Annotated in this window: 58 protein-coding genes and 2 riboswitches (2 of these 60 cut by a window edge); of the genes, 21 read left to right on the top strand and 37 right to left on the bottom strand. The window is 43.7% G+C overall.

Annotated elements, in window-relative coordinates; all coding sequences use genetic code 11:
* Window positions 1-144, bottom strand: the start of a protein-coding gene (locus IEW76_RS08135) for a hypothetical protein (RefSeq protein ID WP_229721166.1). 321 nt of this gene lie to the left of the window's left edge; the window shows 144 of its 465 coding nt (coding positions 1-144); its start codon is at window positions 142-144; its stop codon lies beyond the left edge, outside the window.
* A 275-nt stretch (window positions 145-419) separates the two neighbouring features.
* Here IEW76_RS08135 and IEW76_RS08130 point away from each other — a divergent pair, with 275 nt between their 5' ends.
* Both IEW76_RS08130 and IEW76_RS21020 read left to right on the top strand, forming a co-directional pair.
* Entirely contained in the window at window positions 420-1,265 is an 846-nt protein-coding gene (locus IEW76_RS08130; protein ID WP_188652663.1) for a protein-glutamine gamma-glutamyltransferase, read from the top strand.
* A 103-nt stretch (window positions 1,266-1,368) separates the two neighbouring features.
* Entirely contained in the window at window positions 1,369-1,545 is a 177-nt protein-coding gene (locus tag IEW76_RS21020; protein WP_156969096.1) for a YjcZ family sporulation protein, read from the top strand.
* 78 nt (window positions 1,546-1,623) lie between these two features.
* Here IEW76_RS21020 and IEW76_RS08120 read toward each other — a convergent pair whose 3' ends face one another.
* The 4 genes from IEW76_RS08120 to IEW76_RS08110 form a co-directional block, all read right to left on the bottom strand.
* The gene (locus tag IEW76_RS08120) at window positions 1,624-1,956 is read right to left on the bottom strand and encodes a SunI/YnzG family protein (protein ID WP_188652661.1); all 333 of its coding nucleotides are present in this window, start codon (window positions 1,954-1,956) and stop codon (window positions 1,624-1,626) included.
* A 113-nt stretch (window positions 1,957-2,069) separates the two neighbouring features.
* Window positions 2,070-2,312 carry a VOC family protein gene (locus tag IEW76_RS20825; protein ID WP_229721165.1) on the bottom strand — a complete coding sequence of 81 codons (243 nt, stop codon included), beginning with the start codon at window positions 2,310-2,312 and terminating at the stop codon, window positions 2,070-2,072.
* Entirely contained in the window at window positions 2,312-2,452 is a 141-nt protein-coding gene (locus IEW76_RS20820; protein WP_229721164.1) for a VOC family protein, read from the bottom strand. The genes IEW76_RS20825 and IEW76_RS20820 overlap by 1 nt, the downstream gene beginning before the upstream one ends.
* A gap of 41 nt (window positions 2,453-2,493) precedes the next feature.
* Entirely contained in the window at window positions 2,494-3,018 is a 525-nt protein-coding gene (locus IEW76_RS08110; protein ID WP_188652659.1) for a GNAT family N-acetyltransferase, read from the bottom strand.
* Between the two features lie 239 nt (window positions 3,019-3,257).
* Between IEW76_RS08110 and IEW76_RS08105 the strand changes: the two genes are divergently transcribed.
* The 3 genes from IEW76_RS08105 (at window position 3,258) to IEW76_RS08095 (ending at window position 5,346) form a co-directional block, all read left to right on the top strand.
* Window positions 3,258-3,845 (top strand): ArsR/SmtB family transcription factor, encoded by a 588-nt coding sequence (locus IEW76_RS08105; RefSeq protein WP_188652657.1) that lies wholly within the window; start codon window positions 3,258-3,260, stop codon window positions 3,843-3,845.
* Between the two features lie 22 nt (window positions 3,846-3,867).
* Entirely contained in the window at window positions 3,868-5,106 is a 1,239-nt protein-coding gene (locus IEW76_RS08100; protein WP_229721163.1) for an MFS transporter, read from the top strand.
* Between the two features lie 81 nt (window positions 5,107-5,187).
* Entirely contained in the window at window positions 5,188-5,346 is a 159-nt protein-coding gene (locus IEW76_RS08095; RefSeq protein WP_188652653.1) for a hypothetical protein, read from the top strand.
* Window positions 5,347-5,387: 41 nt separating this feature from the next.
* Here the strand turns inward: IEW76_RS08095 and murB are convergent, their stop codons facing one another.
* From murB to IEW76_RS08080, 3 genes are all read right to left on the bottom strand, one after another.
* A complete protein-coding gene (murB, locus tag IEW76_RS08090) occupies window positions 5,388-6,299 on the bottom strand; it encodes a UDP-N-acetylmuramate dehydrogenase (RefSeq protein ID WP_188652651.1) in 912 nt (303 codons plus the stop codon).
* A gap of 452 nt (window positions 6,300-6,751) precedes the next feature.
* Window positions 6,752-8,428: an acyl-CoA dehydrogenase family protein gene (locus IEW76_RS08085; RefSeq protein ID WP_188652649.1), complete on the bottom strand. Its 1,677-nt coding sequence runs from the start codon at window positions 8,426-8,428 to the stop codon at window positions 6,752-6,754.
* 1 nt (window position 8,429) lies between these two features.
* Complete coding sequence (locus tag IEW76_RS08080) at window positions 8,430-9,947, bottom strand: class I adenylate-forming enzyme family protein (RefSeq protein WP_188652647.1); 1,518 nt, start codon at window positions 9,945-9,947, stop codon at window positions 8,430-8,432.
* Between the two features lie 316 nt (window positions 9,948-10,263).
* Between IEW76_RS08080 and IEW76_RS08075 the strand changes: the two genes are divergently transcribed.
* Entirely contained in the window at window positions 10,264-10,713 is a 450-nt protein-coding gene (locus IEW76_RS08075; RefSeq protein WP_188652645.1) for a hypothetical protein, read from the top strand.
* Window positions 10,714-10,744: 31 nt separating this feature from the next.
* On the opposite strand, the gene IEW76_RS08070 is transcribed toward IEW76_RS08075, so the two are convergent.
* The 7 genes from IEW76_RS08070 to hpaI all read right to left on the bottom strand — a co-directional run bounded on the left by IEW76_RS08070 (window position 10,745) and on the right by hpaI (window position 18,541).
* The gene (locus IEW76_RS08070) at window positions 10,745-11,059 is read right to left on the bottom strand and encodes a hypothetical protein (RefSeq protein ID WP_188652643.1); all 315 of its coding nucleotides are present in this window, start codon (window positions 11,057-11,059) and stop codon (window positions 10,745-10,747) included.
* A 59-nt stretch (window positions 11,060-11,118) separates the two neighbouring features.
* Window positions 11,119-11,580: a flavin reductase family protein gene (locus IEW76_RS08065; protein WP_188652642.1), complete on the bottom strand. Its 462-nt coding sequence runs from the start codon at window positions 11,578-11,580 to the stop codon at window positions 11,119-11,121.
* 10 nt (window positions 11,581-11,590) lie between these two features.
* Window positions 11,591-13,027 (bottom strand): aldehyde dehydrogenase family protein, encoded by a 1,437-nt coding sequence (locus IEW76_RS08060; RefSeq protein ID WP_188652720.1) that lies wholly within the window; start codon window positions 13,025-13,027, stop codon window positions 11,591-11,593.
* Between the two features lie 536 nt (window positions 13,028-13,563).
* Entirely contained in the window at window positions 13,564-14,544 is a 981-nt protein-coding gene (gene hpaD, locus IEW76_RS08055) for a 3,4-dihydroxyphenylacetate 2,3-dioxygenase (protein WP_188652640.1), read from the bottom strand.
* Window positions 14,545-14,556: 12 nt separating this feature from the next.
* Window positions 14,557-16,032: a 4-hydroxyphenylacetate 3-monooxygenase, oxygenase component gene (gene hpaB, locus IEW76_RS08050; protein ID WP_188652638.1), complete on the bottom strand. Its 1,476-nt coding sequence runs from the start codon at window positions 16,030-16,032 to the stop codon at window positions 14,557-14,559.
* A gap of 12 nt (window positions 16,033-16,044) precedes the next feature.
* On the bottom strand, window positions 16,045-17,538 hold the full coding sequence (hpaE, locus tag IEW76_RS08045; protein WP_188652718.1) for a 5-carboxymethyl-2-hydroxymuconate semialdehyde dehydrogenase: 1,494 nt from the start codon (window positions 17,536-17,538) through the stop codon (window positions 16,045-16,047).
* 79 nt (window positions 17,539-17,617) lie between these two features.
* Window positions 17,618-18,541 carry a 2,4-dihydroxyhept-2-ene-1,7-dioic acid aldolase gene (hpaI, locus tag IEW76_RS08040; RefSeq protein WP_188652636.1) on the bottom strand — a complete coding sequence of 308 codons (924 nt, stop codon included), beginning with the start codon at window positions 18,539-18,541 and terminating at the stop codon, window positions 17,618-17,620.
* A gap of 147 nt (window positions 18,542-18,688) precedes the next feature.
* Here hpaI and IEW76_RS08035 point away from each other — a divergent pair, with 147 nt between their 5' ends.
* The 4 genes from IEW76_RS08035 (at window position 18,689) to IEW76_RS08020 (ending at window position 21,585) form a co-directional block, all read left to right on the top strand.
* Complete coding sequence (locus tag IEW76_RS08035) at window positions 18,689-19,585, top strand: LysR family transcriptional regulator (RefSeq protein WP_188652634.1); 897 nt, start codon at window positions 18,689-18,691, stop codon at window positions 19,583-19,585.
* Between the two features lie 75 nt (window positions 19,586-19,660).
* On the top strand, window positions 19,661-20,437 hold the full coding sequence (locus tag IEW76_RS08030) for a fumarylacetoacetate hydrolase family protein (RefSeq protein ID WP_188652632.1): 777 nt from the start codon (window positions 19,661-19,663) through the stop codon (window positions 20,435-20,437).
* Window positions 20,434-21,192, top strand: a complete 759-nt coding sequence (locus IEW76_RS08025; RefSeq protein ID WP_188652630.1) for a fumarylacetoacetate hydrolase family protein — start codon at window positions 20,434-20,436, stop codon at window positions 21,190-21,192. Before IEW76_RS08030 ends, IEW76_RS08025 begins: the two co-directional genes overlap by 4 nt.
* A gap of 15 nt (window positions 21,193-21,207) precedes the next feature.
* The gene (locus tag IEW76_RS08020) at window positions 21,208-21,585 is read left to right on the top strand and encodes a 5-carboxymethyl-2-hydroxymuconate Delta-isomerase (protein WP_188652628.1); all 378 of its coding nucleotides are present in this window, start codon (window positions 21,208-21,210) and stop codon (window positions 21,583-21,585) included.
* Here the strand turns inward: IEW76_RS08020 and IEW76_RS08015 are convergent.
* The 10 genes from IEW76_RS08015 to IEW76_RS07970 all read right to left on the bottom strand — a co-directional run bounded on the left by IEW76_RS08015 (window position 21,564) and on the right by IEW76_RS07970 (window position 32,963).
* Window positions 21,564-21,773, bottom strand: coding sequence for a hypothetical protein (locus IEW76_RS08015; protein WP_188652626.1), 210 nt, complete (start codon window positions 21,771-21,773; stop codon window positions 21,564-21,566). The two genes, IEW76_RS08020 and IEW76_RS08015, sit on opposite strands and share 22 nt — an antisense overlap.
* Window positions 21,774-22,014: 241 nt before the next feature.
* Window positions 22,015-23,376, bottom strand: coding sequence for a PFL family protein (locus tag IEW76_RS08010; protein ID WP_188652624.1), 1,362 nt, complete (start codon window positions 23,374-23,376; stop codon window positions 22,015-22,017).
* A 12-nt stretch (window positions 23,377-23,388) separates the two neighbouring features.
* Window positions 23,389-23,664, bottom strand: coding sequence for an ACT domain-containing protein (locus IEW76_RS08005; protein WP_188652622.1), 276 nt, complete (start codon window positions 23,662-23,664; stop codon window positions 23,389-23,391).
* 95 nt (window positions 23,665-23,759) lie between these two features.
* Window positions 23,760-23,836, bottom strand: a riboswitch (glycine riboswitch).
* Window positions 23,837-23,932: 96 nt separating this feature from the next.
* Window positions 23,933-25,285, bottom strand: a complete 1,353-nt coding sequence (locus IEW76_RS08000; RefSeq protein WP_188652620.1) for a TrkH family potassium uptake protein — start codon at window positions 25,283-25,285, stop codon at window positions 23,933-23,935.
* A gap of 259 nt (window positions 25,286-25,544) precedes the next feature.
* Window positions 25,545-26,297: an SDR family NAD(P)-dependent oxidoreductase gene (locus tag IEW76_RS07995; RefSeq protein ID WP_188652618.1), complete on the bottom strand. Its 753-nt coding sequence runs from the start codon at window positions 26,295-26,297 to the stop codon at window positions 25,545-25,547.
* Window positions 26,298-26,513: 216 nt separating this feature from the next.
* Entirely contained in the window at window positions 26,514-28,217 is a 1,704-nt protein-coding gene (locus IEW76_RS07990) for a glycoside hydrolase family 13 protein (protein WP_188652615.1), read from the bottom strand.
* 18 nt (window positions 28,218-28,235) lie between these two features.
* Window positions 28,236-29,063 (bottom strand): carbohydrate ABC transporter permease, encoded by an 828-nt coding sequence (locus tag IEW76_RS07985; RefSeq protein WP_188652613.1) that lies wholly within the window; start codon window positions 29,061-29,063, stop codon window positions 28,236-28,238.
* Between the two features lie 12 nt (window positions 29,064-29,075).
* Window positions 29,076-30,347: a carbohydrate ABC transporter permease gene (locus IEW76_RS07980; protein WP_188652716.1), complete on the bottom strand. Its 1,272-nt coding sequence runs from the start codon at window positions 30,345-30,347 to the stop codon at window positions 29,076-29,078.
* Window positions 30,348-30,557: 210 nt separating this feature from the next.
* Window positions 30,558-31,907 carry an ABC transporter substrate-binding protein gene (locus IEW76_RS07975; RefSeq protein ID WP_188652611.1) on the bottom strand — a complete coding sequence of 450 codons (1,350 nt, stop codon included), beginning with the start codon at window positions 31,905-31,907 and terminating at the stop codon, window positions 30,558-30,560.
* Window positions 31,908-31,952: 45 nt separating this feature from the next.
* A complete protein-coding gene (locus tag IEW76_RS07970) occupies window positions 31,953-32,963 on the bottom strand; it encodes a LacI family DNA-binding transcriptional regulator (RefSeq protein WP_188652609.1) in 1,011 nt (336 codons plus the stop codon).
* A 304-nt stretch (window positions 32,964-33,267) separates the two neighbouring features.
* Between IEW76_RS07970 and IEW76_RS07965 the strand changes: the two genes are divergently transcribed.
* Together IEW76_RS07965 and IEW76_RS07960 are read left to right on the top strand one after the other, a co-directional pair.
* Window positions 33,268-34,053: a serine hydrolase gene (locus IEW76_RS07965; RefSeq protein WP_188652607.1), complete on the top strand. Its 786-nt coding sequence runs from the start codon at window positions 33,268-33,270 to the stop codon at window positions 34,051-34,053.
* A 38-nt stretch (window positions 34,054-34,091) separates the two neighbouring features.
* Entirely contained in the window at window positions 34,092-34,568 is a 477-nt protein-coding gene (locus IEW76_RS07960; RefSeq protein WP_188652606.1) for a hypothetical protein, read from the top strand.
* Here IEW76_RS07960 and IEW76_RS07955 read toward each other — a convergent pair.
* Together IEW76_RS07955 and IEW76_RS20815 are read right to left on the bottom strand one after the other, a co-directional pair.
* Window positions 34,548-36,119 (bottom strand): glycoside hydrolase family 32 protein, encoded by a 1,572-nt coding sequence (locus IEW76_RS07955; protein ID WP_188652605.1) that lies wholly within the window; start codon window positions 36,117-36,119, stop codon window positions 34,548-34,550. The two genes, IEW76_RS07960 and IEW76_RS07955, sit on opposite strands and share 21 nt — an antisense overlap.
* A gap of 93 nt (window positions 36,120-36,212) precedes the next feature.
* Window positions 36,213-38,774 carry a glycoside hydrolase family 68 protein gene (locus tag IEW76_RS20815; protein ID WP_229721161.1) on the bottom strand — a complete coding sequence of 854 codons (2,562 nt, stop codon included), beginning with the start codon at window positions 38,772-38,774 and terminating at the stop codon, window positions 36,213-36,215.
* 476 nt (window positions 38,775-39,250) lie between these two features.
* Here IEW76_RS20815 and IEW76_RS07945 point away from each other — a divergent pair, with 476 nt between their 5' ends.
* Window positions 39,251-39,514 carry a DNA alkylation repair protein gene (locus tag IEW76_RS07945; protein WP_188652604.1) on the top strand — a complete coding sequence of 88 codons (264 nt, stop codon included), beginning with the start codon at window positions 39,251-39,253 and terminating at the stop codon, window positions 39,512-39,514.
* Window positions 39,515-39,685: 171 nt separating this feature from the next.
* A complete protein-coding gene (gene guaC / locus IEW76_RS07940; protein WP_188652603.1) occupies window positions 39,686-40,669 on the top strand; it encodes a GMP reductase in 984 nt (327 codons plus the stop codon).
* 553 nt (window positions 40,670-41,222) lie between these two features.
* Here the strand turns inward: guaC and IEW76_RS07935 are convergent.
* The 3 genes from IEW76_RS07935 to IEW76_RS07925 all read right to left on the bottom strand — a co-directional run bounded on the left by IEW76_RS07935 (window position 41,223) and on the right by IEW76_RS07925 (window position 45,737).
* Window positions 41,223-44,393: a bifunctional cytochrome P450/NADPH--P450 reductase gene (locus IEW76_RS07935; RefSeq protein ID WP_188652602.1), complete on the bottom strand. Its 3,171-nt coding sequence runs from the start codon at window positions 44,391-44,393 to the stop codon at window positions 41,223-41,225.
* Window positions 44,394-44,504: 111 nt separating this feature from the next.
* Window positions 44,505-45,080 carry a TetR/AcrR family transcriptional regulator gene (locus IEW76_RS07930; protein WP_188652601.1) on the bottom strand — a complete coding sequence of 192 codons (576 nt, stop codon included), beginning with the start codon at window positions 45,078-45,080 and terminating at the stop codon, window positions 44,505-44,507.
* 171 nt (window positions 45,081-45,251) lie between these two features.
* On the bottom strand, window positions 45,252-45,737 hold the full coding sequence (locus IEW76_RS07925) for a DinB family protein (RefSeq protein WP_188652600.1): 486 nt from the start codon (window positions 45,735-45,737) through the stop codon (window positions 45,252-45,254).
* Between the two features lie 477 nt (window positions 45,738-46,214).
* Here IEW76_RS07925 and IEW76_RS07920 point away from each other — a divergent pair, with 477 nt between their 5' ends.
* The 5 genes from IEW76_RS07920 to IEW76_RS07900 are packed head-to-tail and all read left to right on the top strand — an operon-like array spanning window position 46,215 to window position 51,486.
* Complete coding sequence (locus tag IEW76_RS07920) at window positions 46,215-47,807, top strand: spore germination protein (RefSeq protein WP_229721160.1); 1,593 nt, start codon at window positions 46,215-46,217, stop codon at window positions 47,805-47,807.
* Window positions 47,804-49,006: a Ger(x)C family spore germination protein gene (locus IEW76_RS07915; protein WP_188652595.1), complete on the top strand. Its 1,203-nt coding sequence runs from the start codon at window positions 47,804-47,806 to the stop codon at window positions 49,004-49,006. Before IEW76_RS07920 ends, IEW76_RS07915 begins: the two co-directional genes overlap by 4 nt.
* Window positions 49,007-49,009: 3 nt before the next feature.
* Window positions 49,010-49,225: a hypothetical protein gene (locus IEW76_RS07910; RefSeq protein WP_188652593.1), complete on the top strand. Its 216-nt coding sequence runs from the start codon at window positions 49,010-49,012 to the stop codon at window positions 49,223-49,225.
* Window positions 49,226-49,271: 46 nt separating this feature from the next.
* Window positions 49,272-50,372 carry a GerAB/ArcD/ProY family transporter gene (locus tag IEW76_RS07905; RefSeq protein ID WP_188652591.1) on the top strand — a complete coding sequence of 367 codons (1,101 nt, stop codon included), beginning with the start codon at window positions 49,272-49,274 and terminating at the stop codon, window positions 50,370-50,372.
* 13 nt (window positions 50,373-50,385) lie between these two features.
* A complete protein-coding gene (locus tag IEW76_RS07900; RefSeq protein ID WP_188652589.1) occupies window positions 50,386-51,486 on the top strand; it encodes a GerAB/ArcD/ProY family transporter in 1,101 nt (366 codons plus the stop codon).
* 68 nt (window positions 51,487-51,554) lie between these two features.
* On the opposite strand, the gene IEW76_RS20960 is transcribed toward IEW76_RS07900, so the two are convergent.
* The 6 genes from IEW76_RS20960 to IEW76_RS07875 all read right to left on the bottom strand — a co-directional run bounded on the left by IEW76_RS20960 (window position 51,555) and on the right by IEW76_RS07875 (window position 56,347).
* Entirely contained in the window at window positions 51,555-51,680 is a 126-nt protein-coding gene (locus IEW76_RS20960; RefSeq protein WP_268235056.1) for a hypothetical protein, read from the bottom strand.
* Window positions 51,681-51,947: 267 nt separating this feature from the next.
* Window positions 51,948-53,141, bottom strand: coding sequence for a M20 family metallopeptidase (locus IEW76_RS07895; protein ID WP_188652587.1), 1,194 nt, complete (start codon window positions 53,139-53,141; stop codon window positions 51,948-51,950).
* Window positions 53,142-53,164: 23 nt separating this feature from the next.
* The gene (locus IEW76_RS07890) at window positions 53,165-54,004 is read right to left on the bottom strand and encodes a MetQ/NlpA family ABC transporter substrate-binding protein (RefSeq protein WP_188652585.1); all 840 of its coding nucleotides are present in this window, start codon (window positions 54,002-54,004) and stop codon (window positions 53,165-53,167) included.
* Window positions 54,005-54,019: 15 nt separating this feature from the next.
* Window positions 54,020-54,682: a methionine ABC transporter permease gene (locus IEW76_RS07885; protein WP_188652583.1), complete on the bottom strand. Its 663-nt coding sequence runs from the start codon at window positions 54,680-54,682 to the stop codon at window positions 54,020-54,022.
* The gene (locus IEW76_RS07880) at window positions 54,672-55,691 is read right to left on the bottom strand and encodes a methionine ABC transporter ATP-binding protein (protein WP_188652581.1); all 1,020 of its coding nucleotides are present in this window, start codon (window positions 55,689-55,691) and stop codon (window positions 54,672-54,674) included. The genes IEW76_RS07885 and IEW76_RS07880 overlap by 11 nt, the downstream gene beginning before the upstream one ends.
* A gap of 151 nt (window positions 55,692-55,842) precedes the next feature.
* Window positions 55,843-55,951: riboswitch (SAM riboswitch) on the bottom strand.
* A gap of 120 nt (window positions 55,952-56,071) precedes the next feature.
* A complete protein-coding gene (locus tag IEW76_RS07875) occupies window positions 56,072-56,347 on the bottom strand; it encodes a hypothetical protein (RefSeq protein WP_188652579.1) in 276 nt (91 codons plus the stop codon).
* Between the two features lie 111 nt (window positions 56,348-56,458).
* On the opposite strand from IEW76_RS07875, the gene IEW76_RS07870 reads away from it, so the two are divergent.
* Window positions 56,459-56,776: an ArsR/SmtB family transcription factor gene (locus IEW76_RS07870; protein ID WP_036783455.1), complete on the top strand. Its 318-nt coding sequence runs from the start codon at window positions 56,459-56,461 to the stop codon at window positions 56,774-56,776.
* A 130-nt stretch (window positions 56,777-56,906) separates the two neighbouring features.
* Complete coding sequence (locus IEW76_RS07865) at window positions 56,907-57,458, top strand: NAD(P)H-dependent oxidoreductase (RefSeq protein ID WP_036783456.1); 552 nt, start codon at window positions 56,907-56,909, stop codon at window positions 57,456-57,458.
* 41 nt (window positions 57,459-57,499) lie between these two features.
* On the opposite strand, the gene IEW76_RS07860 is transcribed toward IEW76_RS07865, so the two are convergent.
* Window positions 57,500-57,671, bottom strand: partial view of an HD domain-containing protein gene (locus IEW76_RS07860; protein WP_188652714.1) — the end only. Its footprint extends 806 nt past the window's final position; the window shows 172 of its 978 coding nt (coding positions 807-978); the start codon falls outside the window, past its right edge; it ends in the stop codon at window positions 57,500-57,502.

Raw genomic sequence — 57,671 nt, 5'->3', positions numbered from 1 at the left:
AACAAAAGCTGATCCTGCTTCTTTTGAATAAAGAAACAAAAAGAAAAACATCAGAAAAATAAGCAACATAACTACATTTGACTGAAGTAATAGCTTCTTTTTCATTCGCTTCACTTTATCTAGATCCCAGTCAATTCCAATCACACCCTTTCTAAATTCCCCTCTATTTCATTAACTGTAGAAAACACTCCAATAAAAAGTTCGTTCCATTTCTCTTACAATAGATACGGAACAAAATGGAAAAAGTTCCTATTTATTTGAAAAATGAAACAAACTTGTCGATTTGTAAAACTGCACACAGCTAACCTCGAACTAAAAATGATCTCCTCCCGTCTTTATTGAAATGCATCGAAAAAACATCTTTACCCCATCTACCGAATAGAATTAATAAAAATACACGCACGAAATGGGGAATCTTCTTGCTACAAGTATCAGGAAGTCCATATCCAACCACCCTTCCAGTGAACACGGGTCCTTTGGAGGAAGAAATTATAAAAGGAATGCAGAATTCGAGTGAGTTATACTCCTATTCTTCCATGAATGAATTGTTATTTGATCTAAACGTTCGGAAAAACACGATCGAAAGTGCAGAGGAAATGAGTGAAGGAGAAGCGACCTTTCGAGGGTTTCGCTCGGCTACTTGTAATCCCGATTACTGGTATTTGACGCCAGCTGGCGGATTCTTAATTAAACCAACTGTCCTTCCTTCTGAAGGCATTCAAGATATTTATAACAACAGTTCCCTATATGCGTATGAATGTGCAACTGCTTGTGTCATCGTTTTCTATCATGCTGTTTTAAAAAGTATTGGTGCATCTTCATTTAATGACCTCTTCCAAAACCTTTACCTATACAGTTGGAATACAGATCCGGATCTTGGAATTTACACGTATTATGCGAATGATTTCTTACCTGGAGATGTTGTTTATTTTAATAATCCAGACTATGACCGTGTAAACGCAAATTATAGAGGGGAAAATGCCGTTGCTATGGGGAGCGGGAAATTTTTTGGACATGGTATTAACATCGTAACAACCGAAGAGATGATTGAATTTCTAAATAGTAAGAGGTACGAAGGAAGTAATCGATCTGCCTATTTAACAAGCTCGGTCACGCGATTACTTGTCAACCGTTTCATGCCTTATTCGAATACGTATAGAACCCTATCACCTTCTGCTCCACTGTTATCGATTCACCATAACAAAATCTCCATCTCGCTTATTCAACACATTTACTACCTCTCAAAAGGAAGCCGGAATTCGTAACCCCTACCGTGACATGTACCCATTTTTTGGGTTGACGGGCTCGAAATTGGAATAGGTGCGTATACTGTAGTGACAAATAACTAGTCTGAAAGGAAGAATGAATATGTATGCTAATGTTAACGCACCTGCAAATGTAAATGCCCCTGCGAATGTGGCTCCTGCTTATATGGGCCCTTCTTACGGCATGATGCCGTGCCGTAACGACAACACGTTTGTATTAATTGTTGTGTTGTTCATCTTGTTAATCATTGTTGGCGCTTGCTGTTATTACAACTGCTAATCAATGATCTAGGCCAAAAAAATAGTGAAATTTCCTAATATAAAAGGACATGAGCCTCGTTTGCTCATGTCCCTTTGTTTAGTAAACATTAAATTGTATATCAGAATTCGCCTGCTCTAGATCTCTGACAAACTTTCCATACCCATTAAGAGCCAGCAGGTACTTTTCAGATGTGGTGGTGAGCACGATCCGGTCATTAATCCGACCTGGTATACCAATTACAGTGGCATCCCCTGGACCAGCAAAGTATTCCGACTCTTCCACCTTTATAATATCATTTAGAGGAATGGTCACTCGTGAGAAAAGGTGTTTCACTTCTAATACATCACCTTTTACTTTCCAACGCACTTGAAAGAAGTAAACGATCGTTAGAAATACGAGTAAACAAAGACCTATCCAAAGAACCGTCATGCTTCGCACCCTCCTTTATAGTATCTACGATTGGGGGTGAATGATCGTTTCAATCGATTTACATGGGAAAGGGAGAACTTCTATCATATCCCTATTCTATTACCCTATAAAGGCTATGGTCGAAAAGAAGCACTAGAATCATTCAACTCTCCAAGCTCGATCCGATTCCCATCAGGATCTGTTAAAACAGCAATCGTTCCCCAATCAAATTCAAGCCTTCTCTCTTTGAAAGTAGCTCCACGACTCTCTAGCTGATGAACTTCAACGTCTAAGTCTTGCACATCAAATCGGATCACAGTTGGATTTTGATGCCTGGCCTTTTCCTCATTACTTCCAACCCCGCCTTGTTCGACCATTAAATAACATGAGGAAGATCAAAAGAGACGAGCGTGCTTTTTACATTCCTTACAGGTAGCTTAAGGATATCTTTGTAAAAGGTTATGCATTCTTCGTAGTTCTCGGTAAAAACGATTAATCCAAATTCACGAAATTTCATATGTATGCCTCCTTTAGTGATGTAGATGGCAAGGCATCCTTTTATACCCCTATCCAAAACCGCTTCACAACATTGCCATTCTCCTCGATGTGATCCGTGTCTTGGACGCCCCCGTTATTCAAGATCGTTTTCATAGATCCTTCATTATCCGCATCGCATACAACCAATGCTTCTTGTATGCCAAGCTCTTTCGCTTTCTCGAGCGCTAGTTGAAGGATAGATGTGGCGTATCCTTTACGACGTTCGGACGGACGAATACCGTAACCAATGTGACCTCCACTCTTTCGTAGAAACTCCGTTAACCCGTGACGAATATTTACGATCCCAAGAATTCGGTTGTTCTCATTCGTCAGCCAAAAGGTAGAGTCAGGCAGCCACCCCTCTGGCTGACCAATGCCTCTTGAATTATTTCGTAAGTAAAGAAGCATCGCTTCAAAGTCTGCCGGGTCCTTCTGAAGAACGAATGGAATCATGTTCTCTCCACTTTCTACCCATTCGTTATAGTAAGAGTGGTAGGCTGCTTGTAACTCGCTTGATGGTTCTACTAGTTTTAGATGTTGCTTCATTTGGACCTCTCTCCTTTGGTAAATTTTCACTAGTTTATCACAAAGGGGGAGGGCTTGAAACTGTTAAAGTGAAAATTATTTCATACATGAGTTTCTTTAGAATTGGTCTATTAGTATATAAATCCTTCCCTAATCTCTTAACGGTTGCTCCTGTCTTTACGTAAATTTTCATTTTACTTTTTTTACAAGTTCCTTTATAATCCAGTTAACAAAACTTAACCGGTTAAAGGAGGTTACCCATGAACCAAAAGACAATAGAAATCATCGAAACGTATGAACAATTAAAGGCTATTAGTGATCCATTGCGGACGAAAATGCTGATGTATTTAGTCGAGCAGCCACATACAGGACACATGTTGTCACAGGAACTGAATCTCTCAAGAGCTAAAATCCTTTATCACCTACGTGAACTCGAGAAGCACAACATCATTCAGCTAGTGAAGAAAGAAGAACGCAGGGGAAATATCCTAAAGTATTATCAAGCAATCGCGAAAGGGTTTATTCCTGCTGATCACTTGCTTACTTATTCAGAATCTCAAGAAGCTACAAGGCAATCGTATTTAGAAGTATTAGACCGTGCCAAAACACGAGTGTTAACCGCTCCAGAAGAATCCTTTCGGCTTGAATCAAAAGAAGTAGAAGAGTGGGATCGCCTTTCACTCCAGAAGGAAGTATCCGTTAGTAAACAGACTTTCGTAAAATTCACAGAGAAATACCGCTCCCTACTGCAAGAGTTAGAAGAGGACAATTCAGAAGGAGATCAACATGATTACTACATAATGACCACGGCTTTACGTATAGATGAGCCTCTGTTCAAAAAGGAATAAACGAAAGGAAAGGATGCGAAATATGAATGACGCTTTAGCTACCTCAAACAGTTCGATATCAGGACGCTTATGGAAGAATCAAAAGTTTCTCTATTTGTGGTTCTCAAGTACAACATCTTTCCTTGCTTTATCTACCTATCTATTTGCTGAACAGTGGTATATCGTTCGTGTCCTTGATCAAGAGGCTCTTCTAGGGGTCGTCTTAATGGTCACTATGATCCCCCGGATTTTCCTTATGACGATTGGAGGTGTACTTGCCGACCGGTTCAGAAGGTCTCGCATCATGGTGATATCTAGTTTAGTAAGAGGGGTATTAATGATCGGCATGATGATCTTCTTTCAATTAAGTCTGCTGGCAATGGCACCTCTTATTGCTTTTGCATTATGCTTTGGAGTTGTCGACGCCTTCTTCTCCCCTGCCAACTCATCACTTGTACCTACACTTATATCAAAGGAGAAGCTAACGCAAGCGAACTCTTTTATCCAAAGCTCCAATCAATTCGCCATGTTCACAGGTCCAATCTTAGGTGGTTTTGTGTTAACAATCAGCTCATTTTCTGTATTATTTGCAACAATCGCTGCTCTTCTTTTCCTCACCTCCCTCTTCTCCTTCTTCATTAAAGAAGAGGCACAAATCGAGAAATCAACACCCTCAACCAAGACAGAATTAAAAGATGGGTTCCGCTACGTATGGAATCTTCCCTTTTTAAAGAACATACTGATGATTATCATCTTTATTAATTTTTTCTTCTTTGGCCCTCTCCTTATAGGGATCCCCCTCATCGTCGATCATGCCCTAGATGGAGAACCTCTGCAATTAAGCTTCATGCAAAGTGCTTATCAAGGGGGAATGCTAACGGGAGCCCTTCTTATAGGGGTAATTAACCTGAGGCGAAAAAGAGGGATTATGATTTTATGCTTAATGACCGTCCTGGGCATTTGTTTGTCCCTACTTGGTATGATTCATCACCTATGGCAAGGGATGGGCTTATTAGGGGTGATGGGCTTATTATCATCCGTTATTAATGTCTCTCTTATCTCAACCATCCAAGAACAAAGTCGATCAGATAAGATTGGTCGTGTCATGAGTATCGTGAACGCCTCATCAAATGGACTCGTTCCGTTATCATACGGATTCGTCTCTCTCTCTTTGCTTGTACATCTCTCCATCCCTACAGTTATGGGGCTTTGTGGATTGGTGATTACGACTCTTTCCGTGTGTTATACCTTTAGATCGACGATAGTGCGAAATATAGACTAGTCCGATTTAGGCATTCCTTACAGTATAGGATTCAGCTTTCAACCAACAATAAAGGTGATGCATGTAAGAAGGAGGGATGGTATGAAACCAAATAAACCATCTAAAGGAAATTCGAAGTCCCCAATGAAAAAAGGCTATGCCGGTACAGATCCTCAGAAAGTAAAACAAGACATTCAAAAGGATTTAGACGCTGGAATCGGGGACATGACGTCTCGCGAGGCTGGATCGATGAGAGACTGATGTACCATAAAAAAGGTAAAGAGCACGTGGCTCTTTACCTTTTAATCTTCACCTATAATTCTAACTTCTGTTTCAAGGTCTACACCGAACTTCTCTTTAACGGTTTCCTGAACGTGCCTAATTAAGTTCACGTAATCGGTTGCCGTTCCTCCGCCTACATTGACCATAAATCCAGCGTGCTTCGTTGAAACCATGACGCCACCAATTTGAACGCCTTGTAAGTCACTGTCTTGAATTAACTTCCCAGCAAAATAGCCTGGAGGCCTTTTAAAGACGCTGCCGCAAGAAGGGAATTCTAAAGGCTGCTTCGATTCACGTTTGAATGTTAAATCATCCATCTTTTCCTTAATGACATCATACTCACCTTCTTGTAAAGCGAAGGTAGCTTCTAATACGAGTAAGTTCCGATCCGGAATGTTACTAGTTCGATATCCTAACCCAAGATCTTCAGCACTTACGGCTAAAAGCTCACCCTTATCCGTCACGACGACCGCGCTTTCAAGCACATCGGAGACCTCGCCACCGTATGCACCTGCGTTCATATAGAGGGCTCCGCCTGTTGTGCCAGGGATTCCGCATGCAAATTCCAATCCCGTTAGCTTTTTCTCTAGAGCATATCTAGAAACATCAATAATCTTAGCACCAGCTTGAGCTGTTATTTTGTTTCCATTATGACTGATATCCTTCATCTTCCCTAAGAAAAGAACGACACCTCTAATGCCACCATCTTTAATAATCATGTTAGACCCATTCCCAAGGAACGTTACAGGTACTTCATTCTCATAGCAATACGCCAGCACTTCTCCCGCCTCATTGTTACTTTCAGGTGAAACCAAAATATCCGCTTCCCCACCAGTATGAGTGAATGTGTAGGTTCTTAACGGTTCATCTTTTTTTACATGGTTCACGTTAATTAACTTTGAAAGATCTTCGTACCATTTCAATTTTGTCATATCTATTCAATCCTTTTGTTTCATTCGTCTAGTTTATATTATGAACATACTTTTTCTTTGTTCACAATCATATAGAATTCTAAGCATATTAAACAACTCTGATCCAACTGAATGGAGAATAGGTCCATTAATAGGTCCATTCTTAAGTCAGAACGCCCTTCTGCAAGAAAGCATATGTATTCTCTCATTTAATTTCACTATATAAAATAATATCATACTTCAACACTCTATAAATCACATACCTCTAAATTCCTCTTCAAATTCCGGGACAAAGGGGACAGGTTCATCGTCCCTTCGTGTCTCGAAAGAAAAACGTTTTAGTGAAAGTATAGGTCAGGCACCACATATAAAAACGGACAAGATGCTTAAGAATCTTGTCCGTTTTGTTATTCCTTACCTTTCATGAAACGGGACAAGGAACCTGTCCCTCCATCCCATGTCCCTCCATCCCACTAGTTCACCCCAACTTTTGATTCCTTCCCTTCTACAATCAAATCATAATAAATCAATGACTTTCTATTTGTGTCCAACTCGTTCTTTTTCCATGTTTTCTGCAAGAACACTTCAGCAACGGCGGTCTTACGTGCTCCTCCTTTGACCGCATCTTCAAGAGACACCACACTCTCGAAAATCGCAGCCATTTTCTCTGCTAGGTGCTTTGCGTAAAATGTTTGCTCCTCTTCACTGTATGAAGTGAGCTGGCTAATCTCTTGATCTAGCTGATCCACTTTCTCATAGACAAGTGATCGCTGGACTTGAAGGTTAGCAGGTAAGGCGTCTAATGAAGTCTTCATCTCTTCTATGAAAAGGTTGTGAACCTGAAATTTCTTCATCAGCTTCAGGACCTCAAGCCCAAGGATATTCGCTGTCCCTTCCCACACGGTGAGCACTTGGGCATCTCGTAATAGACGAGGCATGACAAAGTCTTCGATATAACCATTCCCCCCATGCATTTCGATGCTTTCGTGACAGAAGTGGATGGCCTGTTCTGCGGTTTCTTTTTTCAAAATAGCAATCAGCAGGCGCTCGAAAGCAATACCACGCTTTGAGGCTTTCTCTGGCTCTTTGGCAATGTTGTCAAACAGGGAGATCATCTTAAAGACACTACTCATTTCGACTTCTTGCTTCGCTTTCAATGAGACAAGTGTATCCCGAACCATCGGGAAGTCTTTTAATGAACTTCCGAATGTAACCCTTTCGTAGGCATATTGCTTCGCTTCAAGATAAGCTCGTTGCATAATACCGATTGAAGCAACGGCGTTACACACACGTGATAAATTTAAAGCTTCCATCATGTAATAGATGCCACGCTCCGCTTCACCTACGAGGTAGGCTTTGACTCCTTTAAACTCCACCTCAGCTGAAGGGACGGCTCTAACACCTAATTTGTCTTTTAAACGACGAATGGATATCCCTTCTGCCGTTTGCTCGCCGTCTTTCCAAGGAACGAGGAACAAACTAAGTCCCTTAGATCCATCCCCATCCCCTTCTCTTCTGGCCAGCACCATAGCCACACCGCACATTCCTGCATTACTAGCAAAATACTTCTCACCCGTAAGCCGGTACACCTTTCCGTCCTTAATCGCTGTTGTTTCATTCGCTCCAACATCTGATCCACCCTGCCGCTCAGTCAAAAACGTTGCGCCTTCATACAATTCCACATCTCCTGTTGAAAGTACATGAGGCAAGTATTTCTTCTTCAATTCATCGCTGGCATAATGATCGATTAAGTAGGCAGTGGCCATTGTTAATGTAACCGGACAATAGAATCCTGGCTCTGTATGAGAGAGGAGATACCCTTGCGCATACGAATAAATGTAATCCCCTTTCCGCCCAAGCTCTGGGATAGGTTTATGCACGTATCCAACGATTCCCCGGTCATACGTTTGCTGAATGGTCTTCTTATATCCTTCGTTTACCCACACATACGAAGTGTCGTTCCCCATTTTATCGTACTTGATTAACTTCGGCTGGCCTTCCCGGTCGGTATGTGCTGCGCGCTCATCGATCTCGGTTGCACAAAGCTCCCCGTATTCATCCAACTCCCGCTTCGCCCACTCGGCAAAATCATCATCTAAATATTGATCAAGAATAAACGATAGATTCGGATCTTCACGAAAATAGTTCATGTTAGACCTCCTTCACGACTTCGGACTGACGTAACTGATGCTTCAAAAGCTTACCCGTCGCATTCCGCGGTAGCGCTTCCAAAAAATCATAAACTCGAGGGATCTTATAATCTGCAACCTTCCCTTTCAGAAAAGAAGACAATTCTTCTGAAGAAGTCTCACCCTTTTGTGGCACTACAAAAGCTTTCACCGTCTCGCCCCAGTCCGGATGAGGAATGCCAACGACAGCAACTTCTGCAACAGATGGATGCGTCTGAAGCACTTCTTCAACTTCTTTTGGAAAAATATTCACCCCACCTGATATGATCATATCCTTCTTCCGATCGATGACCCAGAAGAACCCTTCCTCATCGCGCTTCCCAACGTCGCCTGTATAGAGCCAACCATTGCGAAAAACTTCGTGCGTCTTCTCAGGATCTTTATAGTACCCTTTCATAACCCCTTCACCTCTAAGCACAATCTCGCCGACTTCACCAGGTGGAGCAGGCTGTCCGTTTTCATCAACAAGATCGATTTCACTATTTAAGGCTGGACGCCTTCCGATACTACCTGCTTTAAGGTCATGCTCTTCCGGTAACAAAAGTGTGCCGTTAGGACCCGCTTCGGTTAATCCGTATACGCACATGAGGCGGTCGGTTTGAAACTGTTCTTTCAGAAACTTTACTTCCTCCGTACCAAGCGGGGCACCCCCGTAAACCCAATACTGCATGGAGCTTAAGTCGTATTCTTTCACATTTGGATGTTTGGCAGTTAGTAGATAAGCGACTGGAGCGCCGAAGAAGTGTGTGACGTGTTCTTTTGAAACAAGATTAAGAAGTAAGTCTGGGGTGAAGGTTGGTGCTAGGATGTGTGTAGCTCCGACGTAAGTCGTTGACATCATAAATAAGTGGAGAGGAGCAGAGTGGCTAAGTGGCATCATATGGAGTACGCGACTTCCGGGCTCCATTTTCATTTCAATCGCCATCATGGTGGCAACAGTTTGAATATTTCGGTTCGTAAACAAAACGCCTTTTGGTTTACCGGTCGTACCAGATGTGTAGAGGAGTGCGACTTCATCATCTTCTTTTGTCGTTGAGGTTCGAGGTGTATTAGGAGAAGCTTTAATGAGCGCTTCCATCGAACGCCATCCGTCATCTGCGCCCCCTGTCTTCAAACAAACAAGATTGGAGTCAGCGAGCGGCGCTACTTGAGGAAAAAGTAGTTCATGTGTGAGAAAGGCTTTGGCATCACTATGCTCGACAATATAGAGGATTTCATCATATACGAGCTTAGCGTTGATTGGGACAATGACCGCATCGAGTCTCTGTACGGCGAAGTAGCTATACAAAAATTCTTCTGTATTCGGCATATGAAGAATAACCTTATCCCCTACGCCAACACCTAAGGAAGCTAGTCCATTTGCCAACTGGTTTACCTTCACATCCCATTCCTCGTACGTCACTCGATTTCCATTTGACACAATCGCTTCCTGATCAGGGCTCCTACGTGCTTGCATGGCTAATAGTTCAGATCCATTCATTTCGTTTCCTCCTCTTGGTTTTGGAAATTCACACGAAACTGATCCAACATCGGCGCCTATACGTCATATCTTACATCCAATCGCTCCCTTCCTCCCCCCTTATCTGTGCACCTCTTTATAAACATTTGTCAAAACTTTCTGATTACCTAATTTACCATTTACGGTAATGTCACCTTCAATTCCTTTTTTTATGGGAAATTTATTTTGAATGATTGTCATTTTTATTCCATAATGATAGTACCATCATGAAATATATGGTAATACCTCTTGCCTCAATGCTATATGCATGAATGTCTATAAAGAATGGAGGACCACCTTGAAGAAATTTATCCTACTAACCAGTGTAACAGCCTTTGGTATTATGCTTTTTCTAGGGGGATATTTCGTTGGAATCAACTCGCCTAATGAAGCCTCAAGGGAAATTCGATTTGGACACCAAAACAGCGAACATCCAAACCGAGTAGATGACCGATATGTGTTTACAGATGTAGAGAATCAGACGATCATAGATACCGTCATGATGATCTATGTACATAAGAAACCAATAGAGAATGCTAATGTAAATGAAGAAAATCCTGACCTCTATATGAGCGTAATGAGCCCTCGAAAATCTGTAGGGTTAATCGATGCACGTATTTGGTTCACAAGTGACGGGGCGATTATAGGAGAACGGAATGGAGAGAGTTGGAGTGAGGTAGAGTATTATGAAATGGATGAAAGTGAAGCTGCCTATATCAAAGGTATTGTGGAGTATGGAGTGGAATAGCAAAAAATCAGATCAGAGCCCTCTCACTTTGTTACTCGCTATGAAACTCCTCATAACCTAGGAAGTAAATCATTAACCCGATATAATACACGAGACTTACAAGGAACAAATTCCTCACTTCGAGTAATGTACATAACACACAAAAACAGAATCCTCCCAGCAATAGCGGTATAATCGCAATTCTTGTAGTCTTATTTAAGGTTAGAATCCCAAAAATAGTCACGAACACAAACCCTGCCATTACAATAACCATAATAGGAGTCCATTCTACATCGGTAGACGTTACGACAGAAATCGTCCCACCCACCAACAAAACCCATAACATAGCGAAAATCATCTGCCGCACCATAACCCCTCCTATGTATCAAAAAAACACGCCACTCAAAGTGACGTGTCTGTTTATTATTATTCTGTAATCTTGCAATACTTTCCCTGATAATATCCGAGCGGAACCCCGTCTTTAATACTTAAGTTCTTCACTTCACCGATATAGATCGTGTGGTCTCCTGCTTCGTGGCTATCGTAAAGGCTACACGCAATGTTCACAATCGAATCTTTAATGGCGGGTTGTTCTTCAAAGCGGTCAAAGGTAAGCTCCCACTTTTCTTTTACCATTCCAGCAAAGTAGTTCGACATATCCTCTTGTTCATTTGAAAGGATATTCACTACAAATTGGCCCGACTCTTTAATGTACTCATGCATTCTAGCTTTCTTCGCCACAGATACAGCGATTAGTTTCGGATCCATTGAAACAGACATAAATGCATTGGCCGTCATGCCACGCACTTCATCATCCGTTTCTGTTGTCACAACAGTGACTCCTGTTGCGAATTTACTCATTGCAGTCTTAAACATACGATCGTCCATCAACAACACCTCATTTATTTTTATTAACTATAATTAGCTTCATCTCTGTCATTTCGTCAACGGAGTACCGAATTCCTTCCCTTCCCGTACCACTTTCTTTCACACCACCATAAGGCATGTGGTCAACACGGTACGTCGGGATGTCATTTATAAGTACACCACCTACATGAAGTTGATCCGCCGCTTCAAAAGCGTGGTGGATATTCGGTGTAAAGATACCTGCCTGAAGCCCATAGCGAGAGTCATTTACCGCGTTGATTCCTTCATCAATCGATTGAATGCGATTGATGACCACAACTGGAGCGAACACTTCTTTACAAGACACCTTCATATCCCGGTCCACATTCGTTAACACTGTCGGGCGCATCACATTCCCCTCAACCGTTCCACCTGTTTCAAGCACAGCCCCACTGTCCACCGCTTCTTGTACCCAAGAAAGTGCGCGTTCTGTGTCCTCTTTTGTTATTAAAGAGGAGAGGTCAGTAGCTGAATCAAGCGGGTCGCCCGCTTTAAGCTTCTCCGTTTCTGCAACAAAAGCACGCAAAAACGCTTGATAGACAGCGTCGTGCACATAAATGCGTTGAATGGATATACACACTTGCCCTTGATAGGCAAACGCCCCCATCACGGCGCGCTTTGCTACATCAGCCAAGTCCACCCCTTCATCAACAATAAGCGCCGCATTTGAACCAAGCTCAAGCGTCACTTTCTTTAATCCCGCCTGGTTACGAATCCCAATTCCCGTCTCAGCACTACCCGTAAACGTAATCATCTTCACTCTCGTATCCTTAACAAGTCGGTCCCCTACAACACGCCCACTTCCTGTTACGACGTTACACGCCCCTTTCGGAAGACCCGCTTCTTCTAAAAGCTCAGCCAAAAAGAAGGCAGATAGTGGCGTGGCGGATGCCGGCTTCAGCACCACTGAGTTTCCTGCTGCAATCGCAGGTCCTACTTTATGAGCAACCAAATTCATCGGAAAATTAAATGGCGTAATGGCCCCAATGACTCCAATCGGCTCCCGCACTGTGTAACCAACACGATTCTCACCACCAGGCGCCGCATCCATCGGCAACGTCTCGCCGTAACGGTTACGCGCTTCCATCGCCGCAAACCTATACGTCTGTATCGTGCGCTTCACCTCAACCCGAGCCGCCTTAATCGGCTTCGCAGCTTCATTTGCAATAATCGCTGCCGCTTCGTCCTGTCGTTCCTCTAGTAAACGAGCAAGTCGATCAAGAACCCCCGCTCTCTCGTGTGAAGAAAGAGCACGCATTAAATAAGCCGCCTCCTCAGCCGCCCCAATCGCCCGATCCACGTCCTCTTTTGTACCTTGTGGGATATCAGCTAATTTCTCCCCACTATAAGGAGAAAAAAGGGGAACATACCGCTCCCCTTCCACCCACTCACCGCCTATATAAAGATGTTTCTTTGTATACGTATTCAAAGTACCCACGAACCATTCCCCCTTGAATTCTTCACATAATTGTTCAATTAATGTTTGTCTTTCATATAAGTCCCTTTAAATGTAGACTTGGAATCACGTTGGTTGTTTTGCAATAGTTAGAGAAACGTTTCCGTTAACTTTTATGGAGAGTAAGATGGTCCGGGAAACCACTCGCTTTCCGCGGGCGAGATGTCGAGCCTCCTCGGGCAAAAATCATGCCCTGCGGGGTCTCGTCTACCTCTTCTTCCCGCAGGAGTCTCGCAGTTTCCCGGACCATCTTTTCTGTATTAGGAGTAACGGAAACGTACTAAATTTGGAGAAAGGGAGCTTATAAAACATTGAGCGTAGGTCCGTTCATCACCTTATCGTCAGGGCAGGCTTGGGGACTGCGAGACTCCCGCGGGAAAAGGAGCCTAGGGGAGACCCCACAGAGAGCGCAAGCGAACGAGGAGGCTTCCCAGCTCCCCGCAGGAAAGCGAGTTGTCCCCAAGCCTGCCCAAGCACTCATGTGGCAACGGACCTCCCCCCACAGCCGCCTATATAATGAACGTTGGTTTCTTTTTCTTCAGCGTTGGCTCCTGGAGTGGGAGGGTCTTGCCTGTGTGCACATTCTGCACCAGCGAGGCCTCGTTGAACCAGCGGTCTGGCGCTTCGTGTCCCCAGAAGGTCTGGCGCATGGGGTCATTGATATCCCAGCGGATTGGCTTAAAGTCCGGATCACTTGTTAAATAATCACCGTTATACAGCTCAATCCGGTGCCCATCTGGATCTCTTAAATACAAGAAGAATGCATTCGATAATCCGTGTCGGCCTGGTCCTCGCTCGATGCTATCGACATAGCCCATTGAGGCGAGGACGTCACAGGCGTGAATCAAACTTAGCTGGTCACTGAGCCAGAAGCCGATATGGTGAAGACGAGGTCCGTCTCCGTTCATGAAGGCCACGTCGTGAACACTTGGTTTACGATGGAGCCAGGCGGCCCAGATCGCTTCGTCATCTGAAGATGTGTACTCCGAACACCGGAAGCCAAGCTCTTCTGTGTAAAAGTCATACGCTTTTTGAACATCAGAAACCATGCAGTTGAAGTGATCAATCCGCTGTACTCGGGCTCCGCGGTACTGATCATAGCGCTGTAGCATCCTGTCTACCGTATCCATTTTGGCGAAGAACTCTACTGGTATACCTGAGACGTCCTGAACTCGGAAGGAACGCCCAATCGCTTTTTGTGAACCTGCTTCCATCCACTTTACTTTGTACCCTTTACCGTCAAAAAGACTTGCAAGAGTATCAAGGTCTTCCTCACGCATCATCTTGTAGCTGATGGCTTCGACAGAGGCTTCTTCTCCTTTTTTCAACAGAAGACTGTGATGGTTGTGTTCTTCTAAACCTCTGTAGTAGATATGCGTATCATCGGACTCTGTCTCCACAAAACCGAGTGCTTCATAAAACGTACGTGACGCATCCAAATCTTTTACGTGTAAGACAGCACGAGCTGAACGAATAATATCAAATGTCATTTGGAATCCTCCTTATACGCCTGTGACGTTTGGCTTTTTCGACGTGCTTTTATTAAGAAAATCCTGCACAAAGTCTTTGTACGGATCTTTGTCATACTGGTCAAAGTACGTCATGCCCATCTTAATCGGATCCCCGAAGAAGTAATACTCATAGTGAGCCTGGCGTGAACCGAATGCACTAAGTGTTGCATCCCAGGCAAGACGGAACAACTGCACTCGTTCAAAGCCATCAAGGTTCTTTCCTTGCATCGCTCGGTTAATAATCGGACCAATCTCCTCATGCTGGAAGTCCGCTTCACTCGGGATACCCATAAGTCCTGATGCCCCAAGAATGCGGATAATCTCTGTGATGCGAGGATAGATACGCGGATACCAGTTACGAGCTGCATTTAGCGCTTCAAAGTCTGGCGTCATCGTGCCCCATTTGTCTAGCTTGGCGTTGTGCTCGGCTTTATAAAGATGCGACTTCATCGTCTCAAGAGTCAGCATTACTTCTGTGCCCTTGTCTTTCACGTGCTGGAACTGATCGATGCCAATTGCGTCCATAACCTGCAGGATGATACCAAGCAAGAACTCGGTTTTCACGACGTTCTTCGAAACGACCTGATGAGACATATGCACAACTGCACCCGTTTCAGCAAACGTACGATTACAAATCGAAGAATTCTCACAAACAAAGACACGCTCCCACGGTACGAAAACGTTTTCAAAAGAAACGATCGCGTCTCCCTCTTCAAACCTAGAAGATAATGGGTGATCCCATTCGTTCTTGCCGTAATCAAACGACTCGCGGCTAATGAACTTTAAGCCTTCTGTGTTATTTGGTACAGCGAAAGCTAATGAATACGGATCATCTAGTTCACCAGACTTCTTCACCGTTGAAGGGAAAACTAGGATTTCATCCGTGATCCCACCCTGTGTTGCCAAGAGGCGAATCCCATCGACGATAATACCGTCTTTTCGCTTCTCAACAAGGTGAAGGGCGTTATTGGCATCCTTCTGTTCGTGCTGCGCTTTGGCTCTATTTACCTGCGGATGAATAAGTGTGTGGGTTAGGCTAATATCATTCTCACGGCAATACTCATAGTAATTGCGCGCATTCTCAGCAAACATCGGATCGGCTTCAGCGAACAAATCTGATGCTGTTCCCATCGCCATGACTTCAGCGTTCAAATAGTCAGGTGAGCGTCCCATCATGCCACCTGTTGCTTTCGCCCATTCCGTAATGGCCTCGCGGCGCTTAATGAGATCCTCGATCGATTCAGGACGCATGAACGTCATGCCGACTTTGTCCCCTGAGGTAGGAGATGTGTACAGCATTTTTTCCGGGTTTTCGTACTGAAGATCGTACAAGTGCGCCATTGATTTGACGACGTTTTTAAATGAAGGGTGCGTGGTCGGATCCTCGACCCGCTCCCCTCCGATGTAGACATTGTTCTTCGCCTTCCGAATTCTCTCAATATACTGATCACCTGTTTTAGCTGGCATCGTGTCTCCCCCTTATTTCTTTTTTCCGAACTGTGGAATGTGGTGTTCCCCAAGCGCAACGTGAATGACTTGCTGTTCAGTGTAAAATTCAAACGCATAATAGCCACCTTCACGACCAATGCCGCTATGTTTCGAACCGCCAAATGGCGTACGCAGATCGCGAACGTTTTGTGAATTCACCCAAAGCATTCCAGCGTCTACTGCTTGGGCAACGCGGTGACCTCGCTGAATATCTTTTGTCCAAACATAACCGGCTAAGCCGTACCGAATGTCGTTGGCTTTCTCAATCACTTCTTCTTCATCCTTAAACGGAATGACGGTCATCACAGGGCCAAAGATCTCTTCCTGAGCTATGCGCATTTTATTATCGGCTCCTAAAAGGAGGGTCGGTGCTACATAGTTACCGGTGCTGAAACTCTCCGGAACTTGGCCACTGTAAACTTCGCAACCTTCTTCTTTGGCAATATCGAGATAACTCTTCACTCTGTTGTAGTGCGTCTTATGAGCAAGAGGTCCGACTTGAGTCCCCTCATCTAATGGATCACCAACGATGATATTATCGACCCGCTCTTTCAAGGCAGCCACGAATTCGTCATAAATCTTCTCGTGAATGAACAGACGAGAATTCGCCGTACAGCGCTCACCGTTAAAGGAGAAAATTCCCCACGTACACGCATCGAGCGCTCGGTCGAAATCAGCGTCATCAAAGACAATGATCGGAGACTTTCCACCAAGTTCCATCGAGAAGCGCTTCAGCGTATCGGCTCCGTTTCGCATAATTTCAGACCCTGTTGTCGTTTCGCCTGTGAAAGAGATGAGCTGCACATCAGGATGAGCAACGAGTGATGCTCCAGCAGTCTCACCGAATCCATGCACAACATTGAACACGCCTTTTGGCAGACCGGCCTGGTCAATAATCTCCGCTAATCGGTTCGCCGTAAGCGGTGACCATTCAGCAGGTTTCAAAATGACCGTATTCCCTGTCGCAAGCGCCGGAGCAATCTTCCACGTCTCAAGCATAAATGGGGCGTTCCACGGTGTGATCAGCCCTGCAACTCCGACTGGTTTATGAATGGTATAGTTTAAAAATTCGTCATCAACGGGGTAGGTGTCTCCAACCAAGCGAGACGAAACCATTTCAGCATAGAAACGGAAATTCTGTGCCGCACGGGCGACCATTTTTTTCGTCTGACTGATGGGAAGACCTGTGTCGTATGATTCGAGCGGGGCAATCTCATGGATATGCTCATCGATTAAGTCAGCAATTTTGTAAATGTAGGCAAGACGCTCCTTTACTTTCATCTGACCCCATTCACCTTTGAACGCTGTCTTTGCAGCTAACACAGCCTCATCGATATCTGCGCTATCCCCTTCAGCAATGTGATTAATGGTCTCATTAGTAAATGGATTGATATTCTCGAAACTTTTCCCGCTTGATGCAGCAACAAAGGATCCGTTTATATATAAATTCACATCACGAACACTTTCTAAGATGTCTTTCACCATTTGGGTTTTATCCTGTAACTGATTACTCAACGTTTAGACCTCCTTTTTTGTAAACGCTTTCTTATATTGGTAAAAAAATTTACTTCAAACCGATTCCATCAGCGATCTCTACATAATTTGCAAGGACCGATCGGATCTCATCTTGCAAGGTACCTGTTGGTAAATCCATCGGCAGACGAAGATCGGGATTGATCTTGCCCATCATACCGAGCGCTGCTTTCAGTGGAGCTGGGTTCGTATCTTTAAAGAGTACGTCATTCAGAGGCATCAGATCATAGTGCAGATCTTGTGCTCGCTTCACATCCCCTTCTACCCACGCATCATAAATTTCTGCTACTTTATCAGGCACGACGTTCGCGGTTGCGCTAATGTGACCGGCTCCACCAATCGCAAGCATCGGATAGCAAAGAAGTTCAATTCCTGAATAAAGAAGGAAATCACGACCACAATGTAGTAACACACGATTGATATGCTCAAAATCTTTATTTGACTCTTTTACTCCAATAATATTTTCACAATCCTGACTAAGCTTTGCTAATGTGCTGACGTGCAGGTTCGTCGCTGTACGCCCAGGAATGTTATAAACTATAATAGGGATGTCAACAGAATCTGCCACTGCTTTGAAGTGTTTATACAGTGCATGTTGGGATGGCTTATTGTAGTAAGGGACGATCACGAGCGCCGCATCTGCTCCGATTTCCTCAGCTTTCTTTGTCAGGTACAGGGTTTCCTGGTGATTTGTGGACCCTGTCCCTGGCACAAAAGGAACCCGCCCGTTAATGGCTTTATGAGCCTCTTTCATTACGTCAACCCGCTCTTCAACGGTTAAAGAACTCGGCTCTCCCGTTGTTCCCGTAACAGAGATCGCGTGCGTTCCACTTGCAATATGCCAATGAATCAGCTTTCTGAAGGCTTCAAAATCAATAGAATGGTCTTTTTGAAAAGGGGTTACAATCGGTGCGATTGACCCTCGTAGTCTTTGTTTCGCTTCTTGAATATTCATTTACAAAACTCCTTTCTTGCCCGAAAAGATTTTATATTTTTCTGAAATATTTGTCATTTTAACGATACCATGTGCTACGATAGATTTAAAATATCTATAAAGTCTTCTTTTCATATTTAAAAGATATATAGAATAGGAGTTGAACCGATGGATATTCGTCAGTTACGTTACTTTTATGTAATCGCACAGGAGCGTCAAATCACCCGTGCAGCTAAGCGGCTTCATATAGCTCAGCCCCCCCTCAGTCAGCAGCTCAAACAACTAGAAGCAGAGCTTGAAGTAAGCCTAGTCGAACGAAACGGGCGAACTCTAGAGCTCACAGAAGCCGGGAAGGTGCTCTATCAAAGAGCTGAGAAGATTCTCCACGAAATGGAAGACCTCGTTACTGAAGTGAAGGAAACGGGCGTCGGCATTCGTGGCACACTTTCACTTGGATCTGTGAAATCTTGTTTTCCCTATCTCCCATCCAAACTAAAATCCTTCCGTGATGAACATCCCCTTCTTCGTTATAAACTCCAGGAAGGTGATACATCTTCTTTATCCGAAAGCATACGGAACAGAGAGATCGAGCTTGCGATTGTTCGGCTCCCTATCGACAGCGAGGACTTCTCTGTTGTCCATTTGCCAACCGAACCCTACGTCCTTGTCGTGCCTGATGGTTGGACGGAATTTGCGGCGGGGCGGACGAGCGTCTCCATGCGTGAACTAGAAGAAACCCCTCTTTTATTGCTACATAGACTGAGTGGTGTTGGGCAATTTGAAATGATTTTAGAAGAATGTCGCCAACACGGATTTGAACCAACTGTTATTTGCGAATGCCCCGACGTAACGATGCTTCTTTCCCTTGTCTCGGCTCAAGTCGGAGCGACCATCGTTCCCAAAGCATCGTTAAAAGACAGACATGACCCAGGCCTCCGTGTGATTACGATTCATGATGCGAAGATTCAGGCTGAGCCAGCCATTGTATGGATGAAGGAACGCTTCTTATCTGTTGCCGCACGAAAGTTTATTGACCAATTCGAACCTGTTGAAAGTCTCCAGTAAAAAAGATTTGAATTTTTAGAATCTTTATGTTTATGATAGACGTGATTCGAATTCGGCTTGAAGGAGGAAATCCTGATGAAGAAAGCAAAAGTCCAATTAAGTGGTGTTCCACAAGCAAAAGAAATGACGATTGATCCAGCTAAAGGTACACTCTCTGATGGCGACGGGTCGTTGCGACTAGATTTCCCTTTATCCGGCAACGTCTACGGAACAGCCATGAACTACAAAGGGAATTTAGATCAATTTGGTAGATCTCTGCACGAAGCCCCGTACCAAAAGCCACCAGAAGCACCCGTTTTATATATGAAGCCACGTAATACATTTACAGGCCCAGAAACAGCGATTAGGATTCCAGAAGGTGAAACGGAAGTGGAAGTTGGCGCTGCACTTGCGATCGTATTTGGTCGCACAGCTAGTAAAGTGCATGAAAAAAACGCTCTCGATTTTGTAAGCGGATACACAATCGTGAACGATATCTCTCTCCCCCACGACAGCATCCACAGACCTGCCATTAAAGAGAAGGCTCAAGACGGTTTCTGCGCAGCAGGTCCCTGGATTGTGAATGCAGATGAAGTGGTGAATCCAGATGACCTCGGTATCCGTATTTATATCAACGGCGCACTGCGTCAGGAACACTCCACGTCCGAATTAGTTCGACCTGTTGGAAAACTTATAGCGGATGTGAGCTCATTTATGACGCTCCATAAAGGCGATACGCTGCTCGTTGGCCTGCCACCAGGTGCACCACGCGTCCAGTCAGGAGATGAAGTCCGCATCCAAATCGATGAGATCGGCGCACTTACCAACCATTTTGTCTCAGAACGTTCATATGTGAAGGAGGGCAACCGATGAAGAAAGCACGTGTAAGTTACAAAGGGAATGTATACGAGGCGATTGTTGAGGGTGATCAACTCTTGTTAGAGTCTGGCCAAACCGTGCACGAATCAAAAGTCACCTGGCTCCCCCCTCTTGAAACTGGCACCATTTTTGCCCTTGGCCTGAACTTCGCTGACCACGCATCAGAACTCGCTTTCAACGCACCTAAGGAACCACTGGTCTTTTTAAAAGGACCAAATACGCTCATCGGCCATCATGGCGAGACGCCACGCCCCACTGATGTGACGCATATGCACTATGAATGTGAGCTGGCCGTTGTCATAGGACGTCAGGGAAAAAATATCACAAAAGATGAGGCCTACGATTATGTAGCCGGCTACACGATCGCCAACGACTACGCTTTCCGGGATTACCTAGAAAATTACTACCGCCCGAACTTCCGCGTCAAAAACCGGGACAACTGTACGCCAATCGGACCTTGGATCATGGATAAAGATGATGTCTCTGATCCTATGAATCTTGCTCTCCGTACGTATGTAAACGGCACACTTGAGCAAGAAGGAAGCACGAAGGATATGATTTTCTCTGTTCCGTATCTAATTGAATATTTAAGTAGCTTCATGACGCTTAACGAAGGCGATGTGATCCTAACCGGCACACCAAAAGGCCCTACAAAAGTAAACGTCGGCGATGAAGTCGTTACAGAAATAGAAGGCATCGGCCGTTTAGCGAATACGATTATCGAAGAACAGCCCGCTCCAATATCCTAAAGGAGGAATGACCCATTGCCTCATATTATTGTGGAGTACACCGATAACTTAGTTGATTTTGACTTTCGTTCTTTGTTGAAGCAAATGAACATGGTGTTAGTGGAATCCCCCCACTTCCCAACAGGCGGGATCCGCTCTCGAGCTGTGAAACGAACAGACTACGTCGTGGCTGACGGAACAGAAGATGATTCTTTCGTTCATATTGAATTAAAAGTAGGAGCAGGTCGAAGTGAGGAAATTTTGAAAGAGACGAGTGAAGCTTTGTTTGCAGTAGCTGAATCGTTCTTTAGCGACTGCTTCAAAGATCATTACCTGGCTCTATCTCTTGAGGTGACTGAATTTAACTTCCCGACTCAGAAGAAAAATAATATTCATAATCGATATACAGGCTGAGCGTTCAGCCTGTTTTTTTGTGGTTTTTTAGGGGGATCGGCTCTCTGGCCCGGGGAGGTTGAGCGAGGCCAGAAAGCTTGAGTCGCTTTCGGGCGGACTTGAACCGGTCCACCCAGCTTGAGCCACTTCTCAACTACTTGAGCCGAATCAGGACGAACTTGAGCCAACTCTCCATCAACTCGAGCCACTTTTCTTCCTCTTGAGCCTTTTGCATTCAGACTCGAGCCGCTTTTTTGGCTTCTTGAGTCAGTTTTCGCTTAGCTTGGGTCACTTCCTCTGATCTTGAGCCGGTTCCGCGGAGCTTGAGCCACTTTCACCCGGACTTGAACCGGTTCACCCAGCTTGAGCCCTTCCGCCCATATTTGACTAACTCACCCCAAATAAAAAAACTGCCCAAACCAAGTTTGGGCAGTTCACCTCTTGAAAAATTTAGTTAATCAAAGCCTGCAACGGAGCTGGAATGCGGCCGCCGCGGTTCACGAAGCCTTCGCTGCTGTATGGATTGACGCCCATAACAGGAGCGCGGCCAAGTAGTCCGCCGAATTCGATCATTTCGCCTTCTTCTTTTCCTGGAACCGGGATGACGCGTACGGCTGTTGTTTTCTTATTAATCATGCCGATTGCGGCTTCGTCGGCGATGATGCCTGATAAGGTAGCTGGTGATGCGTCACCGGTTAGGGCGATCATATCAAGACCTACGGAACAAACGCATGTCATCGCTTCAAGTTTTGACAGGGAAAGGGATCCTTCCATTACCCCTTCGATCATACCTTCGTCTTCACTAACCGGAATAAATGCACCGCTTAATCCGCCTACATACGAGCTAGCCATGGCGCCGCCTTTTTTCACAGCGTCATTCATAAGAGCGAGCGCCGCGATTGTACCGTGTGTACCAACGCGTTCAAGTCCGATCTCTTCTAATATGCGAGCAACACTGTCGTTTAGCGCGTTCGTTGGCGCAAGGGACAGGTCTAGAATGCCGAATGGAACGCCGATTCGTTCGGCTACCTGGCGTCCAACAAGTTCTCCGGCGCGGGTAATTTTGAAGACTGTATTTTTAATGACTTCAGATACTTCACCAAGATCCGCTTCTGGGTAACGCTTCAGTGCGCTCAATACAACACCAGGGCCACTAACGCCAACGTTTAGGACCGCTTCGCCTTCCCCTGTTCCGTGGAAAGCACCGGCCATGAACGGGTTGTCCTCTACTGGGTTACTGAATACAACAAGCTTCGCACAAGCAATTCCGTTTTGATCCTTTGTGCGTTCTGCTGCATCACTGATCACGTGACCCATTTGTTTCACAACATCCATATTGATACCTGTACGAGTTGTCGCTACAGACACGGATCCACAGACGCGTTCGGTTACGCTTAGGGCTTCAGGTAGAGAATCAATTAGAGTCTGGTCTCCTTTTGTTACACCTTTATGAGTAAGAGCGGAATAACCTCCGATGAAATCTACACCCAGGTCTTTTGCTGCCTGATCTAATGATTTCGCGACTTCAACGGCTTCAGCCACAGTCGCATTACCAAGGATTTCAGATACGGGAGTGATTGATATACGTTTATTGATAATCGGTACACCGTACTCTTTTTCAACTTGCTCAGCAACAGTTGTTAAGTCTTTCGCGTATGTCGTAATTTTGTTGTAGACATTTTCTTTTAACTTCTCAATATCTGAATCGGCACAGTCACGAAGGCTGATTCCAATTGTAACCGTACGGATATCGAGGTTCTCCATTTGAACCATGCGGATGGTTTCTGTTATTTCGTTAAATGCAATATTCATGGGGAGCCCTCCTTAAATGCGGTGCATAGACTGGAAGACTTCTTCTAGCTGCAGACTAATTTGCACGCCTAAGTTCTCGCCAGTTTCTTGTAGTACTTTTCTGATTGCATCAAGATCATGTGCTTCTTTCACGTCGATAATCATAATCATTGTGAAGTATTCTTCCACAATCGTTTGGCTGATATCGAGCACGTTCAATTTATATTCTGCGAGTACGTTTGTCACGTTCGCGATGATTCCGACTTGGTCTTTTCCGATGACGCTTACTACTGCTTTACGTTTTTCCATGATGATCCACCTCTGCCTATATTTTCTGTGAACAAAAAAAGAGATCAGCTCTCGCCGACCTCAGACAAACGTACCCATACACGTATTCTGTATGTAAGTTCGTTCCTGTCCGGTTGCCTGAGATCATGAACCCTTCGGCGCCGCTTTACGCGATCTCTCCAGGATTGGCTCCAGTTATAGTGTTACCCATAACCTTCACGGCCACTATTCTTTTGAATAAATGTAATGGTACCAATATGCGTATCGTTGGTCAAGGACTATGTTTTCCTTACCCCGTTAGTACGTCTTCTTTCGGATATTTGACTCGGTCAATCCGATGCTTGGCAAAAGCGAACGCGAAGGTTAGGGGCCCTAATTTTCCAACGAGCATCGTTAAGATAATCGTTACTTTGCCTATGATGGTCAAACTTCCGGTTAATCCCATCGACAGTCCCACTGTACCAAAGGCAGAAACTCCTTCAAATACGATATCTAGAAAAGGTGCATCTTCGGTTAAATTTAAGACAAAAATAGCCACAAGGACAACGAACACACTTCCCATAGCAAGAGACAAGGCTCTTAGTACTAGTGAATAAGGAAGGCTCCGCTTAAACGTCACGACTTCCTCTCTCTGTTTATAAAACGTAAACGTGGCTAGCACAATTAAAAGTGCAGTCGTTAACTTAATGCCACCAGCTGTTGACGCACTTCCTCCACCAATAAACATGAGAATAATCATGTAAAAAAGAGAGGCGTGTTCCATTGAACCAATGTCTAACGTATTAAACCCTGCCGTCCTAGGCGTTACGGCCTGGAAGTAAGCAGATTGAATCTGATCTGGCGTCGTCATGGAGGCAAGCGTATTTGGATTGTTGTATTCAAGGACAAAGATCATGAGAAAGCTAAAAATATTAATCGCAAGGGTACCTACAATCATGAGCTTCGAATGTAAAGAAAGCTGCCGGAATTCTTTGCTTTGCCACATATCAAACACAACGGTAAATCCGATTCCACCTATGATAAATAAAATGGTGATGACGATGTTTACGACAGGATCACCTACATATCCGGATAAACTATCGGACCAAATCGAGAAACCGGCATTATTAAACGCAGATATCGCATGAAACACACTTGCATAGAGTCCTTGACCCCAACCGAGTTCTGGAACCCAAACAAGTGAAAGGAACACAACAGCGATCGCTTCCATGATCAAACTGAAAATTAACAATCGCTTAGCCAAAGCGATGACGCCACCAATTGTATTTTGATTAAGTGCTTGTTTAATTAATAAACGCTCGCGAATGCCAATCTTCCTGCCTAATGCGAGATAGATTAAAACGGCAAACGTCATAATCCCTAATCCGCCGAGCTGAATGAGTGCCATAATGACAATTTCACCGAAGTAAGTAAAAGCCGTCCCCGTATCGACTACAACTAGCCCCGTAACCGTCATTGCAGATGTAGATGTGAACAGTGCATCGATAATAGATATTCCATTTGTTGTCGAAATCGGCAACATAAGAATTAAAGTACCTAATACAATCAGGCTCAGAAACGTGGTAATTAAAATCTGGGGCGGATTCCACTCCATTTGCTTGTCTCTCCGTTTCATCCTCACCCTTCCCTTCCAACAAAACATCAAAAAATATTCTCTATATTATACTTTATTTAACTCCTGCTCCCCCCAAAAAGCAACCCTTTTATTCAAATCACACTTTTCCACCCTAAAGCACTAACGCGTGCCTGACACCCTTTAGTTATCTAAAGCAATAACGCGTGTCTGGCACCCTTTCACACTGTGCATTGATAAAGTATTGTGATTAAAAAAACGTGAGCGCTTTTACTTTGCGCTCACGTTTGGGTTCGTATGCACCTAGTCTTTATCTAGGTGAATGTATTTAAGATTTCGTACTTGTGAAGCCGCCATCAATTCGAATAACATCTCCGTTAATATACTGCGCTTTAGATGTTAATAAGAAGGCTACGGATTCAGCTACTTCTTCTGGTGTGCCTAGTCGTTTTTGAGGAATACCATTTTCAGCACTTTCTTTCATGTTCGGGTTATTCTCAAAGAATTCTTTCACCATCGGGGTCTCAGTTGGACCTGGTGCAATGGCATTCACACGAAGGCCATCTTTTGCGTACTCAGCAACTAAGCTTTTCGTTAAGCCAATCATGGCGTGTTTTGTAGCAGAATAGGTCACAACGGAATCCTGACCAATTACACCTGCACTTGAAGATGTATTGACAATCGCTCCTCCGCCATTGTTGACCATTACTTCAGCCACATAGCGAACGCCATATAATGCGCCCATTAAGTTAATGTCTACAATCTTTTCGATTTCGCTTACTTCTGTATCTAAGAAATAGCCGCCGCTTCCTGATATACCGGCGTTATTAAAGAAATAATCAATGGTACCAAAGTGATTGACAGTCTCATCTACATAATTCTTTACTTCATCAAATTTTGAGACATCAGCTTTAATAAAGATCGCGTCAACACCAGCTTCTTTTAACTGCTTGACCGTTTCATTACCGCCTTCTTCATCTATATCTACAACAGAGATATTCACATCATCTTCTGCTAGACGAAGAGCTGTAGAGCGACCTAACCCACTACCTGCACCTGTAATTACTGCAACTTTACTCATCTCAAAAACCTCCTTAAGTAGTATCACACCATTACACTTTCCCAAAAGACCTACTACTATAAACCTGGCAACATTACCCAACCTTTAGCACTCTAAAGCGAAGATGCGTGCCAGACACCCTTTCTTGCTCTAAAGTACTACTAGGTGCCTGGCACCCTTTACTACTCTAAAGCAAAAAAGCAAGCAACTGGTAGCAGCTACTTGCTTTTTGAGTCTTTATTTTTGGTGGTAAACGACGGCTTCGTATGGGCGAAGGGTGATGCCTTCTTTAGATGCATCAGGTGCACCGCTATAGTTGTGAATCATAACGGAAGCTCCATCGAAGCTTACGTCTTCTGGCCATGGACGTTCAATTGTTTCCCCTGTCCAGTTCGTTACTACGACAAGCGTTTCTCCTTCATGTTCACGCTTATACGCATACACTTCCTCATCTTCCTGCCAAATGAGGCTGTGATCGCCATTTACGATGACCTCATGTTCTTTCCGAAGAGCGATTAGCTTCTTATAGTAATGAAAGATCGAATCAGAATTCTCGCGTTCTTTCTCAACATTAATCTGGTCGTAATTCGGATTTACTTTTAGCCAAGGGGTACCAGATGTGAAGCCGGCGTTTTCAGACGAATCCCACTGCATCGGTGTACGCGCATTGTCACGGCCTTTTTCATGAATCGCTTTAAGAATTTTGTCCGGGTCATGCCCTTTCTCAACAACCATATCCTGCCACAGGTTACGGATCTCGACGTCTTCATAATCATCAATCGATGGGAAGTGCACGTTTGTCATTCCGATTTCTTGGCCCTGATAGACATATGGCGTGCCTTGCATCATATGAAGCCACGTTGCAAGCATCTTCGCACTCTCAGCGTGATACTCCCCATCATCACCAAAGCGAGAAACCGATCGAGGCTGGTCGTGGTTCTCAAGGTATAGAGAGTTCCAACCCTTATTAAAGAGCTCCACTTGCCATTTCGACATAATTTCTTTTAACTCGGTGAGCTTCCAATCTTTCTCTTCCCACTTGCCCATCTGGCCACCAGGCTGGGCATCAACATCCATGTGCTGGAACTGGAATAGCATCGATAGTACGCCTGAATCTTCATTCGTAAACTGCTTCCCTTCCTCAGGCGTTACAAATCCAGTCTCTCCAACAGTCAGGATATCGTAATGATCAAGTACTTCCTCTTTCATCTCCTGCATAAATTCCATGAAGCGAGGGCCATTTGCGAAGTAATCGCTGCCCCACTGGAATTCATCTTCAGGCTTCGTGACTGGCGCATCCGGTAGCCCTTCGACTTTTGAAATTAAGTTAATAACGTCCATGCGGAATCCATCGACACCGCGATCTAGCCACCAGCGCATCATTTCGTACACTTTCTGACGCACATCAGGATTCTCCCAGTTTAAGTCTGGCTGCTTTTTCGTAAATAAATGAAGATAGTACTCACCCGTTGGCTCATGATACTCCCACGCCGAACCGCTGAAGAAGGAAAGCCAGTTGTTCGGCTCTTTCCCCTCTTCATTAGGTGGGCGCCAAATATAAAAGTCACGATACGGATTGTCTTTTGACTTCTTCGCCTCTTGGAACCAAGGATGTTCATCAGACGTGTGATTGACGACAAGGTCCATCACAAGCTTAAGCCCTTTCTCGTGCATCGTTGTAATTAAGCGATCCCACGTCTCAAGATCACCGAACTCTGTCATAATGTCCTGATAATCACTAATATCATAGCCGTTATCATCATTAGGGGACTTATAGATCGGTGAGAGCCAGATGACATCAATCCCAAGCTCAACAAGATAATCAAGCTTTTCAATAATGCCTTCTAAATCTCCAATACCATCACCGTTGCTGTCATTAAAGCTTCTCGGATAGATTTGATAAACGACCGAGTTCTTCCACCATTGCGTTGATTGTTCCATTTCTTAAATCCCCCTCTTTTATTCTTTTACAGCACCTGAAGTCAGACCAGATACGATTCGACGCTGGAATAACAGCACCATAATGACAAGCGGAACCGTCACAATAACCGTTGCCGCAGTAATCTCTCCCCAAGGAATCGTGTACTGTCCCTGGAACATGCCAATACCAACCGGCACTGTCTTATGACTTTCAGCTGTATTAATCGTTAAAGCAAACAGAAACTCGTTCCATGCTGCTATGAACACTAAGATTGCTGTCGTAAAAATTCCCGGCACAGCCAGTGGCAAAATAATCTTGAAATACGTCTGCATCATAGACGCACCGTCCATTTTCGCAGACTCTTCTAAATCGAACGGGATCTTACGGAAAAACGTAACGAGTAACCAGATCGATAAAGGTAATGCAAAGGTCGTATATGGAATAATTAACCCGAGGTAACTATTCGTTAAACCCAAATTCTTCATAAAAATATAGATCGGCGAAATCGTTGCAATTTGCGGAAACATCGAGACAGATAATACGACGCCAAGAATGACGGTTTTTCCAGGGAATTCAAGACGCGCAATCGCGTACGCTGCAAATGCTGCGACAAAAACGGTATAAACGGTGGTAATCGTCGCTACGACAGTACTGTTCCATAAGTATTTCAAGAACGGATAGTTCACAAAAACAGACACATAGTTCTCAACCGTTGGATTGCTTGTAAACCAATTGAACGCTTCATCACCAAATAATTCAGCTACCGGTTTGACGGAGCTCAATAAGATCCACAGAAACGGGAACATGATGATGAAAATAAATACCGCTAAGAATAGGTAAAAGCCTACCCCTGCTTTTTTCTGCATCCTGATCACTCCTTATTTTTTCGCTCCGTCTCCAAGTAAGTCTGAGCCTAAGAATTTAATGTAAATCATTGAGATAATCGCTACACAGATAAACACGATGACCGCAAGCGCCGAACCTTCTCCAAAGTTCGTTTGAGCAAACATGACTTTATAAGAGAAGATGGAGATTGTTTCTGTCGCATTCGCTGGTCCTCCACCTGTTAATACATAAATTAAATCAAAAACCCGGAAGGCATCGAGCGTACGGAACAACAATGCGACAAGAATGCTCGATTTAAGAAGCGGGAGGGTGATTTGCGTGAATTGCTTCCATTTGCTCGCTCCATCAATCGAAGATGCTTCATACAAGGAACCAGGAATGGTTTGTAGCCCAGCTAGTAAAAGGAGGGCCATATAAGGTGTTGTCTTCCAAACGTCTGTTAAAATAACCGCCGCCATCGACCCAAATGGAGTAGTCAAAAGCGTACTCATTTGATCGATAAGGCCTATATCAGCAAAGAATTTAGCAATAATCCCGTTTTGACCATCGTAAAGAAAGCCCCACATTTTAGCGGATACAGCCGTCGGAATCGCCCATGGTATTAGAATCGCGGCCCGCACCATACCACGACCGAAGAATGCTTTATTAATAAGAAGGGCAATCCCCATACCTAGGACAAGCTCAAATCCTACGGAAATGACAGTGAATACCCCTGTATTCATAAGGGAGACCCACATACGCTTTTCTGTTAAGCTATTTTTATAATGGTCGAGACCGATAAAGTTTGACTCCACGACCGTTTTAAGTAAAGCATTCGAGAGTCCTGTGAGCTTGTCTCCTTGCTGCAAGACGCCTTCATCCTGCAACGTATTTAGTTCTTCATTAATAGAAGCAAACTCTTCATCAAACTCCTGTCCGAATGATCGATCAATCTCCACAAACTTAAGATCCTCACTTGGAACTTCAAAGTTGAAAAGGAGTTCATCCACCTCTTCATAAGGACCTGCCACACCGTCCTGAGCTTTTAACTGCTTATCAAACTCCGTTAACTCTGCTTTCATTTCCTGGAGTTGGGTTTGAACTTCAGGTGGTGCATCATCAATCTCTTGGTCAAGCGCACTGACTAAGAAGGGCTGGTTATTCAAATACCTCTCAAGATCAAGCGTATAATCTAAATGAATGCTAGACTTCGTTGGGTCATTTAATCGATAATCAAACAAGCTGAAATAAAAGGATTGCATAACTGGCCAAATCGCTATGGCCAATATAAGAATTAACGACGGAGCAACTAAAAGGTAACCCATTCTTCTCTCTTTCTTCTTTGAATCATTTACCTTCGTGGTGACATCCTGCTTTGACGTTTTCAGCCGAGTCGACACGACTACCTCCTCCTTTATTGCCCTAAAGGGTTCAGGAGAGTAAAAAAGGGCACTCCTCCCTCCTACGATATAAACGACTGTCATTTATAAAGTTGGAAGAAAGAGTCGCCCTTATCTTCATCTCTCTGAATGGACTTACTGCATCACTTCTTTTAATTCTTTTTCCATATTGGCTGCTGCTTCTTCTGGAGTAACCTCTCCAGCAATCGCTTTTGATACGTTGATTTGAATGATTTCAGATACTTCTGGATAGTTTGGCGCTACTGGACGAGAAACAGCTGCTTCAAGTCCATTCTGGAAACCTTCTTGTTTAAAGAACGGATTCGCTTCAAGCACTTCTTCGTCTTCAAATAGAGCTGGAAGTGTTGGCGCTAAGCCACCATGAATGGCAGAGATCTTCTGACCTTCTGGACCTGTCATAAACTTAACGAATTCCCAAGCTTCTTGTGGATGCTCAGAGTATTTGTTGATCGCAGTCATCCAGCCACCAAGTGCTGCTGCAGAACCTGCATCACCTGCTGGAAGTGGTGCCACTCCGATGTTTCCAACGATGTTCGATTCATTTTCATCGTTTGCTAGATTCCATTGGTAAGGCCAGTTACGAATGAACGGAGACTGTCCTTCAATAAAGGCTGTGTGAGATTCAACTTCCGTAAACGTTGTTACGTTTCCAGGAACGAAATCAGAAGAAGCGACTTCTACCATTTTCTCAATTCCTTTAATCGTTTCCGGGCTGTTTACTACGACTTCACCGTCTTCATTCAGGATGGAGCCGCCATATGAAGCAATGAATTCAATCGCGTTACATACAAGTCCTTCGTATTGTTTCGCTTGCATTAAGTATCCAAACTCTGTCCCTTCTGCTCCCTTGTTCTCTTTAGCAGAAACAATTAGCTCATCCCAAGTCGTTGGTACTTGGTCTTCAGAGATAATATCTGTACGATAGAATAATAGTCCTGTATCGATAAACTTCGGCAGTGCCCACTGCTTTCCGTTAAAGGACGATGCAGATAGAGCTCCCTGGTTGTAATCATCTGTATTGATGCCGTCTTTTTGTAAGAAACGGTCAAGCGGAAGCACGTACCCAGCTTGTGCGAACTCAGCTGGCCATACAACATCCAAGTCCATAACATCAATCTCAGATGACTCAGCGTTTAACATCGTTACATATTGATCGTGCTGTTGCCCTGTATCAGAAGGCATTTCACGAAATTCCACTTGAATGTTCGGATGTTGCTCATTGAAGGCTTCTATGATTTTATTTGTGCCTTCTGTAGAGTCTTGCCCGCGTGCATAAACAAGTGTTACAACTTCATCAGATCCTTCAGCTTCTTCTTCGCTATTGTCTGAAGATGTGTCTGTTTCTTCCGTTGTAGAATCATCTTCATTATCCGTAGACGATGTTGTATCATCATCTCCACCACAAGCTGCAAGGGCCAACACAAACACCAACATAAGCGACAACAACCAGTGCTTCATTTTCATCAAAAGACCTCCCCTTAGTTTTGAATCCGCTTTCATAAAAGCGATTTATTCAACAGCCCGGATTGGACTGACTGTTGACTCTCTGATAATTAACTCTAGTGGATACTCATACACTTCTTGGTCGTTCCCTTTATGAGAAATTCGATCTACCATAACTTCAACCGCCCTTTTCGCTAAAAAAGGAATCGGCTGTTCTACCGTTGAAATCTTCGGGTCCATCAGTTTTGTAATCACCTGATTGTCAAAACCGATGACAGCTAACGCTTCAGGAACGCTCACCCCATATTCCTTTGCTCCTGTAATAATCCCTGCTGCTACTTCATCACTTCCTGTGAAGACAGCGGTAGGTGGATCTGGCATCTGATGAATGTGTTTAAAAATACGGATGCCATCTTCAATAGAAAACGCGTCATAAAATCCATACCGCTCATCAAAAGATAAATGATATTCTTGTAACGCAAGATTAAATCCCCTTCGACGATGCTGGCCCACGTTACTCTTCTGCCCACCTGTGCAGTAGGCAATCTTCTTGTGCCCCTGCCTGATCAAGTGTTTTGTCGCAACGTATCCCCCGTGAATCTGATCGAACTTAACAGTAGGGATCGTAGCCTCCTCCTCAAACTCATTACAAAGAATCATCGGGCCATAGGATAAATACTCTTTCACTACGTCCCATTCGTTCTCGATTGACGTTAAGATCATGCCATCAACTTGCCTCATTTTTAAAAGCTCCAAATGCTTAAGCTCAGTTTCTTTCGAGTACATCGTCTGACAGATTAATAGTTGGTAGCCATGTTTCGCTGCTTGTATTTCCATCGATTCTGCCAACTGGCCGAAGAATGGGTTCATGATTCGGGGTACTAGAACTGCAATCATTTGTGTTTTCTTATTTCGCAAGCTCCTCGCCGATGAGTTGGGAACGTATCCGAGTTCCTTCATCGCTTCAAACACTTTCTCTTTTTTCTTAATGGATACGTGCGGGTAGTCGTTAATCACTCTTGAAACGGTAGATTTAGATAACCCTGCCCGTTTCGCCACATCATCAATTGTAACCATAACCACCCCCCCTTTCTGTGGGAGAAGACTTTTTGAAATCGGTTTCAAAAATGACTAGAATAAAAGATTCAAAACGTAGGCATATGTACTGAACCACTTTTTGAAACCGTTTTCAATTTGTTGACTTGATTATATATTAGCCCATATGACTAAGCAACCTAAACCGTGCGACGAATTTCTGCAAATTCTGACAATTTTAAGACCCGATTGTGTTCCCTTACCTAGCCATAGGTTACGATCATCTGATATGGTAAAAAGGATCACATCTTGATTAAACTCTCCTAAAAAGTGCAGGTGAACGCTAATGAACAGTATACATAACAAAATAGATAACCTTATTACGAAAACAACTGCCTCAGCATCAGTCTCCATTCTCTTCAACAATCGTTCCATTGTTTCGATCAATCATAACCATCCGTTCCGAGCAGCAAGCATCATTAAGGTCCCCATCATGATGGAAGCCTTCCGCCAAGATCGAGACGGGTTACTAAATCTTGATGATCCTCACCCGATCTCCCCATCAGAGTCAGTCGGAGGCGCTGGGGTGATTCATTATTTATCCGGACAGCAAAACTACACATTACGCCAGCTAATCGAACTGATGATCATCGTATCAGACAACACGGCTGCTAACCTAGTGTTAAAAGCTGTCGGCATGGAAAGTGTGAATTCGCTCATGAAACAACTTGATTGCCAAGATTCAGCTCTAGAACGTTTCTTTATGGATCATTCCGCAATCGAGAAAGGCTTTGAGAACCGCACCACCGCCCAAGATATGATGACATGTTTTCTAGCCATCAACGAACCTCATCCACTCTTTACGAAAGAAGAACAAAAGACAATGAGACAGATCTTATATAACCAACAATTTAAAGACATGCTCGGCTCTTTTACATCCTCAAAAGAAATCGAGATCTTTCACAAAACAGGCGAACTCGAAGGCGCTCAGCATGACGTGGGGGTGTTTAAATATAGAAGCGAAACCGTCTACGCTGCTGTTTTAACTGATGATCTTGCTAGAAACCAGGAAGGTCGTGAACTGATTGCTTCCATAGGGCAACTGGTAGTGGATCACCTTTTAGATGATTGAGATGTTCTTTTTCGTTCATCTGGAGTAGGATTTCGGGCGTGGTGTTCCGCATTCTGACCGTGCGGCGCGGGGTTCTGGCTGTGGTGCGCTGCTTTCTGGCCGTGCGGCGCAGGATTCCGGACGTCCTAAGCTACTTTCTGGCCGTGCGGCGCGGGATTCCGGACGTCCTAAGCTGCTTTCTGGCCGTGTGGCGCAGGATTCCGGACGTCCTAAGCTGCTTTCTGGCCGTGTGGCGCGGGGTTCTGGCTGTGGTGCGCTGCTTTCTGGCCGTGCGGCGCGGGATTCTGGCTGTGATGTGCTGCTTTCTGGCCGTGCGGCGCAGGATTCCGGACGTCCTAAGCTGCTTTCTGGCCGTGCGGCGCGGGATTCCGGACGTCCCAAGCTGCTTTCTGGCCGTGCGTCCCAAGATTCCGGCCATGATACTAAGTTTTCCAGCCATCGCCGATCACCAAACAAAAAAGAGCCCGGCTACTCCAAGCAGCCAGGCTCTTTTTTTATTCATGCATAGACTCTAAATCATAAACCTCCAGCGACTCAATCGTAACGTTGCCTCCATAAGAATAAATCGACAGATCATCACTTCCTTCAGACGGGAAAATCTGATTTGTTAACACTTTCTGTCCATTATTCCCGAACACTTCTACAGAAGATTCGTCCACATAGATGTGAAGTTTAATCGTGTATCCATCCATCGCTTCCATCGGTGCACGGAAGACGCCACCAAATTCAGGATGGAAATCTGTTACTCCCGAGTTGTTGCGATCAGTAAAGAGGTAGTTGTTCTGATCATCATAGCCTACGATCGTTTCTTCCCCTTCACCTTGAGCGACTTTAAAGCCGAACTCATCCGCTTCATCTACTCTGAAGGTCGCCACGATTTCATACGTGCGCTCATCAAATTCAGGAAGCGACATGCTTCCATCAAGCGTCCGGTTCTCCATTTCAATCAACTTTTCACCGCGAAGATCATCCAACTCTTTGACCGGTTGCTGAGTGAGAAGCATCTCACCACGATCGTTTGTCGTTAAGCTGACTTCACGCGGGAGACTCATAGCCCCTCGCCACGGAGAAGTCGGGATGTCAGCGGCATATTGCCAATTACTCATCCATGCAATCCAAATGACTTTATCCATGTTATTAAAAGCTTGTGTTGCATAAAAGTCTTTCCCGTAATCGGTCCATTTCGTTTCCGTTTGACCCCGATCCAGTTTAAATTCTTTCCCGTCAAAATCACCAATGAAGTACTGGCCGCCTGAACCACCAGCAATGCTCCCTGGGTTCATATCGACCTGAAGCACCCATTTCTTCTGATCCTGATTACCATCAACGGGCAACTCGAACAATTCAGGAGTCTCCCATACGCCACCGTGAGCGCCGTGATCAGAACCGAATTCGCTTAGATATGACCAATCTACCATATTATCAGAACCGTAAAACATCACTTTATCTCCAGCTACAAGAAGCATAATCCACTTCTCTGAATCCTCATGCCACATCACGACTGGGTCACGGAAATCTTTTATACCTGGGTTTGGTACAATAGGGTTGCCTTCATACTTCGTCCACGTCTTTCCTTCGTCTGTACTATAAGCCAGACGCTGGTCTTGGACATCACCAGCACTTGTATAATAAGCAATTAACCCTCCCTCATCGCCTTGGAAGAGACCGCTTGTATTGTCTTCATCCACGACAACACTTCCTGAAAAAATCATTCCATTTTCATCAGGCTCCATCGCTACGTCAAGCTCTTTCCAATGGATGAGATCTTCACTCACCGCATGCCCCCAGCTCATGTTACCGAACTGGTCCCCTTTAGGGTTGTGTTGATAGAACAAATGGTACTTTCCCTTATAGTAAACCATGCCGTTCGGGTCGTTCATCCAGTTTTTAGCTGGAGTGTAGTGAAATTGAGGGCGCCACGTTTCGTCGTATGATGCCTGGCTCGCTTCAGTTGTTTCCTCTATCTGCTTTGGATCCTCTTTTTGCAGGACATACCAGATGGAAACCACTACAATAAATACTACTATAACCATACTACTAACCAGCAGTTGTCTTTTTTTCGTCATGTCCTCACCTCTTTAAAAAAACAAAGGAAGCTAGTCCACCATCAGACTAGCTACTCTTTGTTCGTCGTCTCTATTTAATGGATCAGTGAGAGATTACTTCTTCCCTTTTGCTTTTCCATTGTTTGTGTCTTCAAATAGCTGACCTTGATCAAGAGTTCCTTCAATAGAAGTCTCCATTCCATCAACATCAAGTTGTAACGTTGGTGCTAGAGTTCCACCAAAATGGTTGAACTGATAGTCTTCAGATTGAGCGCCTAAGTCGCCAATTTCAAGACCATTTAGGTTATCGAAGTTCGCAAAGCTTAAAACGTTCATGTTCGGCATAACCATCCAAGAGTAAGCTTGGAACGGGTCTTCTTCAGGGTTCGCAATGACAAGACCACTTTCGTTTAATGGCTGGTAATCTCCTTTAAGAGAGTCAGCGTTGAAACCGTAAAGTCCGTCTTCACCAGCAAGTCCTGGACCGAATTTGTGCTTGTGCGTATTTGTGAACAGGTAGTACTCCCCGTCCTCTACAACGATGTGCGGGCGCTCTAACTCTTGGTTCACGCGTTCCGCTTCAAGAAGTGGCTCTTGTGCTTCAAACTCTGTGTAATCATCGTTTGTCGCTTTTGCAATACCAATTGAACCGTTGAAGATCGTTGCGAATTCATTTGGCTTGTGGTTTTCACGAGCACGCTCAAGTGGTGTCCCTGGTGTGTTCGCTTCAAACAAGATGTACTCTTCGTTTGTTTGTGGATCTTGGAAGAACCATGGGTCACGGAACGTATACGCGATGTCGCCAGCTTCAGACTGTTCTTGTGTCTGATACAGTTCACCTTCAGGCTCTAAAATAACTTGGTGTTCAGACCAATCTTTAAACGTAACACCGTTTTGTCCTGTCATCTTTGCAGAAGCTGTTGCTAAACGCTGCTCATAAGAAAGGTTTTCTTCTCCTTTACGTCCTGTAGCCGTGTAGAACATATGAAGTTCATTGTTCTCAACCATTGCAGAACCGGCCCACTGGCGAGAACCTAGTGCGTCGTCACCTTCAAATACTTCTCCGGCAAGCTCCCAGTTTTGACCGTCTTTAGACGTGAAATAGCGAATTTCTGCAATATCATGACGTTTACCTGGTAATACGTCTGATGGAGCCGTTAGTGAGAATAGAACGTATTGACCTTTCACTTTTGCAATCGAGCCGTCTTTGTTACGTAGAGGCCACGTATCCCATACATGATAATCTTCTGTCATTTGATCTAATTCTTCTACATCAAAGTTTGGTGCAGTTGTTTCTTCAGTAAGCTGGTAATCTTCAAGAGATTCAGCACTCCACGCTGGAGTTGTATCTTCTTCTGTTTCTGGGTAATCAATTTCACCTTCGTTTAAAACGCCTGTGATTTCAGAGTTTTCTCCGTCCAGGTTGATTTCAAGTGTTGGTGCGAATTGACCGCCTTTAATATCTTGGCCATTGTCCGAAAATTCGTTTATAAAGCTGATCACGTTCTCATTCGGAAGAACCGCCCAAGAATACGCTTGGAATGGATCGCTCTCAGGGTTTGCTACAACAAGACCATTGTCATTCATTGGCTTGTAGTCGCCGCGAAGAGAGTCGTTTACGAAACCATATAAGCCGTCGATTCCGTCATCAAGACCCGGGGCAAACGTAAACTGGTGACTGATCGTGAATAAGTGATAGTTCCCGTCTTTCACAACGATATGTGGACGCTCTAATTGTTGGTTCACACCGTCTGCTTCAAGAAGTGGAGGAAGAAGCTCAAAGTTATCCAAGCTCTTATCTGTAGCTTTTGCAATACCAATGTTACCGTTGAAGTCTTCAGAACCTTCTGGAACGTCGTGTGTTGCACGGAATTCTTCATCTCCAATGTTACTTGGATCTAATTCCTTATCGTAACCTGCTGTATTTCCTTCAAACAGGATGTACTCTTCGCCTGTTTCTGGGTCCTGGAAGAACCAAGGGTCACGGAAGGAGTAAATAATGCTTCCTGTTTTCTGATCTTGCGTTTCGTAATATGTACCATCTGCCTCAGCTAGAATTTGGTGGTCACCCGTATTCTCAATTGTAAACTCACCTTCATCTTCAAACATGTATAGTTCTGTTTTGGCAAGGCGCTGTTCGAAGTGGTTCTGGGCTGTTTCGTTTTCCTTACGACCTGAAGCTGTGTAGAATAACGTAACTTTTCCGGAATCGTCTACCATTGCAGAACCGGCCCACTGACGAGAACCGTATGCTTTCTCAGGGTCATACGCTACGCCGCCGACTTCCCAGTTTTCCCCGTCTTCAGAGATGAAGTAACGGATAACAGCGTGATCGTGACGTCCGCTCCACGTATATTCTTTAGAAGCTGTTAATGCGAACTGAACTTTATAACCATTAATCTCAGCTAAAGAACCATCGCGGTTGCGTAGCGGCCATGTATCCCAGATCCATAGATCATCTGCGACCACTTTAAAGTCAGCGCTTATTTCTGGTGCTGTGTTCTCACTTGTGCGCACAAAGTTCTGCGCCATTTGACGCGTCCATTCTGCAGTTGTTACTGAATTTGTGTCCGTCGTTTCTGCTTTTACAGACTGCATCGGTGAAGTTGCAAATAATGTACTAATAAGTGCAGTTGTTAATGCCAGTCTTGTAAAAGTTGATTTCTTTTTACTCAAGTGATATCCCTCCATTTGGGTTTGTTTTTGTGGTGCGTCTTAACGGTATGCTACGAAAACCCTCCCCGTCAAAGCTTTTTAGAAATAGCTGGAAGGCTTACATGATTTGGTTCTTATGACTTAATCGACTGATAAGACCGACAATGAAAACGGTACTAAAAACAAGCGCAACCGATTGCCTTGTTTGATAAAAATAAATACAAATGACCTAGATAAGCTTGGTTACGAAATAAGTTCATTTACCCATCTGCTAGTGGTTCAGAAGGTGGTTATCATTTGAAATTTTTTCTATGCGCTTTCAAAAGGAAATAAATCCACTATAAAGGAAAAATTTAGTGTGTGGAATTGATTCCATAATTCCTTAATCCTACAAAAAGTGCATTGACACCTGAACTTTATACCCAAACAAGTGAGTCCCGAGTAAAGAATGTAAATGTGTACATACTAAAAAAAATCAACAAAGGAGGTTTTCATTCATGAACACTGAACACTCTTCTCCTTATCTTTGTCCGAGCTGCAAAACGAACAAAACACGTTTTAACCTTATTGAACAAGTAGTTACACCCGTAAAGAAAAATCCTCAGACAGGTGAAATTGTTGAAGAATATGAGGATCTATCCTCTCAGCCTATGCACATGCAATATCGAGGTCCAGACATTCGGGTTCAATGTGCAGCATGTGGTGTAATCGAAGAAGAAATATCGTTTATTAAACGAGCGGAATACAATAAAAGTTCGTAAATAAAGAGGGATCAAGTCTCAACAGAGATTTTGGTCCTTTTTTTATTACTCATTTCCGAACTTTAATACGGTTTTCTTTTGACATTTATCCGTAAATACGTTACATTACATAATGTACGAACGATAACGATTTAAACGAATTTAAATATTCGTCTTTTAGGGGTGTAAACAATGGAAAATGTGTTTGATTATGAAGATGTTCAATTAATTCCGGCAAAATGTGTCGTTAACAGCCGTTCAGAATGTGATACAAAAGTGACGTTAGGCAACCATACCTTTCAACTACCTGTCGTACCTGCTAATATGCAAACCATTATAGATGAAACAATCGCAACATTCTTAGCTGAGAAAGGGTACTTCTATGTGATGCACCGCTTTGAGCCTGAGACTCGCCGTGCTTTCATCCAGGATATGAAAACACGAGGGCTTATCTCTTCAATTAGTGTCGGTGTAAAAGAAGAAGAGTACGGATTCATCGAAGAACTTGCAGCAGAAGGAATTGTACCCGATTATATTACAATTGACATTGCGCACGGACATTCCAATGCAGTCATTCAAATGATTCAACATATCAAGAACCATCTACCTGCTACATTTGTTATTGCAGGAAACGTCGGCACACCTGAAGCCGTTCGCGAATTAGAAAATGCCGGCGCTGATGCCACAAAAGTTGGCATTGGACCAGGAAAAGTATGTATTACAAAGATTAAAACAGGCTTCGGTACAGGTGGCTGGCAACTAGCAGCGCTTCGCTGGTGTGCGAAAGCCGCTTCAAAACCAATCATCGCAGACGGCGGAATCCGCACACATGGCGATATCGCAAAATCTGTACGCTTCGGCGCAACAATGGTGATGATCGGTTCCCTATTCGCCGGCCACGAAGAATCCCCTGGTGAAACAGTTGAGCGCGACGGAAAACTCTACAAAGAATACTTCGGCTCTGCCTCTGAGTTCCAAAAAGGTGAGAAGAAAAACGTAGAAGGCAAGAAAATGTTCGTCGAGCACAAAGGCTCTCTTGAAGACACGCTAGTTGAAATGCAACAAGACCTCCAGTCTGCGATCTCTTACGCTGGCGGAACAGACCTTGATGGGATCAAACACGTAGATTACGTAGTTGTAAAGAATTCGATCTTTAATGGAGACAAAGTCTACTAAACTACTAAAGCGGAAGTGCCCGGTTAGCAACGTATAGACTAGACTGAACCACAGTGAGATCAAGGAAACACCATGAGCCACAGGCGAATCGATGTTGACTGATCGACCGGAGGTGAGGGAAGTCTACTAGTTGCTGGGCGCTGGAGCTGGATGTAAGCTAAAGCGGCAGCGCCCTGGTAGCTACGTATAGACTGGACTTGAATACAGAAAAAACGAGCCGGGGCGGCTCGTTTTTTTATGTACTTGTTAAGGTGTGCTGGCTTTGGTCATTCAGGTTGCTGTTACGTCATTGGGGATGTTCTTTCGTCATACCGAATGCCCTTTGAACATTTCGCAATCCTCTTTCGTCATTCCCCATTCTTTTTACGTCACTACCACCTCCATTTTCGCCATTACAGATACTCTTTCGTCATTCCAGTTGCCCTTTAAACATTTTGAACTAGGCTTTCGTCATTCCTACGCGCCCTTTCGCCACTCCGCCTCACCTTTTGTCATTTCTAAAAACTCTCCATCACAAAAAAAGCGGAACCTCAATTGGTTCCGCTCTCTATCCTTATCCAGCCCAAACATCTTTTGCATAAATTCCTTTTTGCTGTAAACCATCTAACCACTCTGATGCTTCTTCACGAGTGGCAGAATGAATCGTTTCGTAACTTTCTATTAATACTTCTTCAACAGCTGGTGCCATCTGACTTCCGTCACCGCACACATAGAGACGAGCGCCTCGATCTAAGAGTTCAATTACATGCTCACGATCTTCACGAAGTAAGTCTTGCACATACGTTTTCTCTTCGCCTGCTAAACGAGAGAAAGCGGTGTGAAGATTCACGAGTCCCTCTTCCTGATAAGATTCGAGCTCATTTTGATATAAATAATCTTGTTCAGGATGACGGCAACCGAAGTAAAGATGCGCATCACCGAGCTTATGACCTGACTCGTTGAGTGCCTTACGAGCTTGCAAGAACCCGCGATACGGTGCCACACCTGTACCTGGTCCGATTAGGATCATTGGCGTTTCACTCGATTCAGGAAGCTGGAAGTTCGACTGAGGTGTGCTAATGAAGCAAGCTACCTCTTCACCTGGTTGTAAAGAAGCAAGGTAATTACTTGCGACTCCTTTGTATTCCCCATCGCCACTCCAGGAAGGTCCACGTACAATACTTACGGTAATGCTCGGTGTAGACTCTTGCACACTAGGTGAGCTCGATATGGAATAATAGCGAGCTTTTAATGGTGGCAATAAGGCAACGAAGCGATCAAATGGCAGTTCACATGCCATATATTTTTCTAATAATTGAAGCATGGTTGTGCGTTTTCCAAGCACTTCTGTTTTATACACTTCATCCTGCAAGAGATCTTCAAGCTCCACTTTGTGAGGAGGGCATGTTGTGTTTGCCGCTAGTTCACGAATTTGAGCACGGGTTGCAGGTTCTTGTAATTCCACGTAGTGTGTCATCAAGTCAGAGATGCTTACGGGGTGATCTAATGGAAGGTGAGCAGTCTTCCCACTGCTTCCGCTTAGAACCATAAACGTTTTCCCGTCGAGAGAGAAACGGCGAAGTACGCGGTCAACTAGTTCTTGGTTGTTTTGTGGAATTAGACCAAGATGATCTCCCTCTTTATAAGAAACGCCTGCTGGCAACTGGATATCTAAATGACGAGTGCTTCGTTCACTTGTTTCCCCTTGCAACTCTTTATTTTGAGAGACACGTGCTGTGAAAGCCTTATGATCTTTCGCAAGTGGGGTACTCGTAACACCATCTACAAATTCAACCGTTAAGGCATTGGCCGTTTGACCTGTATCCCCTTCAAGATCGAGATCAAATGTTTCAGCAAGCTTGATCCATAATTCTTCTTCCCAAGCTTCGTACTGGCCTTCGAAGTCATCACTCGCATCCCCTTCACCACGGGTAGCAATGGAGGTAGCTCCTTTTTCAGCCATTTGTTCATCAATTAGCTTTGGAACGCTTTGATACGTATTCGCCCAGTTTCGATCCCCACAACCGAACACAGCATAATGAACGCCATCAAGCTCATTATGACCAGCCGAATCGAGCCAAGCAACGAATTCGTGTGCATTATCTGGTGGGTTCCCGTTGTAAGAAGCTGAAACAATGATCACCGCTCCTTCTAGAGGCATCAGCCCCGCGTATTCATCAAGGGAGGCGATATGAGATGAGAAACCTTTCGCTTCCCCAATCTCAGCTAATTCTCGAGCCACACCTTTTGCCGTTCCTAAATTTGAACCGTATAAAAGAAGAAGTGGGGTACCGTGTTTTGGAACAGTCGCTTCCTTCTTACTTTCTTTTTGATCACTTTCTTGCTTTGGTGCTGTCATTTGAAAGGCCATTTGAGAACGACGTGGCTGTACTCTCATTGTTAAGCCTTCAGGTTTTAACGTTAAGGTTTCTTTTACATCTAACTGGTAGTTGTCATGATCAATAAACTTGAAGTTTTGTAAAAGCATTCCTAACACAAGCGTCGCCTCGTGCATGGCAAATTGCTGACCGATACAAGCTCGTTGACCGTTCCCGAATGGTTTGAATGCATGCTGTGGAATGGATTTCATATCCTCGAAGCGCTCTGGTTTAAAGGCTTCCACATCTTCACCCCAAACGGCCGGATCTCGGTGTAGCTGAGGGAGGAGTACCATAACCGTTTGACCTTGTTCAATCGGAATATCCCCTCCAATGACAGTATCTTCTTTCGCATGAAGGCCAAAGGCAGGGGCTGTTGGCCATAAGCGAAGCGCTTCATTTAAGATCATGCGAACATATTTAAGCTGCTTCGTCTGTTTATAAGACGGTACGCCACTGTCACCTAGTACTTCGTCCACTTCAGCATACGCTTTTTCTAGTACATCCGGATTCTTCATTAAGTAATGAAGGGCAAACGATAACAGGCCACTTGTCGTTTCGTGTCCTGCAATTAAGAACGTAATAATCTGAAAGCGAATATTCTCATCACTTAGCTTTTCACCTGTCTCAGGATCGCGACCTTTTAACATATGAGAAAGCAGGTCATCTTCTCCTTGGTCTCCTTGTTCTTTACGATCTTGGATCAGCTGGTCGACCAGTGAGAACATCCCTTGAATATCTTGCTGGAATTGACGCTTTTTTCGAAGCATTAATTTATCCTGCAATCCTACACGCTGGAGTTGATTCATAGCCTCATCTAAACCACGGACCATATTTTGAACGAAGGGATGCAGTTCTTCCCTGTAAAAACTATTAAACCTATAGTTAAAGCCACATAACCCGATCGTATCAAGCGTAAGACGGGTCATATCGTCTGTCACTTGAATACTCTCATGATCATTTAGGCGCGACCATTTCTGCACGAGCTGCACAGCTATGTCTGCCATCTCATCGTGATAGCCTTTCATGGCTTGCTGACTGAAGCTTGGAAGTAAGATGTTATGTGCTTTCTTCCAGTTTGGCTCTGAGGTTTCACTAGTGAATAATCCGTCCCCACCAAAAGGTTTTACATTTTGCAAGGCTGGCCCTACGGTTTTATCAAATCTTGTTTCATCACTAACTTCCGAAACCAAAGCATGATTCGAAACGATTGTACTTACTCGACCTGGGAATTGAAATTGAAAGATTGGCCCATGTTCGTCAGCAAGTTTCATAAAGGATTGCATCATTTTTTCTTTATCAATTAGAGGTAGACTCCCGAGCGGTCCATACGTCTTCGGGGATGGAATCTGTCTAGCATTTGTCATACTCGATCATTCCTTCTTATATAAATTAATAGGAAACGCGATAGAAGAGATGTAATTGAGGTTTATTGCGGAATGAACGTTCATTCCGCTTCCGGTATAAGCAGACTAGAGCTATTCATGAGCTCTAACTGCATCCCAGCAACTTTCTTCATAATCTCGTAACAATTCGATCGTTTCCTCCACCGCACCTTCACGAACGAGTTGGTGTAGTTGGATAAACGCGCCAAATACTATGGCAATAAGCGCATTCGCTGGCATCCTTCGAATTTTACCCATCTCTATACCTGCTTCAAAAAAGTCACGCGTAAAATCTAACAGTTCTTGATATAATGCCAGACTTTCCTCATCGAGCACACGAGGTCGATTGTGCGTTTTAATGAAATATAGAGCATGTTCATTATCCAATGTAAACCGAACCATACTGTTAAATATATGACTGAACTGTTGTCTACATGTTCCGTTATCTGGATAACCACTTCGTAACGTTTCGAGGAATCGTGTCACGTATTCTCTGAAAAGCTGGTTCATTAGTGTTTCTTTGTTCACAAAATAGCGGTAAATCGTGCCTGCCCCGACATTAGCCTTAGTTGCAATCATCGGGATAGTTGTCGCATCAAAGCCTCTCTCCGCAAATAGCACAAGAGCGGCCTCTAAAATATCCTCACGTTTATTAGTCGCTGTTTCCATGGTGGTACCCCTCCATTACATCCCGAGCGGAATGAACATTCATTCCCCTCTATGTTAAGTATAAAAATGATCAGGTTTCCTCGTCAATTTATGGTGAAAAGAACGCAGTAAAATCCATCTATTGCACTAGGAAACCCGGGACTAATAGCCCCGGGTTTCTCCCCGAATATTCTATTTATTCTTCTCAACCGTTTCTTTCATTTGATCTAGGTGACGTAGCTCATGCCAACCAATAAACTCGGCCCATTGCTCAAGTGACATCTCCCCAAATACAGGATGAGGGAAGGAATAACTTTGAAGGGTTTCCTCTTCTTTATTGTGAAGAAGGAATAACGTAGCTTCACGAGATCGCTTCAATCCTTCAAGCGCATCCTGGACGGTTTTGAAATCTCCCTTCGGCTTCAAGCCTTCAGGTGCATCAACTTTGTGGGAACGATCAGGTGTATGGTGGATCGGTTTCTTAGTCGTCTCAACACGCTCACCACCACGGATCGTTTTATCAATCTTCTGGATGATGAACCCTTCCATTAAATAAAGATGTTCCGCTATCTCAAGCACGGACCAAGTATTCTCATCTGGCTTTTGTGACGCTTGTTCATTTGACAGGCTATTTAAATAGTCTAACACTTGTTGGCGTTTCTCTTCTAAACCGTACATCGAATCATCCTTTCATCTTTTCCTCTCCCACTTTACCACATTCCCCTCCCCCAATCACGCCCAAACCCCTCCCCTATCTCGATTTAAAGATAATCACGGACAATATGTATGAATTACCAAACAATGTAGAAGCTAACAAGAAAAGCGCAAGCGCCCTGGGTAGATTCGACACGCATAAGACAGAACACGCCGTGGCGATCTTTGCCACAGAGTGGTCTGACTTATGTCGCGAGAATCTGGGCGCTGGAGCTAGATCAAGAAAAGCGCAAGCGCCCCGGGTAGATTCGACACGCATAAGACAGAACATGCCGTGGCTACTTCAGCCAACTAAAGCGTTCCAGACACCCTGTTGCACTTTATAGCGCTAAAGGGTGTCTGGCACCCTATGTCACATCACTGTACTAAAGGGTGCCTGGCACGCTTTCACTCTTTAGAGCAGCAAAGTCATACTAAGTCAGCCTTTTATGAGGGATGGTTATGAAAAAGTTATTTCGTTTATTTACGAAAAAAGAGAATAGTGAACAGACAGAACATCAGCCGACACCGATTGATACGGATCTCCCTCAAAACCTTACTTATATTAAGAATTCTTTAGGGGAGAGTACAGACATTGTCATACGAAAGTTTAAAATCGGAGAAAAGCGAACCGTAAAAATAGCTGTCGTATATACAGATGGCCTTGTTAATGAAAGTACGGTCCATGAATCCCTTTTAGAAACTCTCATGTCCGACGTTCGTCAAACGCAGTTAAGTAAGCAAGCTTTAAACAAAGGCATGTACTATACGGTTCGAGATCATGTTTTAACTGCCGGGGAACTAGATGAACTTGAAACCTTAGACGACGTCCTCCTCCATGTTCTATCCGGAGATACGGTTTTATTTTTAGAAGGGGAAACAAAAGCTCTATGTGTAAGTACCAGGGGGTGGCAGGACCGTGGTGTGGAAGAACCAAGTACACAGGCAGTTGTTCGAGGACCTAAAGATGGGTTTACAGAGACACTAAGAACGAACACTGCTTTACTCCGCCGTAAGATTAAAGACCCGAACCTATGGATTACGACTCAAGCCATAGGGACCAAGACGAAAACCGATGTTGCCGTCGTTTACATGAATGGAATTGCCAACGAAAAAATCGTTAAAGAGGTTCATAAACGGTTAAACCAGATCAATATTGACTCTTTGTTAGACAGCGGGTATGTAGAAGAACTGATCCAGGATGAGACGTATACCCCTTTCCCAACTGTCTATAATTCAGAACGTCCAGATAGCATTGCAGCCGGTCTATTAGAAGGTCGTGTCGCCATCATCGTAGATGGATCACCTTTTGTATTACTTGTCCCTGCTTTATTTATGCAATTTTTTCAGTCACCAGAAGACTATTATCAACGATCAGACTTTGCAACCCTGGTACGCCTCATACGTTTTATTGCTTTCTTTCTGGCTCTTCTTACCCCTTCTGCTTATATCGCACTTACAACCTATCATCAGGAAATGATTCCAACGTCTCTCCTTATCAACCTATCTTCCCAACGAGAAGGCGTCCCTTTTCCTGCATTAGTTGAAGCGCTCATTATGGAGGTTACCTTTGAGATTTTACGAGAAGCTGGGGTAAGACTGCCAAAAGCGGTAGGATCGGCGATTTCCATTGTGGGAGCACTCGTTCTAGGGCAAGCAGCGGTAGAAGCAGGACTCGTATCAAGTGCCATGATCATTGTCGTGAGCTTGACCGCGATCTCAAGCTTTGTATCACCAAGCTTTAATTTCGCGATCTCGATTCGCATGCTCCGCTTCCTGTTTATGATCCTAGCTGCGACGTTTGGTTTATTTGGAATCTTACTAGGATTAATTGTTCTCGCTCTACACCTTGCGAGTTTACGATCCTTTGGCGTCCCATACTTAAGCCCTCTCGCCCCATACATCACAAGCGATCAGAAGGATACTATACTCCGGTTTCCTCGGTGGGGGCTACTTACACGCCAACGTTTAATTAACCAAAAGAACATAGATCGAGAGAACATGCACAAACCAAAACCTACATCTCGATCACCAAAAAAGGGGGATTCATCATGAAGAGACGATTACTTCTCTTAAGCTTTACCCTCCTTTTCTTACTAACCAGTTTGACAGGTTGCTGGAGTAAGCGAGAATTAGACGAAATAGCTATCGCCACTGGACTTGGCCTTGATAAGACGGAAAATGGTTATAAATTTACCGTCCAAATCATTAACCCAGCAGAAGTCGCAGCGAAGACGATTTCAACAAGAACTGCTGTGACAACATATACAAGTGAAGGGCGTTCCTTGTTTGAAGCGCTAAGAGGACTAACCGATAAAGCGCCCCGGAAGGTATATTTGTCTCACATCAGAAAAGTCGTTTTTGGAGAAGAATTGGCACGAGACGGCATTAGCGAAACACTTGATTTCCTGACAAGGGACCATGAATTTAGAACAGACTTTCATATTGCTGTAGCAAAGGGAATGGAAGCTCACGATTTGTTAACGATCTTGACTCCTATGGAGAAAATCCCTGCTAATAAGATGTACTTCTCTATGCAAACGTCAAGCGAATACTGGGCTCCGTCTCTCATCATCAAAATACAGCAATTAATCTCGACCATTCTTGAAGATGGGAAGGAACCTGTGATAAGCGGTGTGTACAATGTTGGTGATATTAAAAGAGGGAGTAACCTCAGTAACGTAGAAGATGTTGGCGCACCTACCGATGTCCGTGTTGATTCTCTTGGTGTTTTCAAAGGAGATCAGTTAATTGGCTGGATGGATCAACTTCAGAGTACAAGCTATAACTACATTATGGGAAATGTAAAGAATACAGCTGAGTATTTCGAATGTAAAGATAAGGAAGGCAGTATCACTCTCGAGGTCATGGAGGCGTCAAGTAATAAAACGGTAACGATAAAAGACGGAGAGCCTCATTTTAACGTGGAGGTATCCGTTGAAGGGAATATTGCTGATGTGGAGTGCCAAATAGACTTGATGAAATTAGATACGATTAAACAGTTAGAAAAGCACTTTAGTGAACAACTCTCCATCCTCTTTAACGACACAGTTTCTGATGTCCAAGAAGATTTTAAGAGTGACGTTTTTGGTTTCGGGGACCTTATTCATCGAACAAAACCGAAGTACTGGAGAACTATTAAAGATGGGTGGGAAGAACAATTCCCTGAAGTGGAAGTTACAGTAGAGGCCACTGTTAAAATCAACCGAACAGGAACCATTTCTAACCCTTATGAATTTAAAAAGGAGGAGTAAACGATGTGGGTAATTCTTTACGGGGTTATTCTATCGATTAGCTGGATTCAGATTCGAGCACTATGGAAGCAATCCCTCAAACGAGACTCCTTTTTTTATATCTTCACGATGGGTTTGTCGTTAACGATATTGATCCTTTCTCAACTTGGGCTTCCTATCCCAAATCCACTCGATGGAATTTCTATCGTATATGATCCCGTTCACAGTCTCTTTCAATAGAACCTAAAGGTTTCTAGAAAACATCCAAGGAAAGGAGAGAGTATGAATGCATGGTAAAGAAGAGATTAATCTAAGACAATTCCTTTTGTTTCTATTTTTATTTGTGATTGGCACATCGATTTTACTCTCTCCCTCTTCCTTAGCAAATATAGCAAAAGAGAGCGCTTGGTTAAGTGTTGTTGTTGGAATGATGATCGGTGTAGCTATTATTCTCTTCTACCTGCTCATCAGTATATGGTATCCGGATCATAACATTGTAGATCTGAACCGACTCCTTTTTGGCAAGTGGGTGGGAACGATTTTCACTCTATTCTTCATTGTATTTGCACTCGTGAGCGCTGCCACCGTGCTGTGGACGATTGGTCACTTCATGGTTACTCAAATGTTACACGAAACGCCTCAGCCCTTTATTCATATCTTGTTCATGTTCGTTGTTATATATGGCGTCTACTTAGGAATTGAAACCATAGCTAGAACAAGTGAGCTTTTATTTCCATATGTGGTTCTTTTGTTAACGATCGTGTTTGTTTTCAGCATACCGAGTATGAATCTTAATAAGATCAAACCCTTTTTTGATATAGGAGCACAAGATATTGTTAAAGGGGCGTGGTTTGACCTTAGCATCTCGACATTTCCTCTGATGGTCTTATTCATGGTCTATCCGAAACTAGTTCAAGAAAAGAAAAGTGTTGGGAAGAAAGTAACAATCGCTTATATCCTTGCTATGTTAACCATTTTAGCAGCCACCTTCATTACCACCACCGTCCTCGGGGTAGAGTACACACACCATCATATCTATCCAACTTATGTATTAGCAAAAACACTTAACATAGAAGGATTAATACAAAGAATCGAAGTCATCATCGCGGTTTCTTGGATATTAACAATCTTTTTTAAGTTATCTTTATACTTTTATGCTGCCGTTACCGCTCTATCTCAAGTTCTTAAGGTGAACAGTTATCGTTCCCTTACCTTCCCATTAGGTATTTTCGTCATTGTACTATCACTAATCGTTTACCCTAGTAGCATCTATGCATCTGAGTGGAACCAGACGACCTGGATCTATTACTCAGCAACATTTGGCGTTCTTTATCCTTTGCTTATTGCTATCGCAACACTTATTAGAAAGTTGTTCAAACGTTCCTGAAAGGAGTCTCACGATGAAAGAATCCATTACACGCTATCAATTTATTTCGCTTGTTATTCTATTCGAATTCGGAAGCTCAATCATCGTGGGTCTTGGATTAGAAGCGAAGCAAAATGCTTGGCTCGTTATCTTGTTGAGTATGATTGGAGGGATCTTGCTTTACTGGCTTTTTACACGGTTCGTAAGTTCTTATCCTGATACACCTTTTCCACAAGTCTTGCAAATAGTAGCAGGGCCTTACTTAGGGTATCTATTCATATGGGTTTATATTGCCTATTTCTTATACATAGCAGCACGTGTTTTAAGGGACTTTACTATGTTAACCGCTCAAACGATCTTGCATGAGACCCCTTTAATAGCGGTTTCCCTTTTATTTATGCTCGTTGTTTGTTTTGCTTGCTATCTTGGGATTGAAGTGATAGCTAGGACAAGTGAATTATTCCTCCCATTTATATTACTGATGGGTGGATTGTTCTTGATGTTTGTATTCATCATGGACCTCCCTAAGATCCATCACCTTCAGCCATTCTTCAATCAAGATATTGGAGAAATTCTTTCATTCGTTTTCCCAACGGGAGTCACATTTCCTTTTGGAGAACTTATCGTATTCACGATCATCTTCCATCACTTAGAGGATCCGTTAAAAAGCTTCCGATATGGGGTCACGGGTATACTCTATAGCGGAACATCTCTATTAATCATTAGCGTAACGATTTTGATGGTATTAGGCCCCATGATTGCAATGAATTCCACCGTACCGCTCCTTGATACGATTTCACTCGTAAACTTACAAGGAATTATTCAGCGACTGGACCCCATTGTGATCATTATTATGGTGATCACTGGCTTTTTTAAGATTACTATTTTCTTTTATGCGGCGGTTGCTATGCTTCAATACTTGTTTAGACTTCCGAGAAGAGACAGTAAAGGATTAATTGGATTTATGGGCATCCTTGTCATCATCCTATCTATATTAATTAGTCCAAATTTCGTCGAACATATGAAAGAAGGATTGGACATCGTTCCTATTTATGTACACGTTCCGATGCAAATGATTATACCCAGCTTTCTCTTTCTCCTTCTATTCATAAGAAATAAAAGAAACAACCAATAAAAATAGGGGGAAAGGCACGATTTACTTCTTCACATAGTAAACCGTTCCTTTCCCCCTATTCCAATTCCTTAGACAATTTTCTTAATAAGACGGCCAAGCGCTCTTGGAATAAATGTAACAATGGCAACGATCTTATCAACTAGTTTATGCAACATGGGAAGTCCCTCCTTTTGTTTGTTAGTTATTCCTTTCACCCAAATAGCCATCCCTAAACGCTTCTAGTTCAATATGAGTCATAGGTTGCACGTTTCGACTATTGCCCCGGAAATATTTCTACATCATTAGACACCATATGTGTTATAAAACGTTATTTGAGCCCAAAATATGACGAAAAGAAGCCACCTGCATATGCAAGTGGCTTTTTTTCACAGGTAAATCCCTTATATGAGAAAGCTTGGAATTGAGATAAACAGCCCCGCATCCGAAATATGATCTCAACTAGAGTTTTAAGCAATGATTTCCTATCGTTGTTTAGATTGAAAATCTGCTTGAACTTCTTGTAACAAGGTATGGTCTGTTAATAAATCCAAACCTGTTAAGGCTAGTGCCTTCGCTCCGGTAATAAGTGCTTGGTCGCCTCGTTCTGATTTTGCGGCTTCTCTAAAGGCATCGGTGTGGGGAACGAGGTCAGAGGACCCTATTTTTATATAAGGGTGAATCGTCGGGATAACTTGACTTATATTTCCCGCATCTGTAGAGCCAATTCCTTCACGCCCCTCATCTACATAGTCCTCTCCTAGAGCCTTTATTCTCTCACGGAAAACGGCGTCAAATGTTTCATTTAAAATAAGGTTGTCGACTCCGTTTTGAATAGGTGTGACTTTAACACTTGCTCCGGTTGTGAGGGCTGCTCCTTCTGCTATCCGCTTCACTTTCGCTGTTACGTCATTACAGGCTTCACGGGTAGCTGCTCGTACGAAGAAGCGAGCTCTTGCGTAATCTGGTACTATGTTCGGGGCAACGCCACCGTCTAAAATCACCCCGTGAAGACGAACATCGTCTGTTACGTGCTGACGGATGGCATTAACGCCATTAAAGAGTTGGATGACGCCGTCTAAAGCGTTAACTCCGTATTCTGGCTTAGCGGCAGCATGAGCTGATTGGCCGTAGAACTCGAAGTCTAGTGGATCAACAGCCAGAGATTCTGATGTTCCGTTTGTCTGATTCGAAGGGTGAACCATCATACAAGCATCAAGGTCCTGCACAAGGCCATGCCTGACAAATGTACCTTTGGCGCTTCCGTTTGGTCCCCCTTCTTCAGCAGGGGTTCCAAGAACAACGACTTCTCCACCAGTCTCTTCAAGAACTCGGCTAAGGGAGATGGCGGCGGCAACACTCGTTGTACCGATTATGTTATGACCACACGCATGTCCGAGTCCAGGTAATGCATCATACTCAGCAAGAAATCCTATTTTAGGACCATTTGCAGGTCCTTTTTTACGGGCAATAAAAGCTGTCTCGTGTTCCGGAATGCCCCTCGTCACTTCAAATCCTTCACGTTCTAAAAGTTCGCACAACGTTTCACTTGCGTAATATTCCTCGTTACCGATCTCAGGATTCTCGTGGATCCGGTGGCTCGCGTCCAGGTAGACCGCCTTTTGGTCATCCACATACTGCGTGACTTCTTGTTCTAACGTAGCTTCCAATGTGCTCATGCCACTCACTCCTTCTCTTTAAATTACCAACCAATTTTCTCTAGAGATACGAACGTCGGGATTAGAGAATCGTTATAGGTTTCACGGATGTGCTCTGCAATTTCTTCCGTTTGGTAAATCTCTACAATCTTTTGGTAAGCTTCTTTATCCGCTTCATCTGCTCTTGCTGCAATAATATTGATATAAGGTGTTGCGGTATCTCCTTCAATGAAGACCGCATCGTCTACAGGTACAAATCCTGCTTCTACAGCTACTCCGTTGTTAATCACACTTGCAGCCACATCCGGTAATACGCGAGGTGTTTGAGCCGCTACAACTGGTGTGAATTCTATATTTTTTGGATTTTCTTTGATTTTATCTAAAGAACCGTTCCCGTCGAAGTCATCAGGAAGTGTGATGATGCCTGATTTCTCAAGTAATAGAAGCGCTCTTCCCATGTTGGTTGCCTCTTTCGGAATGGCAATGGTGCTACCTTCTGGAATGTTCTCGAGGTTATCATATTCCTCTGAATATACGCCCATTGGTGCAATGAGTGTTGTTCCAATGGGTTCAAGGTCAAGGTCATGTTCTTCAATAAATGAATCGAAATAAGACACCGTTTGGAAAGCATTTAAATCAATGTCACCATCTGCTAGAGCTAAGTTAGGTCGAACGTAGTCTGAGAACTCAACAAGTTCAATATTAATTCCCTCTTCTGCTGCTTTTTCTTGAATCGGCTCCCATAACGGAACACCAGATCCATTTAAACCGATCTTAACGGTCGTCGTCTCCCCATCTCCTTGAGCCTCCGTGCTACCGCACCCTGCTAGAGCGGCTCCTACTGTTGCTATTAGTGCTATGAATAGAATCATTTTTTTCTTCATATGTAATTTCCTCCTTTATCGTCTGCGTACAGCTTTTGAAATGTAATTTCCTAACGTTTGTACCGTTTGAACAATGACTACGAGTAAAATGACAGTTACGATCATCACGTTCGTTTCAAATCGTTGATATCCATAAGAGATAGCCAAGTCACCAAGACCACCACCTCCAACAAATCCAGCCATCGCTGATGCACCGACTAAGCCAATGGTTGCAATCGTAATGTTTAAAACTAGAGAACTTAGTGCCTCTGGTAAGAAGACACGGTAAATGATTTGCCAAGGCGTTGCCCCCATCGATTCTGCTGCTTCCACAACACCTGGATTCACCTCTAGCAAACTACTTTCAACTAATCGGGCAATATAGGGCGCCGAAAAGAACACTAGAGGGACAACGGCTGCTGCAGTTCCAATTGAGGTGCCGACGATAAACCGGGTAATCGGTAAAATCGCTACTAATAAGATAATGAACGGGATCGAACGAAAGAAGTTCACTATACCGTTTAATACTTTAAATAAAGGACCGTTTTCAAGAAGTCCATTCTTTCTTGTTACGACAAGAGAAATACCAAGCGGTAAGCCAATCACGACCGCAAACAGTAAAGCAATGGCTACCATAACGATCGTCTCTTGTGTCGCTTCTAAAATCTTAGGCCAAAATGTGGCTAAATCAACTTGCATCGCGCGTCACCTCTTTCACTGTTACAGATTGCTGGATGGAATGAAGAGCTTTAAAGATCTCTTTCTCTCCTCCAATAAATTCAACGATCAGACTTCCGAATGGTTCACCTTGTAGTTGGGTAATTTGCCCGTATAACACGTTCACTTCAACATGATGCTGAGTAGCAGCCCGATAAAGAATAGGCTCTGAAGCTTGTTCTCTTAGGAACGTCACCCTGTATACGTGCCGCGTACTATCTAAGGCTTGTAGAATCGATTCAGGAATCTTATCGTTCATTACCGAGCTGACGAAATTCTTCGTTGTCTGATGCGTCGGACTTGAGAAGATATCAAATACCGTCCCTTCCTCAATCACTTTTCCATCTTCCATAACAGCCACCCGGTCGCAAATCTCACGAATGACCTGCATTTCATGCGTGATCATTAGGATTGTAATGTGGTACTCTTCACGAATTTGTCTCAAAAGGTCTAAAATCGAATCGGTTGTCTGCGGGTCAAGAGCAGAGGTGGCTTCGTCACAAAGAAGTACTTCAGGAGATCGGACGAGGGCTCTTGCGATACCCACCCGCTGCTTCTGTCCTCCTGAAAGCTCTTCGGGATATTTTTCTGCCTGATCTGCTAATCCGACAAACTCAAGGAGCTCCTTTACTTTCCCTTCCACTTGCTTTCCTTTTTTACCATCTAACAAAAGTGGAAAAGCTACGTTTTGATAGACCGTCTTTGATTCTAGCAAGTTAAAATGTTGGAAGATCATCCCAATACGACGTCTTTCTTTTCGTAGCTTGGATTTTGGCAACTGAGTCAAATCCTCTCCGTCTAGCTTCACTTCTCCTGATGTTGGGCGTTCAATTAGGTTTACGCATCGGAGAAGTGTACTCTTCCCTGCCCCACTAAAGCCAATGACACCGTAAATCGCTCCTTTATCGATGGATACATTGACTCCGTCAACGGCTCGAATGGTTTGATCGTTCTTCTTGTACACTTTCTCAATATTATGTAACTCGATCATGCTGTCTGCCTCCTTTAATCTTTAAAAAACAGATCGGAATACTTGGTTTACAAGCTAAAAATGTCCTTTTTTCTTCTTTTCTGGCAAACAAAAAATCCCCTCTTCTTAAAATAATAAGAAGAGGGGATTTACGTATATGTAGATCCGTCTCTTCTCATCTTTTAAGCCTAAGCTTAAAGGAATTGGCACGGTGTTCTAATTGAATAGAATCCGTTGCCGAGGTTTCAAAGGGCCAGTCCCTCCACCTCTCTGGATAAGAAGATTGTTTTCAACTGTGTTTTTCGTTAATCCATATACTACAAGGAGCGGTTAGAATTGTCAAAGGATTTTTAACGATTTAATAGTTAAAAATTTTATCATCCCTTTACAAGCACAACTCACTACCCCCAAATAAACATCAGATACCCATTAAATGCAGCTAAGATTACACTTAATAGAAGCGTCAAAATAGGAATAATTCTTCCTTTCCCTTTCTCTTGAATCACTCCTACAATCCCTACAATAAGTCCGATAATGGCTGTATATCGCGTTAAATGGGAGAACGTCACAATCGTTAACAGTCCCTCCATAGAACCTACTATAGCGAGAGCAAGTAACTGCCCTACAAATATGGCTAACATAAATAATGAGATTTTTCCTGATAATGCTTTTGGCACCGGTATTCCCTCCTACTATTGGTTATGTAAGGGAATACCCTAATCTGTTGAAATGTATTCCTCAAATCGATGATGTTGCCTTCCTTTGTAATAATCGATACAATATGATGTATGAAAATACCTTATCAGCCACCAATAGAAAGTGTTACATTTACAAAAGTTTTGCAGGCCCTTAGTGAACCGAACCGTGCAAAGATTATTCGGTGTCTGCGGGATACAGAAGAAAACAATTGCACCCATTACACGCTGCAACTTCAACTACCAAAGTCAACGGTATCTCATCATATAAAAGTTTTAAGAGAAGCTGGATTAATCCAGGCTCGAATTGTAGGAAAGGAGCATTTTTACTCCATACGAACGGAAGAAATCGAAGGAAAGTTTCCTGGATTACTCGATGCGATCGGAAAAGTAAATGAAGAGGATTTGTAGCGTAACTTGAGAACCTCCTTTTTTGGTGGTTCTCTTTTTTTTTGTTTGCATTCCCCTAACCGAGGTGCTATAGTTTAAAACAGTTCGATGGTTTTCGAACAATAAAACTATTAAACAAAGGATGTTAATCATGAACAATATTCTAGTTATCAATGGCCACGAACCATACCCAATTGCAGAGGGCCGTCTAAATAAAACCCTTTTCGATGAAATCGTAACAAAGCTCTCCACAAAATATGACGTGAAAACAACGGTGGTAAGTGAAGGTTATGATGTAAAAGAAGAGCAAGAAAAATTCAAGTGGGCAGATACCATTGTTGTCCAAACGCCAATGTACTGGTTCAGTCTTCCGGGTGGAACGAAGACCTATATGGATTCTGTGTACGAACCAGGCGTTTTCTTCGGTGGTGGAGAAAAGTATGGAGAAAGCGGCCTTATGACAGGTAGAAAGTACATGTTCTCAACAACATGGAACGCTCCAAAAGATGCCTTCAGTAATCATGATGAGTTCTTTAAAGGACAAGATCTGGAAGAAGCAATTGATCATCTTCATAACATGCAAAAATATGTAGGTATGGAACCACTGAAAAGCTTTGGTGCCTTTGATGTCATCAAAAACCCTGACATTGATACGTACATGACAGAACTTCGCCAGCATCTTGCTGAAGTATTTGATGTTTAATTTTTGATATATAAAAAGGAGAGAGGCACGTAACCTCTCTCCTACACATTTACTATTTTTACATAAGAGCCTTTTTTGGCCTTTTCATATGCTTCTTGTCCCATCCGCTTCACTTTATCGGATTGTCCAGAAATCCTTATAAGACTACCCTGGCTCATGAATAAAGGATCAATAAGCCTGACTTTCCCTTTTCTATGTAGATCGTAGTCTTGA

Source organism: Pontibacillus salipaludis (assembly GCF_014642405.1).
Lineage (GTDB): Bacteria > Bacillota > Bacilli > Bacillales > BH030062 > Pontibacillus > Pontibacillus salipaludis.
This window is presented reverse-complemented; position numbering and strand designations above follow the sequence as displayed.

Bases quoted from the DNA above. Each gene is read 5' to 3' on its own strand.
- IEW76_RS21020 (WP_156969096.1), top strand. From the start codon at position 1,369: ATGTATGCTAATGTTAACGCACCTGCAAATGTAAATGCCCCTGCGAAT.
- IEW76_RS08120 (WP_188652661.1), bottom strand. From the start codon at position 1,956: ATGACGGTTCTTTGGATAGGTCTTTGTTTACTCGTATTTCTAACGATC.
- IEW76_RS20825 (WP_229721165.1), bottom strand. From the start codon at position 2,312: ATGGTCGAACAAGGCGGGGTTGGAAGTAATGAGGAAAAGGCCAGGCAT.
- IEW76_RS20820 (WP_229721164.1), bottom strand. From the start codon at position 2,452: ATGAAATTTCGTGAATTTGGATTAATCGTTTTTACCGAGAACTACGAA.
- IEW76_RS08110 (WP_188652659.1), bottom strand. From the start codon at position 3,018: ATGAAGCAACATCTAAAACTAGTAGAACCATCAAGCGAGTTACAAGCA.
- IEW76_RS08105 (WP_188652657.1), top strand. From the start codon at position 3,258: ATGAACCAAAAGACAATAGAAATCATCGAAACGTATGAACAATTAAAG.
- IEW76_RS08100 (WP_229721163.1), top strand. From the start codon at position 3,868: ATGAATGACGCTTTAGCTACCTCAAACAGTTCGATATCAGGACGCTTA.
- IEW76_RS08095 (WP_188652653.1), top strand. From the start codon at position 5,188: ATGAAACCAAATAAACCATCTAAAGGAAATTCGAAGTCCCCAATGAAA.
- murB (WP_188652651.1), bottom strand. From the start codon at position 6,299: ATGACAAAATTGAAATGGTACGAAGATCTTTCAAAGTTAATTAACGTG.
- IEW76_RS08085 (WP_188652649.1), bottom strand. From the start codon at position 8,428: ATGAACTATTTTCGTGAAGATCCGAATCTATCGTTTATTCTTGATCAA.
- IEW76_RS08080 (WP_188652647.1), bottom strand. From the start codon at position 9,947: ATGAATGGATCTGAACTATTAGCCATGCAAGCACGTAGGAGCCCTGAT.
- IEW76_RS08065 (WP_188652642.1), bottom strand. From the start codon at position 11,580: ATGGACGATCGTATGTTTAAGACTGCAATGAGTAAATTCGCAACAGGA.
- hpaD (WP_188652640.1), bottom strand. From the start codon at position 14,544: ATGACATTTGATATTATTCGTTCAGCTCGTGCTGTCTTACACGTAAAA.
- hpaB (WP_188652638.1), bottom strand. From the start codon at position 16,032: ATGCCAGCTAAAACAGGTGATCAGTATATTGAGAGAATTCGGAAGGCG.
- hpaE (WP_188652718.1), bottom strand. From the start codon at position 17,538: ATGGTGAAAGACATCTTAGAAAGTGTTCGTGATGTGAATTTATATATA.
- hpaI (WP_188652636.1), bottom strand. From the start codon at position 18,541: ATGAATATTCAAGAAGCGAAACAAAGACTACGAGGGTCAATCGCACCG.
- IEW76_RS08035 (WP_188652634.1), top strand. From the start codon at position 18,689: ATGGATATTCGTCAGTTACGTTACTTTTATGTAATCGCACAGGAGCGT.
- IEW76_RS08030 (WP_188652632.1), top strand. From the start codon at position 19,661: ATGAAGAAAGCAAAAGTCCAATTAAGTGGTGTTCCACAAGCAAAAGAA.
- IEW76_RS08025 (WP_188652630.1), top strand. From the start codon at position 20,434: ATGAAGAAAGCACGTGTAAGTTACAAAGGGAATGTATACGAGGCGATT.
- IEW76_RS08010 (WP_188652624.1), bottom strand. From the start codon at position 23,376: ATGAATATTGCATTTAACGAAATAACAGAAACCATCCGCATGGTTCAA.
- IEW76_RS08005 (WP_188652622.1), bottom strand. From the start codon at position 23,664: ATGGAAAAACGTAAAGCAGTAGTAAGCGTCATCGGAAAAGACCAAGTC.
- IEW76_RS08000 (WP_188652620.1), bottom strand. From the start codon at position 25,285: ATGTTTTGTTGGAAGGGAAGGGTGAGGATGAAACGGAGAGACAAGCAA.
- IEW76_RS07995 (WP_188652618.1), bottom strand. From the start codon at position 26,297: ATGAGTAAAGTTGCAGTAATTACAGGTGCAGGTAGTGGGTTAGGTCGC.
- IEW76_RS07990 (WP_188652615.1), bottom strand. From the start codon at position 28,217: ATGGAACAATCAACGCAATGGTGGAAGAACTCGGTCGTTTATCAAATC.
- IEW76_RS07985 (WP_188652613.1), bottom strand. From the start codon at position 29,063: ATGCAGAAAAAAGCAGGGGTAGGCTTTTACCTATTCTTAGCGGTATTT.
- IEW76_RS07980 (WP_188652716.1), bottom strand. From the start codon at position 30,347: ATGGGTTACCTTTTAGTTGCTCCGTCGTTAATTCTTATATTGGCCATA.
- IEW76_RS07975 (WP_188652611.1), bottom strand. From the start codon at position 31,907: ATGAAAATGAAGCACTGGTTGTTGTCGCTTATGTTGGTGTTTGTGTTG.
- IEW76_RS07970 (WP_188652609.1), bottom strand. From the start codon at position 32,963: ATGGTTACAATTGATGATGTGGCGAAACGGGCAGGGTTATCTAAATCT.
- IEW76_RS07965 (WP_188652607.1), top strand. From the start codon at position 33,268: ATGAACAGTATACATAACAAAATAGATAACCTTATTACGAAAACAACT.
- IEW76_RS07955 (WP_188652605.1), bottom strand. From the start codon at position 36,119: ATGACGAAAAAAAGACAACTGCTGGTTAGTAGTATGGTTATAGTAGTA.
- IEW76_RS07945 (WP_188652604.1), top strand. From the start codon at position 39,251: ATGAACACTGAACACTCTTCTCCTTATCTTTGTCCGAGCTGCAAAACG.
- guaC (WP_188652603.1), top strand. From the start codon at position 39,686: ATGGAAAATGTGTTTGATTATGAAGATGTTCAATTAATTCCGGCAAAA.
- IEW76_RS07935 (WP_188652602.1), bottom strand. From the start codon at position 44,393: ATGACAAATGCTAGACAGATTCCATCCCCGAAGACGTATGGACCGCTC.
- IEW76_RS07930 (WP_188652601.1), bottom strand. From the start codon at position 45,080: ATGGAAACAGCGACTAATAAACGTGAGGATATTTTAGAGGCCGCTCTT.
- IEW76_RS07925 (WP_188652600.1), bottom strand. From the start codon at position 45,737: ATGTACGGTTTAGAAGAGAAACGCCAACAAGTGTTAGACTATTTAAAT.
- IEW76_RS07920 (WP_229721160.1), top strand. From the start codon at position 46,215: ATGAAAAAGTTATTTCGTTTATTTACGAAAAAAGAGAATAGTGAACAG.
- IEW76_RS07915 (WP_188652595.1), top strand. From the start codon at position 47,804: ATGAAGAGACGATTACTTCTCTTAAGCTTTACCCTCCTTTTCTTACTA.
- IEW76_RS07910 (WP_188652593.1), top strand. From the start codon at position 49,010: ATGTGGGTAATTCTTTACGGGGTTATTCTATCGATTAGCTGGATTCAG.
- IEW76_RS07905 (WP_188652591.1), top strand. From the start codon at position 49,272: ATGCATGGTAAAGAAGAGATTAATCTAAGACAATTCCTTTTGTTTCTA.
- IEW76_RS07900 (WP_188652589.1), top strand. From the start codon at position 50,386: ATGAAAGAATCCATTACACGCTATCAATTTATTTCGCTTGTTATTCTA.
- IEW76_RS07895 (WP_188652587.1), bottom strand. From the start codon at position 53,141: ATGAGCACATTGGAAGCTACGTTAGAACAAGAAGTCACGCAGTATGTG.
- IEW76_RS07890 (WP_188652585.1), bottom strand. From the start codon at position 54,004: ATGAAGAAAAAAATGATTCTATTCATAGCACTAATAGCAACAGTAGGA.
- IEW76_RS07885 (WP_188652583.1), bottom strand. From the start codon at position 54,682: ATGCAAGTTGATTTAGCCACATTTTGGCCTAAGATTTTAGAAGCGACA.
- IEW76_RS07880 (WP_188652581.1), bottom strand. From the start codon at position 55,691: ATGATCGAGTTACATAATATTGAGAAAGTGTACAAGAAGAACGATCAA.
- IEW76_RS07870 (WP_036783455.1), top strand. From the start codon at position 56,459: ATGAAAATACCTTATCAGCCACCAATAGAAAGTGTTACATTTACAAAA.
- IEW76_RS07865 (WP_036783456.1), top strand. From the start codon at position 56,907: ATGAACAATATTCTAGTTATCAATGGCCACGAACCATACCCAATTGCA.